At 61.4% G+C, this 57,671-nt stretch carries 52 protein-coding genes and 1 pseudogene (1 of these 53 running past the window's edge); 32 read left to right on the plus strand and 21 right to left on the minus strand.

The features are described 5' to 3' along the window. The 3 genes and pseudogenes from FJ967_RS03700 to FJ967_RS03710 form a co-directional block, all read left to right on the plus strand. Positions 1-90: pseudogene (locus FJ967_RS03700) on the plus strand (aldehyde dehydrogenase); the annotation flags it as partial. 18 nt (positions 91-108) lie between these two features. Continuing rightward, complete coding sequence (locus FJ967_RS03705; RefSeq protein ID WP_140730348.1) at positions 109-1,341, plus strand: pyridoxal phosphate-dependent aminotransferase; 1,233 nt, start codon at positions 109-111, stop codon at positions 1,339-1,341. Between the two features lie 176 nt (positions 1,342-1,517). Then, positions 1,518-3,275, plus strand: coding sequence for a thiamine pyrophosphate-binding protein (locus tag FJ967_RS03710; protein ID WP_140730349.1), 1,758 nt, complete (start codon positions 1,518-1,520; stop codon positions 3,273-3,275). 9 nt (positions 3,276-3,284) lie between these two features. On the opposite strand, the gene FJ967_RS03715 is transcribed toward FJ967_RS03710, so the two are convergent. After that, entirely contained in the window at positions 3,285-3,800 is a 516-nt protein-coding gene (locus FJ967_RS03715; RefSeq protein ID WP_140730350.1) for an Lrp/AsnC family transcriptional regulator, read from the minus strand. Then, the gene (locus tag FJ967_RS03720) at positions 3,800-4,537 is read right to left on the minus strand and encodes an aspartate/glutamate racemase family protein (protein WP_140730351.1); all 738 of its coding nucleotides are present in this window, start codon (positions 4,535-4,537) and stop codon (positions 3,800-3,802) included. Before FJ967_RS03720 ends, FJ967_RS03715 begins: the two co-directional genes overlap by 1 nt. A gap of 117 nt (positions 4,538-4,654) precedes the next feature. On the opposite strand from FJ967_RS03720, the gene FJ967_RS03725 reads away from it, so the two are divergent. Genes FJ967_RS03725 through FJ967_RS03735 form a run of 3 tightly spaced genes read left to right on the plus strand, consistent with a single transcriptional unit; the run spans position 4,655 to position 8,315 of the window. Further along, positions 4,655-6,088: an NAD-dependent succinate-semialdehyde dehydrogenase gene (locus tag FJ967_RS03725; RefSeq protein WP_140730352.1), complete on the plus strand. Its 1,434-nt coding sequence runs from the start codon at positions 4,655-4,657 to the stop codon at positions 6,086-6,088. Continuing rightward, positions 6,021-7,337, plus strand: a complete 1,317-nt coding sequence (locus FJ967_RS03730) for an FAD-binding oxidoreductase (protein ID WP_140730353.1) — start codon at positions 6,021-6,023, stop codon at positions 7,335-7,337. The genes FJ967_RS03725 and FJ967_RS03730 overlap by 68 nt, the downstream gene beginning before the upstream one ends. A 24-nt stretch (positions 7,338-7,361) precedes the next feature. Beyond that, the gene (locus tag FJ967_RS03735) at positions 7,362-8,315 is read left to right on the plus strand and encodes an NAD(P)-binding domain-containing protein (protein ID WP_140730354.1); all 954 of its coding nucleotides are present in this window, start codon (positions 7,362-7,364) and stop codon (positions 8,313-8,315) included. A 20-nt stretch (positions 8,316-8,335) separates the two neighbouring features. Here FJ967_RS03735 and FJ967_RS03740 read toward each other — a convergent pair whose 3' ends face one another. Further along, positions 8,336-8,890, minus strand: coding sequence for an XRE family transcriptional regulator (locus FJ967_RS03740; RefSeq protein ID WP_181175658.1), 555 nt, complete (start codon positions 8,888-8,890; stop codon positions 8,336-8,338). A gap of 500 nt (positions 8,891-9,390) precedes the next feature. Here FJ967_RS03740 and FJ967_RS03745 point away from each other — a divergent pair, with 500 nt between their 5' ends. From FJ967_RS03745 to FJ967_RS03765, 5 genes are all read left to right on the plus strand, one after another. Then, on the plus strand, positions 9,391-10,497 hold the full coding sequence (locus FJ967_RS03745) for a branched-chain amino acid ABC transporter substrate-binding protein (RefSeq protein WP_181175659.1): 1,107 nt from the start codon (positions 9,391-9,393) through the stop codon (positions 10,495-10,497). A 78-nt stretch (positions 10,498-10,575) separates the two neighbouring features. After that, positions 10,576-11,667: a branched-chain amino acid ABC transporter permease gene (locus tag FJ967_RS03750; protein ID WP_140730357.1), complete on the plus strand. Its 1,092-nt coding sequence runs from the start codon at positions 10,576-10,578 to the stop codon at positions 11,665-11,667. Next, entirely contained in the window at positions 11,664-13,367 is a 1,704-nt protein-coding gene (locus tag FJ967_RS03755) for a branched-chain amino acid ABC transporter permease (RefSeq protein ID WP_140730358.1), read from the plus strand. The genes FJ967_RS03750 and FJ967_RS03755 overlap by 4 nt, the downstream gene beginning before the upstream one ends. Continuing rightward, complete coding sequence (locus FJ967_RS03760) at positions 13,364-14,212, plus strand: ABC transporter ATP-binding protein (protein ID WP_140730359.1); 849 nt, start codon at positions 13,364-13,366, stop codon at positions 14,210-14,212. The genes FJ967_RS03755 and FJ967_RS03760 overlap by 4 nt, the downstream gene beginning before the upstream one ends. After that, a complete protein-coding gene (locus tag FJ967_RS03765) occupies positions 14,209-14,913 on the plus strand; it encodes an ABC transporter ATP-binding protein (RefSeq protein ID WP_140730360.1) in 705 nt (234 codons plus the stop codon). The genes FJ967_RS03760 and FJ967_RS03765 overlap by 4 nt, the downstream gene beginning before the upstream one ends. A gap of 42 nt (positions 14,914-14,955) precedes the next feature. On the opposite strand, the gene FJ967_RS03770 is transcribed toward FJ967_RS03765, so the two are convergent. Then, entirely contained in the window at positions 14,956-16,662 is a 1,707-nt protein-coding gene (locus FJ967_RS03770; RefSeq protein ID WP_140730361.1) for a GMC family oxidoreductase N-terminal domain-containing protein, read from the minus strand. Positions 16,663-17,103: 441 nt separating this feature from the next. On the opposite strand from FJ967_RS03770, the gene FJ967_RS03775 reads away from it, so the two are divergent. Then, positions 17,104-20,103: an autotransporter domain-containing protein gene (locus tag FJ967_RS03775; RefSeq protein ID WP_140730362.1), complete on the plus strand. Its 3,000-nt coding sequence runs from the start codon at positions 17,104-17,106 to the stop codon at positions 20,101-20,103. A gap of 21 nt (positions 20,104-20,124) precedes the next feature. Here FJ967_RS03775 and FJ967_RS03780 read toward each other — a convergent pair whose 3' ends face one another. Further along, positions 20,125-20,994 carry a LysR family transcriptional regulator gene (locus FJ967_RS03780; RefSeq protein ID WP_140730363.1) on the minus strand — a complete coding sequence of 290 codons (870 nt, stop codon included), beginning with the start codon at positions 20,992-20,994 and terminating at the stop codon, positions 20,125-20,127. Positions 20,995-21,159: 165 nt separating this feature from the next. Here FJ967_RS03780 and FJ967_RS03785 point away from each other — a divergent pair, with 165 nt between their 5' ends. From FJ967_RS03785 to FJ967_RS03795, 3 genes are read left to right on the plus strand one after another with little or no spacing between them, the layout of a single operon-like run. Beyond that, positions 21,160-22,131 carry a quinone oxidoreductase gene (locus tag FJ967_RS03785; protein WP_140730364.1) on the plus strand — a complete coding sequence of 324 codons (972 nt, stop codon included), beginning with the start codon at positions 21,160-21,162 and terminating at the stop codon, positions 22,129-22,131. A 14-nt stretch (positions 22,132-22,145) separates the two neighbouring features. Beyond that, positions 22,146-22,523, plus strand: a complete 378-nt coding sequence (locus FJ967_RS03790) for a Rid family detoxifying hydrolase (protein WP_140730365.1) — start codon at positions 22,146-22,148, stop codon at positions 22,521-22,523. Further along, positions 22,486-23,415, plus strand: coding sequence for a PhzF family phenazine biosynthesis protein (locus FJ967_RS03795; RefSeq protein WP_181175660.1), 930 nt, complete (start codon positions 22,486-22,488; stop codon positions 23,413-23,415). Before FJ967_RS03790 ends, FJ967_RS03795 begins: the two co-directional genes overlap by 38 nt. A 6-nt stretch (positions 23,416-23,421) precedes the next feature. Here the strand turns inward: FJ967_RS03795 and FJ967_RS03800 are convergent, their stop codons facing one another. Continuing rightward, entirely contained in the window at positions 23,422-23,946 is a 525-nt protein-coding gene (locus FJ967_RS03800; RefSeq protein ID WP_246675158.1) for a GNAT family N-acetyltransferase, read from the minus strand. Positions 23,947-24,253: 307 nt separating this feature from the next. On the opposite strand from FJ967_RS03800, the gene FJ967_RS03805 reads away from it, so the two are divergent. Further along, on the plus strand, positions 24,254-25,384 hold the full coding sequence (locus FJ967_RS03805) for a YbfB/YjiJ family MFS transporter (protein WP_181175661.1): 1,131 nt from the start codon (positions 24,254-24,256) through the stop codon (positions 25,382-25,384). A gap of 17 nt (positions 25,385-25,401) precedes the next feature. Here FJ967_RS03805 and FJ967_RS03810 read toward each other — a convergent pair whose 3' ends face one another. Both FJ967_RS03810 and FJ967_RS03815 read right to left on the minus strand, forming a co-directional pair. Further along, positions 25,402-26,283, minus strand: a complete 882-nt coding sequence (locus FJ967_RS03810) for a PhzF family phenazine biosynthesis protein (protein ID WP_140730369.1) — start codon at positions 26,281-26,283, stop codon at positions 25,402-25,404. A 17-nt stretch (positions 26,284-26,300) separates the two neighbouring features. After that, entirely contained in the window at positions 26,301-27,146 is an 846-nt protein-coding gene (locus tag FJ967_RS03815) for a dienelactone hydrolase family protein (RefSeq protein WP_140730370.1), read from the minus strand. Positions 27,147-27,395: 249 nt separating this feature from the next. Here FJ967_RS03815 and FJ967_RS03820 point away from each other — a divergent pair, with 249 nt between their 5' ends. Beyond that, on the plus strand, positions 27,396-27,782 hold the full coding sequence (locus FJ967_RS03820; RefSeq protein ID WP_140730371.1) for an antibiotic biosynthesis monooxygenase: 387 nt from the start codon (positions 27,396-27,398) through the stop codon (positions 27,780-27,782). A gap of 19 nt (positions 27,783-27,801) precedes the next feature. Here the strand turns inward: FJ967_RS03820 and FJ967_RS03825 are convergent, their stop codons facing one another. Continuing rightward, positions 27,802-28,080 carry a DUF3303 family protein gene (locus tag FJ967_RS03825; protein WP_140730372.1) on the minus strand — a complete coding sequence of 93 codons (279 nt, stop codon included), beginning with the start codon at positions 28,078-28,080 and terminating at the stop codon, positions 27,802-27,804. Positions 28,081-28,190: 110 nt separating this feature from the next. Next, on the minus strand, positions 28,191-29,171 hold the full coding sequence (locus FJ967_RS03830) for a helix-turn-helix domain-containing protein (RefSeq protein WP_246675159.1): 981 nt from the start codon (positions 29,169-29,171) through the stop codon (positions 28,191-28,193). A gap of 30 nt (positions 29,172-29,201) precedes the next feature. On the opposite strand from FJ967_RS03830, the gene FJ967_RS03835 reads away from it, so the two are divergent. Beyond that, entirely contained in the window at positions 29,202-30,029 is an 828-nt protein-coding gene (locus FJ967_RS03835; protein WP_140730373.1) for an N-acyl homoserine lactonase family protein, read from the plus strand. A gap of 82 nt (positions 30,030-30,111) precedes the next feature. On the opposite strand, the gene FJ967_RS03840 is transcribed toward FJ967_RS03835, so the two are convergent. Next, a complete protein-coding gene (locus tag FJ967_RS03840; RefSeq protein WP_140730374.1) occupies positions 30,112-31,005 on the minus strand; it encodes an NAD(P)-dependent oxidoreductase in 894 nt (297 codons plus the stop codon). 317 nt (positions 31,006-31,322) lie between these two features. Between FJ967_RS03840 and FJ967_RS03845 the strand changes: the two genes are divergently transcribed. Continuing rightward, complete coding sequence (locus FJ967_RS03845) at positions 31,323-32,699, plus strand: PLP-dependent aminotransferase family protein (protein WP_210243543.1); 1,377 nt, start codon at positions 31,323-31,325, stop codon at positions 32,697-32,699. A 34-nt stretch (positions 32,700-32,733) separates the two neighbouring features. Here the strand turns inward: FJ967_RS03845 and FJ967_RS03850 are convergent, their stop codons facing one another. The 4 genes from FJ967_RS03850 to FJ967_RS03870 form a co-directional block, all read right to left on the minus strand. Beyond that, positions 32,734-33,693 carry a LysR substrate-binding domain-containing protein gene (locus FJ967_RS03850; protein ID WP_210243544.1) on the minus strand — a complete coding sequence of 320 codons (960 nt, stop codon included), beginning with the start codon at positions 33,691-33,693 and terminating at the stop codon, positions 32,734-32,736. A 434-nt stretch (positions 33,694-34,127) separates the two neighbouring features. Then, positions 34,128-35,399 (minus strand): MFS transporter, encoded by a 1,272-nt coding sequence (locus FJ967_RS03860; RefSeq protein WP_140730378.1) that lies wholly within the window; start codon positions 35,397-35,399, stop codon positions 34,128-34,130. A 113-nt stretch (positions 35,400-35,512) separates the two neighbouring features. Continuing rightward, complete coding sequence (locus FJ967_RS03865) at positions 35,513-36,631, minus strand: branched-chain amino acid ABC transporter substrate-binding protein (RefSeq protein WP_140730379.1); 1,119 nt, start codon at positions 36,629-36,631, stop codon at positions 35,513-35,515. A gap of 125 nt (positions 36,632-36,756) precedes the next feature. Then, on the minus strand, positions 36,757-37,659 hold the full coding sequence (locus FJ967_RS03870) for a branched-chain amino acid ABC transporter permease (protein ID WP_140730380.1): 903 nt from the start codon (positions 37,657-37,659) through the stop codon (positions 36,757-36,759). 400 nt (positions 37,660-38,059) lie between these two features. Between FJ967_RS03870 and FJ967_RS03875 the strand changes: the two genes are divergently transcribed. After that, entirely contained in the window at positions 38,060-38,668 is a 609-nt protein-coding gene (locus FJ967_RS03875) for a 2-hydroxychromene-2-carboxylate isomerase (protein WP_181175662.1), read from the plus strand. 88 nt (positions 38,669-38,756) lie between these two features. Here FJ967_RS03875 and FJ967_RS03880 read toward each other — a convergent pair whose 3' ends face one another. Next, positions 38,757-39,863 (minus strand): branched-chain amino acid ABC transporter substrate-binding protein, encoded by a 1,107-nt coding sequence (locus FJ967_RS03880; RefSeq protein ID WP_140730382.1) that lies wholly within the window; start codon positions 39,861-39,863, stop codon positions 38,757-38,759. Between the two features lie 248 nt (positions 39,864-40,111). Between FJ967_RS03880 and FJ967_RS03885 the strand changes: the two genes are divergently transcribed. Further along, positions 40,112-40,546 (plus strand): DUF5990 family protein, encoded by a 435-nt coding sequence (locus FJ967_RS03885; RefSeq protein ID WP_140730383.1) that lies wholly within the window; start codon positions 40,112-40,114, stop codon positions 40,544-40,546. Positions 40,547-40,566: 20 nt separating this feature from the next. Here FJ967_RS03885 and FJ967_RS03890 read toward each other — a convergent pair whose 3' ends face one another. From FJ967_RS03890 to FJ967_RS03910, 5 genes are all read right to left on the minus strand, one after another. Further along, positions 40,567-41,559 carry a branched-chain amino acid ABC transporter permease gene (locus FJ967_RS03890; protein ID WP_140730384.1) on the minus strand — a complete coding sequence of 331 codons (993 nt, stop codon included), beginning with the start codon at positions 41,557-41,559 and terminating at the stop codon, positions 40,567-40,569. Position 41,560: 1 nt separating this feature from the next. Then, a complete protein-coding gene (locus tag FJ967_RS03895) occupies positions 41,561-42,460 on the minus strand; it encodes a branched-chain amino acid ABC transporter permease (RefSeq protein WP_140730385.1) in 900 nt (299 codons plus the stop codon). 4 nt (positions 42,461-42,464) lie between these two features. Continuing rightward, complete coding sequence (locus tag FJ967_RS03900; protein ID WP_140730386.1) at positions 42,465-43,175, minus strand: ABC transporter ATP-binding protein; 711 nt, start codon at positions 43,173-43,175, stop codon at positions 42,465-42,467. Then, a complete protein-coding gene (locus FJ967_RS03905) occupies positions 43,172-43,987 on the minus strand; it encodes an ABC transporter ATP-binding protein (RefSeq protein WP_140730387.1) in 816 nt (271 codons plus the stop codon). Before FJ967_RS03905 ends, FJ967_RS03900 begins: the two co-directional genes overlap by 4 nt. Before the next feature lie 78 nt (positions 43,988-44,065). Next, complete coding sequence (locus FJ967_RS03910) at positions 44,066-45,292, minus strand: ABC transporter substrate-binding protein (protein ID WP_140730388.1); 1,227 nt, start codon at positions 45,290-45,292, stop codon at positions 44,066-44,068. Between the two features lie 219 nt (positions 45,293-45,511). On the opposite strand from FJ967_RS03910, the gene FJ967_RS03915 reads away from it, so the two are divergent. The 11 genes from FJ967_RS03915 to FJ967_RS03965 form a co-directional block, all read left to right on the plus strand. Further along, positions 45,512-46,414, plus strand: coding sequence for a LysR family transcriptional regulator (locus FJ967_RS03915; RefSeq protein ID WP_181175663.1), 903 nt, complete (start codon positions 45,512-45,514; stop codon positions 46,412-46,414). A 117-nt stretch (positions 46,415-46,531) separates the two neighbouring features. Then, positions 46,532-47,992, plus strand: a complete 1,461-nt coding sequence (locus FJ967_RS03920) for an aldehyde dehydrogenase family protein (RefSeq protein ID WP_140730390.1) — start codon at positions 46,532-46,534, stop codon at positions 47,990-47,992. Between the two features lie 21 nt (positions 47,993-48,013). Then, a complete protein-coding gene (locus tag FJ967_RS03925; protein ID WP_210243546.1) occupies positions 48,014-48,715 on the plus strand; it encodes an aspartate/glutamate racemase family protein in 702 nt (233 codons plus the stop codon). Between the two features lie 138 nt (positions 48,716-48,853). Continuing rightward, on the plus strand, positions 48,854-49,741 hold the full coding sequence (locus tag FJ967_RS03930) for an ABC transporter substrate-binding protein (protein WP_140730391.1): 888 nt from the start codon (positions 48,854-48,856) through the stop codon (positions 49,739-49,741). Between the two features lie 96 nt (positions 49,742-49,837). After that, on the plus strand, positions 49,838-51,292 hold the full coding sequence (locus tag FJ967_RS03935; RefSeq protein WP_140730392.1) for an aldehyde dehydrogenase family protein: 1,455 nt from the start codon (positions 49,838-49,840) through the stop codon (positions 51,290-51,292). An 8-nt stretch (positions 51,293-51,300) separates the two neighbouring features. After that, positions 51,301-52,152, plus strand: a complete 852-nt coding sequence (locus tag FJ967_RS03940; RefSeq protein WP_140730393.1) for an aspartate dehydrogenase — start codon at positions 51,301-51,303, stop codon at positions 52,150-52,152. 51 nt (positions 52,153-52,203) lie between these two features. Then, positions 52,204-53,826: a GMC family oxidoreductase N-terminal domain-containing protein gene (locus FJ967_RS03945; RefSeq protein WP_140730394.1), complete on the plus strand. Its 1,623-nt coding sequence runs from the start codon at positions 52,204-52,206 to the stop codon at positions 53,824-53,826. Positions 53,827-53,883: 57 nt separating this feature from the next. After that, positions 53,884-55,260: an aspartate ammonia-lyase gene (locus FJ967_RS03950; protein ID WP_140730395.1), complete on the plus strand. Its 1,377-nt coding sequence runs from the start codon at positions 53,884-53,886 to the stop codon at positions 55,258-55,260. A 489-nt stretch (positions 55,261-55,749) separates the two neighbouring features. Next, a complete protein-coding gene (locus tag FJ967_RS03955; RefSeq protein ID WP_140730396.1) occupies positions 55,750-56,511 on the plus strand; it encodes an amino acid ABC transporter ATP-binding protein in 762 nt (253 codons plus the stop codon). Positions 56,512-56,589: 78 nt separating this feature from the next. Further along, complete coding sequence (locus tag FJ967_RS03960) at positions 56,590-57,378, plus strand: transporter substrate-binding domain-containing protein (RefSeq protein WP_140730397.1); 789 nt, start codon at positions 56,590-56,592, stop codon at positions 57,376-57,378. Between the two features lie 108 nt (positions 57,379-57,486). Next, positions 57,487-57,671 carry the start of an amino acid ABC transporter permease gene (locus tag FJ967_RS03965; protein WP_140730398.1) on the plus strand. Its footprint extends 511 nt past the window's final position, so 185 of the gene's 696 nt are visible here — the first part of the coding sequence; its start codon is at positions 57,487-57,489; its stop codon lies beyond the right edge, outside the window.

Below are 57,671 nucleotides of genomic sequence, written 5' to 3' on the forward strand. Positions count from 1 at the left end.
GCATGGAAGGCCTATATGCGCCGTGCCACCAACACGGTGAACTATTCCAAGGCCCTCCCGCTCGCCCAGGGCGTCTCCTTCGATATCTGAAAGGCCGGTTTCAGAGCCATGAACATAAATCTCGCGGAAACCGTGACCGACTTCGCGCCGGCTTCACGTATTGCTGCCATCGGTGTCTCCAAAATCCTGCAGATCGGCGCACGGGCCGCCGCCATGAAGCGGGACGGGCTGTCGGTAATCACACTTGGAGCAGGAGAGCCCGATTTCGACACACCCCAGAATGTGAAGGAGGCCGCAAAGGCCGCCATCGACCGGGGCGAAACGAAATACACCGCGCTCGATGGCACGCCGGCGCTCAAGCAGGCCATCATCGACAAATTCCGCCGCGAGAACAGCCTGCACTACGCATTTGAGGAGGTGACGGTCGCGGCGGGTGCCAAGCAGATTTTATTCAACGCATTCATGGCGAGCCTCGACCAGGGGGACGAGGTGATCATTCCGACACCGTATTGGACGTCCTATTCCGACATCGTCGAACTCTGCGGCGGCGTTCCGGTACTCGTTCCCTGCCGGGCAGAGGCGGGATTCCGCCTGCAGGCCAGCCAGCTCGAACAAGCCATAACGTCGAAGACCCGCTGGCTGCTGCTCAATTCTCCGTCAAATCCATCCGGTGCCGCCTACAGCGAGGCGGACTATCGGCCGCTGCTCGATGTGCTCCGCCGGCATCCGAACGTCTGGCTGATGGTGGACGACATGTATGAGCACATCATCTATGACGGCTTCGGCTTCGTCACACCCGCCGCTATCGAGCCACGGCTGAAGAGCCGCACCCTGACGGTCAACGGCGTTTCCAAAGCCTACGCGATGACCGGCTGGCGCATTGGATATGCCGGCGGGCCGAGGCGGCTGATCGAGGCGATGGCCGTCATCCAGAGCCAGGCAACGTCATGTCCGTGTTCGATAAGCCAAGCGGCCTCTGTCGAAGCCTTGAATGGCCCGCAGGAATACCTGGCGGACCGGAAACTGAGTTTCCAGCGGCGACGGGACCTGGTTGTCGATGCGCTCAACGCCGTTGACGGCCTGCAATGCCGGCGGCCGGAAGGTGCGTTTTACACCTTCTGCGACTGCTCGGCCGTCCTGGGCAAGGTAACGCCGGCCGGAAAGCGGATAACAACCGACATGGATTTCACCGACTATCTCCTGGAGGATGCCCATATTGCCGTGGTGCCCGGATCCGCCTTCGGCCTATCGCCCTATTTTCGCATCTCCTATGCGACCTCCGAGCAGGATCTTGCCGAGGCGATGAGGCGGATCGCGCGGGCATGCGCGGCGTTGCGTTGAGGTTGGTGTCGCCATCGATCTTTCGACCTTCATGACAGCTGCCCTCGATGTCTGAAAAGAGAAGCCTGCCAGACCCTTCGGATTGGCGGTAAACGGGCTCAAAACCGACAAAACGTCGGCGGTATCCGCACGCAATTCTCTGTACCTTTTGAAGCGTTCCTTCGGAGGTAAGTTCAATGCGCGGCGCCGACCTGCTTATCGAAATGCTGATTGCACATGATGTCGACCTGATTTTCGGCGTGCCGGGCGACACCAATGTCCCACTCTACGACGCGATGCGGCAGGCGCAGGACAGGCTGCGCCATGTGATGGTGCGCGACGAGCGAACCGGGGGCTTCATGGCCGATTGCTTTTCGCGCCTCTCTGGCAGGCCGGCGGTGATGGAAGTCCCGAGCGGTGCGGGTGCCATGTATGCCCTGCCTGCCATCGCGGAGGCGAATTTCTCATCGCTGCCGATGATCCTGATCACCAGCGACACGCCTCTCAAGATGGAAGCGCAAGGGGTGATCACCGAACTCGAATGCGCCAAGCTTTTCGAGACCGTGACGAAGGGATCGTGGCAGGTGAAAGCCGCGCACAAGATCCCGGAATATGTGCGGCGCGCGTTTCGCGTCGCGACCACCGGCAGGCCTGGCGCGGTGCATCTCGTGCTGCCGGAGGACGTGCTTGGCGCCGAGGTCGATCCTGCTTCGGTCTCGCTCCATGCCGATCGCAACTGCACGCGCTTCCCTGCATATCCGCCGCAACCGCGAGCGCAGGACGTCGCCAGCCTTGCCGAGATGCTCGGCACGGCCAGGCAGCCGCTGCTGATCGCGGGCGGCGGAGTCAATCGCGGCCACGCCGGAGCGCTGCTGCGAGAGGTTGCCGAGCGCTTCGATGTTCCGGTCGTCAACACCATCACCGGTCAGTCCGCGTTGGCGGACGACCATCCATTGGCGATCGGGGTGATCGGCGACAACGGCTTTCATCCGCACGCCAACCGCGCCGTCGAGGAGGCCGACCTGCTGGTCTATCTCGGTTGCCGCATGGGCTCTGTCGTGACCGTGGGATGGACGTTCCCGGAGCCCAGTGCCAAACGTCTCCTGGTCCAGGTGGACATCGATCCCGCGGCACTCGGCAACAACTCCGACAATGCGCTAAACATCTGCGCCGACGTATGCTCCGTTTTACAGGGCCTTCTATCGATCGACGCTACCGCCGAAAATCCGAGACAGGCCTGGATCGACCGGCTGAACAATTGGAGAAGCGAGTTCTGGCGGCATGTCCAACCGGAACTCGTGGACGACAGCGTACCGCTGAAGCCGCAGCGCGTGGTCAAGGCGCTCAATACGCATCTGGAGAAGAAGCCCTATTCGATCCTGTCGGATCCAGGCACGCCGACGCCGCATATGACCCGGCTCCTGCGCCTGTCCAATCCAGACTCGACGTTCATCATTCCGCGCGCATTCGGGGGCCTTGGCTACGCCTTGCCCGCCGTAATCGGAGCATGGCTCGCACGTCCCGACATCAGACCGGTCGGATTGTTCGGCGATGGTTCCTTTGCCATGTCGCTGGGGGAGCTCGAGACCATCGTCAGGCTCGACGTGCCTGCACTGCTGATCCATTTCAACAATGGCTGTTTCGGCTGGATCAAGGCGCTGCAGCGGCTGCACGGGCACAACGCCACCTATTCGGTGGACTTCAAGCAACTGGACGCTGCCGCAATCGCGGCAGCCTTCGGCCTGCGCGCATGGCACGTTCGAACGCCTGACGAGATGGAGGCAGCGTTTGCCGAGGCCTTTGCGCATCCCGGCCCGGCGTTCATCGACATCGAGGTCGAGTCGATTGCCGATGTCGCGCCTCCGGTAATGTCGTGGCTGCGCCGCCTCGGCCGCGATCCGCTCGACCTCAAGCCGGAACCGGGCCTGCGTCTTGCCGATCGCGCACACCCTTGAAAGGTTTGATCAGCCGACGGCGATTGCCTGCCCGTTACCACGCTGGAAATTGGTCGTCATGATGATGGAGGTGCGGCAGCGCTCGACGCCGGGCAGGCCGATGATCTCGTCGAGCACGGCGTCGACGTCGTCCATCTGAGGCGCCTCGACCAACAGGATCAGGTCGAACTCGCCGCTGACGGTGTAGCAGCTCAAGACTTCCGGCAACATCTTGAGATGCTCCATCAGCGCCGGCTGCATGCGCTGGACGATGCTCAACATCACAAGCGCCCGGTTCGAGCTGCCTTCCAGGCTGCGCGAAAGGATAGTCGAATAGCCGGCAATCACACGGTTGCGCTCCAGCCGCACCAGCCGCTCGTGGACGGTGGTGCGCCCGAGCCCCAGCTTTTTCGCCAGGTCGGTGATCGATTCGCGCGCATTGGCGACGAGCAGGGCGATCAGCTTGCGGTCGACGCTGTCGATGCTGATGTTCTTCTTCGGGCCGAAACCGACGCTCTTGTCCCCCTCGCGATGGGCGAATGTCATCAATAGCCCCCCTTGTATGCCTGCCTGCGACCCGCGGCCTGGAAATAATCGATCATCGTCAGGAAATCGAAGACGTGCCGCCCCGTCGCGCGCTGGACGGCCGCGGCATAGGGCGGCAGGTTGGAGCATTCGAGCAGAATGGCGCCGATCTCGGGATGTCGGCTTACCAGCGCGTTCGCGCGCTCCACAATCTCGACCTCGACCGCGTCGGTGTCGAGCATGCCTTCCTCGTCGAGGATGGCCGAGCGGAACGCCGGTGCGCCCTGCATGCCCACGACATGCACCGCGCGTATCGGGTTCGGGTATGCCAGCGACAGCAGGGGGGCGGTCAGCCTGGCGGCATTGGCGCAGATGATGCCGATGGCGGCCTGGGGCGCCAGCGTCGCGGCGATCAGGGGCAGTTGCAGCAGGCTCGACAGCATTACCGGCACTTTCAGCGCAGCCGCCACCTCCTCCTGGAAATAGAGCATGTAACCGCAGTCGCTGGTGATCGCTTTCACGCCCATGTCCTGCAGTCTCAGGGCAGCCGCGATCACGTCGCCGGCCATCGAGCGGTCGCCATCGTTGATCAGGCTCTCGATGGTGACGCTTCGGATCGTTTCGTAAAGCACGGGGTAGCTGTAGGTCGACGCGTTGCCGACATCGCCCGGCGGGAACGGGTTCGAACAGGCGATCAGCAAAATTCCCACTTCATGCCCGTAGCTTTGCGCATCGCCGCGCACGCGATAGATCGCCAAATCCTGCTCTCCCTTTATCCGTCATTTCGTCGGTCGACGGCGCTCGCCTCAGCCATATAAATCCATTATAGTGGAATCAAGAGCAATGTCACCCGCCACCTAGTCTTCGGAGCACCGATGGTCCACCCTTATCGCGAACCCACCCTGATCATTGGAAAGTCTCGCATAAGTGCCAAGGATCGGCTGACGCGGCCTGTCCTCGATCCGGCGACCGGCGAGACGATCGCCATGCTGCCGATCGCCACGACGGACGACATTCGCGCTGCCGCCGAGACAGCGGCAAGGGCCTATGAGCATTGGCGGTCGACGACCAGCCACCAACGGCAATCGATCCTGCGCGCCGCGGCGGCGGCCCTGCGTTCGCGCCGCGAGGACCTGGCCTGGACCATCACCACCGAGCAGGGCAAGCCGCTGGCGGAAGCGCGCGGCGAAGTCGATGCCTCGGCGGAGACTTTGGAGTGGTTTGCCGACGAGGCGCGCCGGGCCTATGGCCGGATCATTCCTTCACGCATTCCCGGCAACCGGCAGTTGGTTGAGATCGAACCTGTCGGGCCGGTGGCGGCCTTCGCGCCCTGGAACTTTCCGCTCATCAACTCCATCCGCAAGATCGCGCCGGCGCTGGCCGCGGGATGCAGCATCGTCATAAAGCCGGCGGAAGAAACGCCTGGCGCGACCCTCATAGCCGTCGAATGCCTGCTTGAGGCCGGATTGCCGGAAGACGTGGTCAGCGTTCTCTTCGGCAATCCCGCCGAGATATCGGAAGGGCTGATCCGCTCCGCTCAGATACGCAAGATCTCCTTCACCGGTTCGGTTCCGGTCGGCCAGTCGCTGGCGGCGCTCGCCGCGACGCATGGCAAGCGCAGTACGATGGAACTCGGCGGCCATGCGCCGGTGATCGTCCTCGACGATGTCGACGCGCCCAAAGTCGCGGCGTTGGCCTCGGCCGGAAAGTTCCGCAACGCCGGCCAGGTCTGCAATGGTGCGACCCGATTCTATGTCCAGCGCGGTGTCTACGATGCATTTCTGACGACTTTCGCCGATGCGGCAAAAGCCGTCGTCGTGGGCGACGGACGCAAGGATGGCGTGCAGATGGGGCCGCTCGCCAACGACCGCCGCCTGACGGCGATGGAGCGGTTCACCACGGACGCGAGGCGGCGTGGCGGCGGCGTGATTGGCGGCGCACGCCTCGGCGACGCAGGCAATTTCTTTCAACCGACCATTTTCCACGATCTCGACCCGCAAGCCGACGCCTACCGCGTAGAGCCGTTCGGTCCGCTGGCGCTGGTCGCGCCTTTCGACGAAGAGGAGGAGGCGTTGCGGCGCGCCAATGACATCAATGTCGGGCTTTCGTCCTTCGTCTTCACCGACAGCGCGAAACGGCAGCGCCGGATGATCGACGGACTGCAGACAGGACTGGTCGGCGTCAACACTTTCACCGTGAGCTTCCCCGAAACGCCCTTCGGCGGCATCAAGGACAGCGGTCATGGCCATGAAGGCGGCAGCGAGGGGCTGGAGCCCTATCTGGTCAGGAAATTCGTACATGTCGCCTGATCCATCGCAGCAAATCGCCGACGTCGCCGTCATTGGCGGCGGCATTGTCGGACTATCGGCGGCGCTCGAGCTGCAGTCGCGCGGCAAGACCGTGATCATCATCGATCCCGACGACGAACGGCGCCGGGCCTCCTATGGCAACGCCGGGGTCCTTAGCCGCGGCTCTATCCTGCCGGTAGCCGGGCCAGGCATATGGAACAGTTTGTGGCGTTACATGCGCAACGCCGATCCGGCGGTGCGGCTGCGCTATACTTCGCTGCCGGCGCTGTCGTCCTGGCTGTCGAGGTTTTTGCGCGCCGCGAACGAGCGCAGTTTGCGCCGCAGCGCCGCCGCCCTGAATCCGCTGGTGCAGGCTGCCTTCGACCGCCACGTCGCCCTGGGTGAGATCGCCGGCACTATCCCGCTCATTCACCGCGATGGCTGGCTGAGGCTTTACCGGACGGACAGCAGCCTCGCCGGCATTGCGCTGGAGCGTGAACTGCTCGCGCAGCACAGTGTCGAAACGAAGCTGCTGAGCGGCAATGCTATTTACGAGCTCGAACCGTTCCTTGCCCGTCGCTATGCCCATGGGCTGCTTTTTACCCAGACTGCATCCATCCAGACGCCGGGCGAAGTCGTCCGGCGTTTCGCGCACGCTTTCCTGGCGCGCGGCGGGGCCTTTTTAAAAGGCAGTGCCGTCGACCTGCGCCAGACCGCGACAGGCGTGGAGCTTCGCGCCGGCGATCGGACCGTCAGGGCCAGCCATGCCGTCGTCAGTGCCGGCGCCTGGAGCAGCGGCCTGCTGTGCGATCTCGGCTATCGCATACCGATGGCCGCCGAACGTGGGTACCATGCGCATTATCGTCTGGAACAGGGGGCAAGTCTCGGCCGGGCCATCAATGACACGAGCGCTGGTTTCGTCATCGCGCCGATGAATGGCGAGGTGCGCGTGTTGACCGGTGTTGAACTCTGCCGCCCCGACGATCCGCCGCGGCCACGCCAGCTTGACCTTGCCGTGTCTGAGGCCGCCAGAACCCTGCCGCTCGGGCAGGCCAGCGGACCCATATGGTCCGGGAACCGGCCATCGACCCCAGACAGCTTGCCCGTGATCGGTATGGCGCCCCGCCACGACCGCATCGCCCTGGCTTTCGGCCACGGGCACATCGGCTTCTCCACCGGGCCGGTGACAGGCGAGATCGTGGCGCGGCTCATCTGCCGGGAACAACAGACCATTCCGATAGCGGCCTTCGACGCCGCCCGTTTCTCCTGACCGTCGCAAAACAGTGAGTCGAATATGAGCCGAACCGGAGAGCTGCTCTATCTGTCGCGGGACGACGTGCTTGCCTGCTCGATCGGACCATCCGACCTTCTGAGCGCCGTGAGCGAGGCCTTCAAGGCAAAGGCGACACGGGACGCTCGCACCGCCAAGCCGATGTCGTTCGAGGCCAATGGTGGCTATTTCGACGGCAAGGGCGGATATCTCGACGGTTTCTCGGCGTTGAAATGGTACGGCTATTTTTCCGGAAACGCCGAACGCGGCCTGCGCGATTTCTGGCCGATGATCATCGTGAGCGAGGCACAGACAGGATTGCCTGTAGCATTCATCGACGGGACCTGGATCTCGGAAGTGCGCACCGCGGCAATTTCGGCGGCCGGCGCCACCCGGCTTGCCGCCTCGAACTCACACTCCATTGCCTTCATCGCCTGTGGACAGCAGGCTCGAAGCCATCTCCAGGCCTTCGGTTCGGCATTTCCGCTCAAGCGCGTGGTGGCCTATGGGCGGCGTGCTGAAACGGCCGAGACCTTCGCTGAGGAAGCCCGCGCCATGGGATATGAGGCCGAGGTGGCGACAACGCCAAGGCTTGCCGTAGAGGATGCCGACATCGTCATCACCAGCGTCCCGCACAAGACGTTGAAGGACGGGTTTCTCGACGTCTCCTGGCTGAAGCCTGATGTATTCGTGTCGATGGTTGATCTCGGCTACAGTTGGCTGCGCAGTTCCTTCGGCGGCATCGATCTGCTTGCCACCGACGATCGCGAGCAGGTGCCGCCGGGACGGGGATACAACACCGACCGGGTGTTGACGGCCGATCTCTCCGACCTGCTTGCCGAACCCGCGCCCGGCCAGGAGCGGCGCGGTCGCAGAGCCCTGGTCTTTGCAGGATCCGGTCTTGCCGACGTTGCCGTCGCCCGCCTGGTGGTCGACACCGCGAAAGACAAGGGAATGGGCCGCCTGCTGCCGCTCTGACACGGCGGCCTCCGAAACGTTCAAACCCTGATCGTCACCGACAAGGCGCGGGCCGGTTTGGCCGTCGGGCTGGTGAAGGCATGTCCTATCCTGGCATCGAAGCAGATGCTGTCGCCCTTGCCGATCTCCAGCGGCGCGGCCGAGCCTTCCCTGTGGAATAGCGTGGTCCCTTCCAGGACATAGACGAAGTTCTCGTCATCGTGCCGGTCCCACTGTTCGAATTGGGAAATGTCCGTCGCCTCGATCGTGAACTCGGTGACGATCAGCTGCGAGTTCGGGTAGAGCGCGGCATCCAGGAAGCGAAGCAGGTAAAGCGATGTGGAGTGCATCGACCCTTCGTTGGCGCGGGTGAGCTTTACGTCATCCGACTTTTCGCCGACGCGCCCCTCCATCAGCTGCATCATGCCGATGCCGAAACCCTGGGCCAGCTTATTGAGAGCGTTGTAGGTCGGCGACATTTGCTGCCGCTCGATCTTGGACAAGGCGGCGCGCGACAAGCCTGTGTGTTCGCTGGCGACATTGAGCGTCCATCCGCGTTCGTCGCGCAACGCCCTTATGCGCTTGGCGAGAAGCATGGAAGGCTTCGCGGGGGCATTCATCTCGGTCTCGACTGAGCGGGCTGGTGGCATCAGGCCTCGGCTGGAGCAAATGAAAGGTGGCGACAATTTAGCGGCAGTCTGACGAATCGTCACGCCCTCTCGGACACAACGTCGGCGTACCTGTTGACGTTTCTCCTATCGTGGAATATGATCACTCTATAGATAATAAGGGGAAAATCTCCAGCATCTATACGGAAATATTCGGGTCAGTTCCAGTGAATCGCGAGATTTTCTCTGGAATAGACGATAATTTTCCGCCTGATTCAGGAGAAATCGGCGCGTAATCATGCTGTTTCAAGAGTAATGTCTTGAGATGGTACTGCATGCTCGCGCCATAACAATGGAGGTGTGTCGGAATGACTTTAGCAGGACAAATCTTTAGAAGCGCCCTAGCGGGCGCTACGGCCTATCTGGCGTTTTCCGTCGCGGCTTCCGCCGACGCCGAAGAAGTGAGAATCGCACCCGGAGCGCCGATCGTGATCGGCGGCTATTGGGTGCTCTCGGGTGGTGATGCCGCGCTCGGCAATGATCAGAAGCGCGGCGTGGAACTGGCGATCAAGGATCTGAACGGCACCATCCTCAACCATCCGGTCCGCCTGTTGGCCGAGGACAGCCAGTGCAGCGCCGAAGGCGGCCAGACGGCGGCGACCAAGCTTGCCTCCAACCCGGCCGTGGTCGGTGTGATCGGCCCGTCCTGTTCAAGCGAAGCAACGGCAGCGGCGCCGATCCTGTGGAATGCCGGCCTGGTGAGCATCGGCACCTCCGCGACCGCGCCGTCGCTCACCGCTCCCGACCGCAAGGCCGACTATACCGGCTTCCTGCGCACCGTGTTCAGCGATGCCGATCAGGGGCCTGCCGACGCGAAATGGATTCACGATGAGTTGAAGGCCAAGACCGTCGTGACCATCCATGACGGTAGCCCCTATACCCAGCAGCTTACGGCCGAGATGGCCAAGACCTTCACCGGTCTCGGCGGCAAGGTCGCTTCCCAGGAAGCGGTGGCGCCGACTGACGTCGACATGCGGCCGCTTCTGGCGCGTATCGCCACCGAGAAGCCGGACGCCATTTACGTGCCGATCTTCGTGCCGGCCACGGCCCAGATCCTCAAGCAGGCCAAGCAGACGCCCGGGCTGGAAAATGTCGCGTTCATCGGCGGCGGCGGCACGATGTCTCCCGACATCATCGACGCAGCCGGCGATGCTGTCGTCGGCTTCTACGGTGCGTTTCCCGATGTCACTCCCGAGGCCCAGGGCAAGGACTATCCCAAGCTCCTGAAGAGCTATCAGGACGAATATGGCGAAGCCCCGACTTCCGGTTTCGTGGCCAATGCCTACGATGCCCTGACGTTGCTCAAGATGGCGCTGGAGAAGTCGGCCAAGACAGAGTCCGACGGCACCGTCGTCGTCGACAAGAAGGCGCTTCATGATGCGCTCTTCACCATCAAGTTCAGCGGCATGAGCGGCGAGATCTCGTGCACGAAGGACGGCCAGTGTTCGGCCTTCAAGCCGGGTATCTACCGGTATGAGAACGCCGATCGCTCGACCTTTGCCATCGGGACGAATCCGAAGAAGATCTACCCCTGAAATCGAATAATATCCGCTCATCGCGATACGCCGGCCAGCCCGCGTATCGCGACGAGGTGCGGTTGTATCGGACGTTGAATGAGCGACACCAGCCTTACCACGCTTCCGCCGGGAGCAAGCGCCCGCAAGCGCATCAACGGCATCGACGTCTTCATGTGGGCGCTGCGTTGCGCGGTGGCCGCCATCGCCATCTTCGGCGCCGTGGCAACGCTGTTGCAAGGGCGGTACTCACTCGCACAATGGTTCGACTTCGCTATGTTCGGGCTTACGCTCGGTAGCGTCTATGCCCTGATCGCGCTCGGCTACACGATGGTCTATGGCGTGCTCAGGATGATCAACTTCGCCCATGGCGACATCACCATGACGGGCGCGTTCGCCGGTTATTTCGTCGCCTCCGGCGTGTCGCGAAATGGACTGCTGGCCACTCATCCGGTCCTGGCCATAGTCGCGATCTTCGCTGTCGCAATGGCCACGTGCATAGCGGTGGCACTCGCCACCGAGCGGTTTGCCTACCGGCCATTCCGAAACAGCCCTGGCCAGGCGCCGCTGATATGCGCCATTGGCGTATCGTTCGTGCTGGAGCAGACGGTGCGCGGCATGTTCGGATCCGGCGTCAAATCCTATCCGCTCACCACCTGGCACGATGCCGTCATCAACGTGGCTGGATTGCGGGTGCCGGTCGTCAACCTTTTCGTCATGGGCTGCGCGATCTCGGCCATGGTCATCCTTTACCTGATCGTCCATCGCACCCGAATGGGGATGGCGATGCGCGCCGTCTCCGAGGACAAGGCCGCGGCCGCACTGATGGGCGTGGATGTCGACCGGGTCGTCGTCTTCGCCTTTGCGCTCGGCGGCGCCATGGCGGGAGTCGCCAGCGTCTGTTACGCGCTGATCTACCAGCAGGTGCATTTCTTCATGGGCTTCGCGCCGGGCATCAAGGCTTTCGGCGCAGCCGTTCTCGGCGGCATCGGCAGCATACCTGGCGCGATGATCGGCGGCATGTTCCTTGGCCTGATCGAAGCCGTCGGCCCGGCGCTGTTCCTTGACGGCCTTGGCATCACGGCGCCCTATCAGCTGCGCGACGCCATCGGGTTCCTTGTCCTCCTGATGGTGCTTATCTTCAGGCCGCAAGGCCTGTTTGGTGAAGCGATGGCGAAGAAGCGGGCATGAGCATGCGGCAGGACGATGGAAAGACGCCGAGCCTGCAATTGCGGCGCGGCCTGACGGCGGGTGCCGCGGCGGCCCTGATCGCGATCTATCTAAGCAGTGTCGGGCTTATCGCGATGATGAACGCCCGTCCGGTCATCGCCAATGCGCTTACGCTGGCACAGATGACGTTGCTCACGATCGTCTTCCTCGCCGGCGCGCTCAGTCAAAGGCCTTCGCCGCAGGATCGTACCCCGGCCTTCTGGACCGCACCGCTCGCCGGAGCGGTCGCGGGACTGCTGGTCGCGGGCTTTGCCGGCGTCATTTTGAGCGTCAATCTGCGTCCAGTCTTCATCGCGCTGGTGCCACCCCTGGCCAGGCTACTGACCTTCGGGCAAAGCGGCGTCGACGGCACCGCCATCTTGGTCGCGGGGTCGGCCCTCGTGGCGTCGGCGGGCGCGTTCTATCAGCGCCTGCCCGACAAGGTCCGGCGGTTATTGTTTCCGGCGGCTCTGTCGGTGCTGCTCTGCGGCATGTTCCAGGAATTCATCCAGGTCATCCTGCAAAGCAATGCCTTGTTCCGCTGGCTTGCCCCGTGGTTCTACGGATGGGACGGCCTGACCGCCACCGGCGCGCTGATTGTCTTCGCGGTCGCGCTGGCCGCCGCCGCGCTGCCGCTCGTCTACCGCAAGCCTGCCGGCGCCGGCGATGTTTCTTCATGGCGGCGGTTTGTACCCGCGTTGTTCATCCTGTTGCTGCTGCTTCTGGTTCCTATCGCTGGCGGTCCCTATATCGCGCAGGTCTTTCTGCTCATCGGCCTCTATGTCCTGATGGGCATGGGCCTCAATCTGGAACTCGGCCTCGCCGGCCTGCTCGATCTCGGCTTCGTCGCTTTCTTCGCGACCGGCGCCTACATCACCGCCATTCTCACCGCGGACAGCCCGCTGGCGCTTGCTCATTACACAGCAATTCCCAGCCTGTCTTTCTGGCTGGCGATGCCGATAGCGGTTCTGGGCGCGGTGCTGATGGGCATCCTGTTCGGCATCCCGGTGCTTGGGGTCAAGGGCGATTACCTTGCCGTCGCGACGCTTGGACTGGGCGAGATCGTCCGCATCGTCGTGCAGTCCGATGCCGCGGCGCCGCTTCTGGGCGGAGCCCAGGGCATATTGCAGATACCCAAGCCGCAGGTCGGCGGCTTCCAGTTCGGCAGCGCCGTGTCGTTGTTCTACCTGACGCTGGCCGCCGCTCTCTTCGCCGCCTATTGCGCCTGGCGGCTGGAGCGATCTCGACTCGGGCGCGCATGGATCGCGCTACGTGAAGATGAAGACGTCGCGCAGGCCATGGGCATCAATCTCGTGCAGAGCAAGTTGCTGGCATACGCCTTCGGCGCGGCCTTCGCGGGCCTGGCCGGTTCGATCTTCGCGGTGATGGTGAATTCCGTATTTCCCTCAAGCTTCCAGCTTCTGATGTCCATCAACGTTCTTGCCCTGATCGTCGTCGGCGGGTTGGGCAGTCTGTCGGGCGTCGTGCTGGGCGCGCTGGTGCTGATCGGCCTGCCGGAGGCACTGCGCGAATTCGGAGAATTCCGATATCTGTTCTATGGATTGGCCCTCATCCTGACGATGAGGCTGATGCCCGAGGGCTTGTTGCCGGCCAGCCGTCGCCGGCGCCGGCTCGTCTCACCCATCGCCGTCGGTGGGAGTACTCCGGTGGCACGGCCATGACGGGCAATGTCGTGTTGCGCGCGGTCGGCATGGGCAAGCGCTTTGGCGGTCTCGTCGCGATAAAAGCGCTCGACCTTGAGGTTCACGAGCGCGCTATCTGCAGCATCATCGGGCCGAATGGCGCTGGCAAGACGACCGCGTTCAACTGTCTGACGCAGTTGATATCGCCGAGTAACGGCCAAGTATACTTTTCAGGCACGCGCATCGACGGCATGTTGCCCGACATGGTCGTCGCTACAGGCATTTCCCGAACTTACCAGACCATCCGGCTGTTCCGAAACATGACCGCCCGGGAAAACGTGCTGGTGGGTATGCATCTGCATCTGAAGCACTCGAGTTGGTGGGGATCGCTGCTCAATCTCCGGTCAAACCGGGAAGCCGAACTTCAGGCCGCGCTCGAAGCCGATCGCCTGCTTGGCTTCGTCGGGCTGGCGGGCAAGGGCCACATGGTAGCGGACCATCTTTCTTATGGCGAACAGCGTCGGCTCGAGATCGCGCGCGCGCTTGCAACCCGGCCGCGGCTGCTCATGCTCGACGAACCCGTGGCCGGAATGAATCCGAGCGAGACAGCGGAAATGGCGGTTTTCATCCGCAGGCTGCGCGATGAGCTCGGCATCACGATCCTGCTGATCGAGCACCAGATCAAGATGGTGATGGAATTGTCCGACCAGGTCGTTGTCCTCGATCATGGCGTCAAGATCGCCGACGGCATTCCAGCCGAGGTCCAGCGCAATCCCGACGTCATCAAGGCCTATCTCGGATCAGGCGGAAGCCGTGGCGCCAAGCGCGTGGCGACCGGCATCCAACAGGCGGCGGTATCGCCCGCCAGGGAAAGCCAGTCATGATACTCGAGATCGAGAACATGTCGCTTGCCTATGGCAATATCGAAGCCGTCCGGGGCGTCTCTATCAAGATCGTCGACGGCGGCATCGTCGCGCTCGTCGGAGCCAATGGCGCCGGCAAGAGCTCCACGCTCAATGCCATCAGTGGGCTTTTGCCGATCAGCGCCGGCACGATCAGGATCGACGGGCAGTCGACGAAGGAACTCAAGCCGCACCAGATCACCCGCCGGGGCATTGTCCAGGTGCCGGAAGGGCGGCGCATATTCGGGCGCCTGTCGGTCGAGGAAAATCTGCTGATGGGCGCGTTCTCCAGGAACGACCATCAGGCGATCGCCGAGGACCGCGACCGCATGTTCGAACTGTTCCCGAGGCTGAAGGAGCGGCGACGCCAGGTGGCGGGCACGCTCTCGGGCGGCGAACAGCAGATGGTGGCGACCGCTCGCGGTCTGATGGCACGGCCCAGGGTGCTGCTCATGGACGAGCCGTCGATGGGCCTCGCCCCGCTGGTGGTCGAGCAGGTGTTCGATACGATCCAGGCCATCAACGCGGCCGGCACCACCGTGTTGCTCGTGGAGCAGAACGCGTTGATGGCTCTCGAGATCGCCGACCATGCCTATGTCATGGAACATGGTGAGATCGTTCTCGAAGGGCCGGGGCCTGAGCTGGCCGGGGACGAGCGGGTTATCTCGATCTATCTGGGCTGAGCCAGTAGCCCTGCATGCATCGTTGCGTCGGCACGCCCAGGCCTATGCCTGGATTATGCTGTCGGCGATCTTCTCGCCTATCATCATCGTCGTCAGATTGATGTTGGCGCTCGGTATGGACGGCATGATCGAGGCATCCGCGATGCGCAGCCTCTCGACGCCGTAGACGCAGCCCTGCGGGTCGACGACGGCATAGGGGTCATCGGGCGCACCCATCTTGCAGGTGCCGCATGGATGCCAGTCGCCCTGGACGCCGGCGCGGATCCAGCCTTCCATGGTGGCCTCGTCGGCAAGCGTGCGCTCCAGTGGAAAGCGCTGGTCGACAGCCGCGCCCAGCACCATCCGGCGCGCCGGTCCGCCGAGATCGAGCAGGCTGGCGGCGATGTTCGTGACCAAGCGGTTCCAGGGCGTCGGCGCCGAGAGGTTGCGCAGCGACTCCGCGTAGATGCCTGGCCAGAAACCGTTGACGAAATTGCTCACCGGCGCGGAGGACAGAAACCCGGCGACCTGCCGGGCGGTCGACTTGAAACGTGCAAGGTCCCGTTCGTCGGAAAGGTAGTTGAACGCAACGAACGGTTCGGCTTCGGCCGAAGCCGCATTGAGGCGCACGATGCCTTTCGAATATGCCTTGTTGGGCCCGAAATTGACGGTCGCCAATCGCCGGCCGAGCCGTGTCGCGGCAAAGCGCCCCGAAACGGTCAGCTTCATATCGACAGCCGAACACCCCGGATGACCCGAGCTCCAGCGCATATGCATGAGGAAGCCGTTTCGTGCCTCGGGCGAGAGCTGGCCGTTATCGCGCAGATGCACGCCGAAGCCGATCAGCGGATGATCGAGCAGGTTCTCGCCGACGCCGCGGCGGTCGCACAGGACCGGAACGTTGACATCAGCAAGATGCTCGGCGCGGCCGATGCCGGCACGCATAAGCAGCGCGGGTGTGTGCAGGGCGCCGGCGGACAGGATGATTTCCCCCGCCTCGATGCGCTCTTGCTTGCCATTGGCGAGGATCGTGACGCCCGTTGCCCTGCGGCCGTCGAACGTCAGCGAGCGAACCATGCAGCCGGCGAGTATCTTCAGGTTGGGGCGACGGCGTGTCGATTCATCGAGATAGCCGGCAGCGGCCGAGACGCGGTGATTGTAGGCGTTGTTGCGGCCGAAGGGGAAGCAGGCGTCACCGGTCTGTTGATGGCTGTCGTCGAGATAGGGAATACCGACCTTTCCAACCGCGTCGCGAAAGGCGAGCGCAAAACGGCTCCAGTGCTCGGGGAAGGTTCGCCGGATCGGGATGCGTCCCTCCGTACCGCTCAGCGGAGTGGCGAAGTCGAGGTCGCGCTCGATGCGCTTGAACAGCGGCAGGCAATCCTTCCAAGACCAGCCAGCGGCGCCGAGTTCTTCCCACTCGTCATAGTCGGCGGCAAGGCCGCGAATGAGAACTTGTCCGTTTACGGACGAGCCGCCGCCCATCACGCGCGCCTGCTCGTAACGGCGCGGCTTCATGTCGGCCTTGATCTGCGCCTGCGAACTGTTTCCGACAGGACCGGTATAGGCTTCAAGGTCGGTCCAGTATCGGTAGGGCTGAAAATAGTCCGGCAGGAACGCATCCGAATAGATTGCATCGGGGACGGCTTCCGGCGGCGTGTCGGGACCGGCCTCGATGAGACAGACACTGCGGCGAGGGTCCGCCGACAGCCTGTTGGCAAGTACGCAACCGGCGGAACCGCCACCCACAATCACATGATCGAAAAGCATGTGATCTCATAATTCTACTATAGGAGAACGTCAATGCCGCGATTGCCGGATCGGTGATTTACGGCTGGAAGGATCCGATAGTGCTGTAAGCGTCCAGCACACACGCCCTGCCATTTATCGCTGTGGCGGCGTATAGCCGAAATTGGCCTCCATCATCATCGAAAACTCGACGAAGGAGGGCCTCCATAGTCCGTACCCCGCAACGCGATGCCTTGGACAAGATGGAGCCGTTTCGCGCAGGACATGTGCGATGCACCACCCGTGCGGAGGCACTCGGAGGCTGGTTCGGCCGTTTTGTCCAAGCGCTTGAACATGACCTCGATCGCTGCTTGCCGCGCGTTGCCCAGCAAGTGAATTCTGCTCAACTCGAGTGAGGTCAATGCGAGTTGCCTCCTTTGCTGACCCCGCGCGATACCGGATCGAGTGGCGTGGGGATGTGCAATGAACTCGATGAATTACCGCAAGCGCGGCAACGGCAGGAACAAGAACCGGCTGTCGCGCCTTCATGTCTTGAACCTGGCTCTTCTTGCGTCTGTCGCATCCGTTACAGTCGACCGTTCCCAAGCCGAGACAATCACCGTCTCGACAGCGCAGACCACGCCCATTGCCGCCGTGACCGACCCTACCGGAACGGTCAACATTGTGCAGTCCGGCTCCATAACCACACAGAGCGGCGGCAATGTCGCACCCTATATGTCGCCGGGACTCGGCGCCTGGACCGTCAACGTGGATGGTTCCATCAAGGTTCTCGATGCCAACAGCAGTGCCTACAGTGTCTGGCTGCGCGCGGGCGGCACAGTCAACGTCGGCGCTACCGGTAAGGTCGAGGGCGCCCAGGATGCCATTGTGATCGATGGCGGCCCGGCCGATGTCCAGAATGACGGATTGATTTCAGGAGGCTGGATAGGCGTTCACGTCCTCGCCGGCGGTACCGTCGAAAACCGCAACACCATCGTCGGCGGCGTTGTTTTCGCGACCTCGCCCACGGCCGGGCATTTCACCAACAAGGGCAGCGTTTCCGGCACGGGGGGCGGTTTCGGCGTCATCATGAACGGTGGCGGTTCACTCGACAATTCAGGCTCCGTCGCCTTCACCAATATCGGCCAGGGTTTCTGGAGCCACGGCGATACGACCTTCACCAATAGCGGCACCTACACCGCCAAGGGCGACAGCTCATTCGCCAGCCCGATCTACGCTGTGCTGCTGCAGAACGGTAACGCGGTTGCGACCAATACGGGAACCATAGAGGGACGCGATGTCGGCCTGTTTGTCTCGCAGGGCACCGCCGACGTCACCAATTCGGGCACCATCACCGCAACCAACGTTCATGCCGTTGTTTTGCAGACCACGGGCGCGGCGACGTTCAAGCAGACGGCCGGCGCGCTGAAGGGTGGCACGCACGGGCTTTCGGTGGTGACGGCAGGGGACACAACGGTCACCATCACCGGCGGCTCCATCACGGGAGGCCTGTCGAGCGCCAACGGCATCGGCGCGCGTTTTGGCGGCAGCGGCAAGACACAGATGAGCGTGGCCGATGCGTCGATAACAGGCGTGGCGGCGGCGATCCAGGGAGGAACGGGCCAGTTCGACCTGTCGTTGCTGCACGGCAGTACGATCAACGGCAATGTCAAGCTCGGCGCTGGCAATTCCAGCCTCAAGCTCGAAACCGGCGCGTCCATCCAGGGCAATGTCGACGGCGAAGCCGGCATCAACACCCTGCTGCTGACCGGAACGGGCAGCGGGAGCTTCTCTGGAAATTTCCTGAACTTCGCGTCCGGCAAGCTCGATGCGTCGGGCGGAAAATGGACTCTCGGCGGCAATGCTGATTTCGCGGGCGGGATCGAGCTGGTTGCTGGCGCAATGGCCGTCAATGGAAGTCTCACGGGCACGGTGACCGTCAGAACGGGCGCCACGCTTGGCGGCACAGGCTCACTGGGGGCCACCACCGTGGATAGCGGCGGTATTCATGCGCCGGGCAATTCCGTGGGTACGCAGACCATCGCCGGGAACTACGTCAATCATGGCACGCTGCAGATCGAGGCGACACCGACCTCTGCTGGTCAGGTCAAGGTCGAGGGCACGGTCGATATCACCGGTGCGACTCTCGACCTTCTTATGTCGCCCGCAAGCGCTGCGAGCTGGAACCTCTCTAACGGACCGTTCGTGATCATCGACAATGACAGCGCTGATGCCGTGATGGGCTCGTTCGCCATGGTTCACAAGAACCTTCTCTTTCTCGACGAGAAGCTCGACTATGCCGGCGGCGACGGCAACGACGTGACGCTCGAACTGGTTCGTAACGACATCGAATTTGCTCAGGTGGGCGATACGCCCAACCAGAAGGCCGTCGCCGTCGCCATCGACAGTCTCGCCTCCGGCAATCCGCTCTGGAACGCTATCGCGCTTCAAAGCGATGCCGGTGCCACGCGCGCAGCGTTGGATCAGCTGACCGGAGAAATACACGCCTCAGCCAAGACCGCGCTGATCGATGATGCACGGCTTCTGACCGATGCCGTGAACGAACGTCTGCGCGCAGCCTTCGACAACGACGCCGCAACAGCATCCCTGCCTGTGATGGCCTTCGGGGAGGGCGGACCCGAATTCGCGCCGGCGACGACCGATCGTTTCGCGGCATGGGGCACCGCTTTCGGATCCTGGGGCCGCGCGGATGGCGGGGGAGCCGCATCGCTGAATAGGTCGAACGGCGGTCTGGTCGCCGGGGTGGACGCACTGGCGCTTGAGAGCTGGCGGCTCGGTCTGGCGGCTGCTTACAGTCACACCAGTTTCGACGTCAGCGACCGTGCTTCGTCCGGCGACAGCCAGAACTACTCGCTCGACGTCTACGCCGGCACCCAATGGAACCGGCTGAGCCTGCGGACGGGAGCAGGCTACACCTGGAGCAAGGTCGAGACCTCTCGCTCGGTCGCCTTCCCGGGGTTCGCCGAAAGTCTGGAAGCGAAGTACGACGCCGGCCTGTTCCATGCCTTCGGCGAGGCTGCCTATCGCATCGATAGCGCTCCGGTGGCCTTTGAGCCGTTCGCCAACCTGTCCTATGTCAGTCTTCAGACCGAAGCCTATTCGGAAACCGGCGGTGCAAGCGCACTGCATGCCAACGGCGATACCTCAGCAGTTGCCTTCACAACGGTGGGGACGCGTGTGTCGACTGATCTCGGCCTCTCCGGTATCCCTGCCAGGGCAAGGGGCATGGTCGGCTGGCGTCATGCCTATGACGGTAGAACGCCGCTTTCCACCTTCGCTTTCACCGGCTCCGACTCATTCACAATTGAGGGCGTGCCAATCGCCAGGGATGCCGCTGTCCTCGAGGCTGCGATCGACGTCAGCCTGACCGGCAATGCCGTGCTAGGCGTGACCTATCGCGGCCAGCTGGCTTCGGATGCGCAGGACCACGCATTCAATGCCAGGCTTGGGGTGAAGTTCTAAAGGTCGCGCCGGTTTCCACCCTCATGATGCGCGGCGTTCCCTGGGAAACCCGGCACGCAGGTGCGCTTCGAAGGAGCGCGCCGCGGCAGCGGCGTTTCTTGAAGGCCCATAGAGGTTGATGGCGAAAGACGGCAGGCGCGGCACATCGCATTCCGCGTCCAATATCTCCAGATCATCCGGAACGAAGGCTTCAAGCCACACCGATACGGCAAGGTCGGCGCGCGTCGTCGCGGCGGTGGCCTCCATGCTGACATTCTCGAACACGGTGCGCCAATCGCGCGCAGCCTTGTCGAGCGCCTCGATGACTATCGGCCGGAACGCACAGCTTTCCGAAACCATCGAAACGGGCAACGGCTTCCTGCGATAGGCGCGTCCATGTCTTGCGCCGGCCCAGACAAGCCGCTCGACCCCGAGACAATTGGCGGCAGGGACCGACGACAATTCCTCGACAATGGCAAGATCGATCGCTCCGCCCTGCACGAGTTTCTTGAGATCCGTCGAGGAGCCGGAGACCAGCGACACTTCGACATGGGGATGTGCTTCAACAAAAGCCTTCAATATGGCCGAAAGCATGTTCCCGACCAGGTCGAGCGGCACGCCGACACGGATGCTGCCGGAAAGGCCGTTCACCGACATCTCTGCAAGAATCTCGTCGTTCAAGCTCAGCAGGCGAACCGCTTTGCCGCGCAACCGTTCGCCCGCGCGGGTCAATCGTATGCCCTTGCGGTCACGGATGAAGAGCGCGGTTCCCAGCGCCTCCTCCAGACGCTTGATCTGCTGGCTGACGGCGCTTTGCGTGAGATGCAGAGCGTTGCCGGCGGTCGTCATGCCCCCCCGCTCAGCCACCGAGACGAATGTTCTGACAAGGTTCAGATCAAGGACGTTGATCATCGGTTCTTTCATTATGGATTCTTATTGAAGGCATGCATAACATTCTTTTCCATACTGATGATAGCCCTGATATGTCAGCGTCGAATGGCTCGGTTACAGGCCGAAGACCATCGCCAGCGCCAGGAAACGGCTGCTCGATAGGCAGCATCTACAAGGAGATTTCAGATGGTTCGTGCGATCCAAGTCAACGCCGTGGGCGGCCCTGAAGTCCTGATGCAGCAAACGGTCGATGTCGGCGCTCCTGGACCCGGCGAAGTCAGGCTTCGCCATACCGCCATCGGCGTCAACTATATCGATGTTTATTATCGCACCGGGCTCTACGCCGCGCCGCTCCCGCTCATCCCCGGCATGGAAGCAGCAGGCGTCGTCGAAGCCATCGGGCAGGGCGTAAGTTCCGTGAGTGTCGGCGACCGGGTCAGCTACGCCGGCGCGCTCGGTGCCTATAGCGAGGCGCGGATCATCAACGCCGATCGCCTCATCCGCCTGCCGGGCAGCATACCGGACGATTTGGCGGCGGCGATCACGCTCAAGGGGCTGACGGCCCAGATGCTTCTCCGTCAGGTCTACAAGGTAGGGCGCGGCGACACGATCCTCATCCATGCCGCCGCCGGAGGACTGGGCCTGCTGATGACGCAGTGGGCCAAGGCGCTGGGCGCGGTTGTCATCGGAACCGTGTCCAGCGATGAGAAAGCGGCGGTCGCCAAGGCACATGGCTGCGATCATCCCATCGTCTACACACGCGAGAATTTCGTCACCCGCGTGCAGGAGATCACCGACGGTAAAAAGCTGCCTGTCGTCTACGATTCCGTCGGCAAGGATACGTTCCTCGGATCGCTCGACTGTCTGCGTCCACACGGACTGATGGTCGTGTGCGGGGCTTCGTCCGGTCCCGTGCCGCCGGTGGAGGTCTCGCAGCTCGCACAGAGAGGCTCGCTGTTCCTGACGCGTTCCGTGGTCTTCCACTACACTGCGGGACGCGCCGATCTCGAGGCTGCCGCCGCCGATCTCTTCGACGCGGTCGCAACCGGCAAGCTGCGTGTTTCCAAACCTCATAGCTATGATCTTGCAAAGGCCGAAAGCGCGCACCGCGACCTCGAAGGCCGCAGGACCACCGGCGCAACGATCCTTACCGTCTGAACAGGAGATCAACGATGACCCGACAGGCAATCACGTCGAGCAGGCTGGCCCCGGTTGCAGGGCCGTTTTCCCCAGGCATGCAGTCGGCTTCCGCCCTTTATCTCAGCGGCCAGGTGGCCCAGGACCCAGCGTCAGGTAGGTTGATCGAAGGCGACGTCAGGGCGCAGACCGAGCAGATTTTCGTCAACCTCAAGGTCGTGCTCGAAGCAGGGGGCAGGACATTGGCGGATGTCGTCAGGGTCGGCGTCTACCTGACCGACATCGCCGATTTCGCGGCGATGAATGAAGTCTATGCGCGGCATTTCTCGGCGCCCTTCCCGGCAAGGACCTGTATCGGCGTGGCGGCTCTGCCGCTTGGCGCTCGCGTGGAAATCGACCTTATCGCGAACTGAGGGTCTCGTGTTGCAATCATATCATTTCGTCATCGCGAACGTGTTCGCGCAAACGCATTTCGGTGGAAACCAGCTTGCGGTCTTCACCGACGCCGCCGGTCTTTCGGATGAAACGATGCAGGCGATTGCCAGGCAGATGAATTTCTCGGAAACCACATTCGTTCTGCCGCCCCGCGACATGGCAAACGCGGCGAACGTCCGCATCTTCACACCGGCGTCGGAATTGCCTTTCGCGGGCCATCCTACTGTCGGGACAGCGGCTGTTTTGGGTTATCGCGGCCTCGGGTCGGGCCGGATTGTTCTCGAGGAGGGGATCGGCAATATCGAAGTCGATGTGATGTTGCGCCAGGAAAGCATCGTAGCTCGCTTTACAGTCCGGCGCGAGATCGAAATCCCTGCGATCGTGCCGTCCTTCGACCTTGTGGCGAGCTTGCTGACATTGAACGAAGCGGATGTCGTGTCAGCCTGGTTCGCCAGTGGCGGCGTGCCATTTCTAGTCGCGCATCTCGCCAGCCGCGAGACCGTCGATCACGCGATGCTCGACCGTACCGTCTGGGCAGCACGCCAGGCCGATCTCTGGTCGCCGCATGTGCTGATTTTTTCAGGCGAGGTAGGTTCGGAGCCTCTCTATGCGCGCATGTTCGCGCCGGCGCTCGGCGTCGATGAGGACCCGGCCACGGGCGCAGCGGCTGTCACGCTGGTCGGCTCGCTGGCCAAGCGTGCGCGCAAACAGACTTTGTCCATCACGATAGATCAGGGCGTGAAGATGGGGCGGCCCAGCGTCATCGAGGCATCGGCCGACATGCGAGACGGACTGATCGCGAGCATAGAGGTCGGCGGCTCGACAGTCATACTGGGTGAGGGCACCCTGCGCGTGCCGTCCTCCGCTTGAGCGGTTTTATGCGAGTTGCTTGCTCATATAGAGCGTGATGCCATTCATGAACGGTTCGCGCCTGTCGGTGACATAGCCAAGTTTCTCGTACAGAACGACATTTGTTGCGAAAGATTCGTTGGTGAGAAGGCGCATCTCGCGCAGCCCTGCCGCCAAGGCCTTCTCTTCCGCGTGGCGCAGCAATGCCCCGCCGATGCCGCGTCCCTGATATTGCGGCTCCACCGCGACGTTCTCGATCCAGAGATGGTCGCCGTGCGCGATAGTTTCGATCAACCCGGCAAGATTGTCGCCAAGATATGCAAGCGTGAAGTCGTTGTCGTTCAGCGCCTTATGGTAGTCGACCGTCATCGGCCGAGGCTCCCTGCCGATGACGGGAATCCACCGGGCATAGGCCGCCCTGACCATCTCGGCAATTGCTTCGGCATCGCCCTGTCGCGCCGGCAAAAACACGATGGCCGGAGCCGTTTCCGAAGATGATGTTGTCGCCATTCCTCGCTCCAAATTGCCCGCCATGCCGGCTTCGAACGGCATTGGCGGATCGAACATCTCGGGGAATACAACAAGGCCACAGAGGCGCTCATCAAGTCAGTTCTGCTCCGCTTGGCTGAAAAGTGTTCATGCGCAGGTGATTGCCGGCGCTGTCGCGGAAACGCCGGCGGCAATAGGATGGACAGACTCGACATCACGGCAATGAGCGTCCTTGCCAAGGGCTCGCCGTTGGCGTCGGTGCTGTGAGGCCAAAGGGCAATGCATGGGCGCACGATCAAGACATGAGACGGGATGGCGTCGGGCGAAGCCGCGATTTCCATCGGCGCTGATTTTCTGGAGCGTCCTTGCCATGGCACTCGACATCGGCGTTGCCCGGCTTACTTACGGAGCTGTTCTGCCGGGATTGTCGCGAGACCTTCACCTCAGCTTCACGAGCGCCGGCGTGTTGAGCGCTGTCAATCTTGCAGGGTATCTGATCGGCACGCTGATGGCACCACGGCTCGGTACCGTCTTAGGTATGCCGCGTCTGGCCTTTGCCGGCCATCTCGTCGTTGCCGTGGGCGCGGCCTTGACGGGCCTCGCCATCGAACCGATCGGGCTGGGGGTCGGCCGGGTTTTAATGGGCCTTGGCGCGGGCGTCGGCCTTGTCGCGCTTTTCGTGATGGTCTTCGCCGCGACAGCCTCTCACGCGCGCCCGCTGGTGAGCACCGTGATCTGGTCGGGCATCGGCCTCGCGCTGGTCCTGACCGGCATCCTTCTGCCGCATGCGCTGGGCGTCGGCGAGTGGCGCTATGCGTTTCTGCTGGCGGCGGCAGTCGGAGTCGCTATCTCGGCCGGCTTGTGGCGCGCAGCTGGTAGCGGCGGCACGGTAAGCTCGCAAAGCAATGTCGTCGCCGGCGATGTTGTCGCTGGGGGCGGCACGTTGCGCTGGGCCCCCCTTTTTGCGGCCTATTTCATGTTCGGCGTCGCCTATATCGCCTATTCGACCTTCGCCGGCGCGCGGCTGGCGTCGAGCGGCGCCCCGATTGCGATCATCGCCATGAGCTGGGTGGTGCTGGGTGCCGCCACGATAGCGGGCTGCGCTCTGACCGCCCTGGTGCTTTCCTCAATTGTCATCCGCAAGCTGGCGCTGGGGGGAGCCCTCTTGTGCGGCGCCGTCGGCGCCTTGCTGGTCGGCTTTCAGGGGACCTTCTATCCGCTGCTTGCCTCTGTCTTCGTCGGGCTAGGCCTGGCGTCGACGCCTGCCATCGTCACCGCCTATGTCAGGCAAAGGACTGACGACGCCGCTTATGCGAGGCTTTTCAGCCTGGCCACGGCTTCGCTCGGTGTTGGCCAACTCCTAGGGCCGGTGCTTGGCGGCGTCCTGGCAGACCGATACGGCTCAAGCGCGATCACCATTTTTGCAGCAACGTGTTACGCTGTTGGGACCGTCTTTGCACTGGTCGATGCGGCAACAGATCGGCGTGCGGTTCGTTCATGAACACGCCGGCCCGCCGATCAGACCTTTGCGATGCCTGACAAAACCTCGATGCATTGGCCAGTAACGCGTGACCGGAAGCCATCGATGGCTTTTCGGGCTTCCGCCTTCAGCACGCTCGGCCGTCCCATTTCGACGCCCTGACGGACATTGAGCGAAATAACATCCTGTCCGATCCGCGACAGGACCAGCGCGGCCATGGCCGCGTTGGCGCTGCCAGTCGCCGGATCTTCCCAGGTGCCGCTGATCGGCGCGAACATGCGGGCCTGGACCGTGTTGCCTTCCCGGCAATAGAGGAAAACCGAAAAGCGCGTGCCCGTTTGCGGATGCGCCGCGGCCGCGCGGCGAAATGCCGACAGGTCGGGAACGGCGCCGGCAAGAGCCTGGCGCCTGATTTCGACGATGATGAAATCGACACCGACGGAAGCCGCGATGGGATGGTGTGTCGACAGGACTACATCGTCGGCAGCTACGCCGATGGCGTCGGCGACCAATTGAACGTCGATCTCGGATCCCGTGCTCAATGGTTGGGGCGCATCGAGAATGGCGCGTCTTATGGTGCCGTCGTCGCCACGCTCGAGCCGCACTTCGACAAGCCCCGCCAATTGCTCGAGGTGCAGGACGTCGCTGGCATGCCTGGCTCCGACGACGAAGGCGGTACCGATGGTCGGATGTCCTGCGAAAGGCATCTCGGCCGTCCGGTTGAAGATGCGCACCCGGGCGGTGTTGGCGGGATCGTCGGGCGGCAGGACGAACGTCGTCTCGCTGAGATTGAATTCTGCAGCGAGCATCTGCATCTGGTCGGTCGATAGGCCCGAGGCTTCCGGAAACACCGCAAGCTGGTTGCCGCCGAAGCGACGATCGGTGAAAACGTCGAGCGTGACGAATTTGTATTCTGGCAAGGCGGTGCTCCGTCCGTTTATGCTCTCTGGTCTTGTCCGACGGTTTGTCCGGTCAGCCTGTCTTTGAGAAAGGTGAGGATTTCGTCGCGCGCAAAGATTGTAGGCTGACCTGCCTCGTCGATGAGGTGGACGGTGACGACGCTGTGAGGCGATTGGACATGCTTTTCGAAGAACGGAGGCACGTCCGGGTTTGCGGCGCTGGAAGGCAGCACGCGTTCCAGGAAGCGGTCGCCCAGCGCCCGGCGGTACGCGTTGAAGCGCTCGGCGCGACAGAAGTGATCGCCCTCGAAACGATAGGCCAGGACATCGAGGCCTTCGTTGTCGAGACGCCGGCGGACGGTTGATATCTCCTCGGGCGAGATCTCGATGCCTGCTGGATTGTCGAGCGGCAGGGAAGGCTGACACAGTACCGGCGCTATGGTCGCGCCGTCGAGCATCATGCTGAGTGCGAAATTGCCGGTGAAGCACATGCCGACGGCCCCGACGCCGGGTCCGCCGCATTCTTCAAGCGCTATTCTCGCCAACGCCCGCAGCCAGACGGTGACAGGGCTTGCCACACCGCCGCCAAGTGCTCTGAATTCCGCGCTCACGCAGGCTCGCCGAAAAACAGCGGCTCCCTCGTCGGCGCTGGCGATCGCGCCGTCGCGGCCGAACAGGGAAGGCATATAGACGGTAAAGCCGGCGTCGCGCACCCATCGCGCAAACCGCGCAACGTGAGGACTTATGCCCGGCATCTCCGCCATGACGATCACGGCAGGACCCGCGCCGCCGAGATAGACTGCCTTCGTCTGGCCGAGCGCCTCGATTTCCCGGCGTTCGAAATCCGCCAGGGGATCGTCAACCCTCACATCTGTATTGCTCATGCGCCGTCACGGTCTTTCAAAGCGACGCCCCTTTAAGGTGCGTCGCCACAGGAAACGAAGGTGCAGACTGGCCGCGCCAAACTGCCGTGAGCAACTGAAAACATTTCATGCGCCGACGAGGCCGCCTCGCCGTTGGCGAACGCTCGGCCGGCAAATAGCCTTGTCGCGGGATGAGGATTTTTCGTTCGCTCCAAGCCACCGCCAACGGTACAGGCCGCCGCTCAACCCCCGTGCGAGGAGATGCAAAACATGGCAACGAGACTGTCAGCGGCCGGGAAGGCTGAACTTCATGCCTCGGGCGTCGAACGGCAGCCGATCTTCGCGCGCATCTGGCGCGGGTCCACGAGGCCCGCGGATTTAGAGGAGTACACGCGTTATCTCTACGAATTCGGCGTACTGAAGATCGAACGCATGCAAGGCTGCCTTGGCGTTCAAATGTTTCGCAGGCTCACCGAAGACGCAGGCGAATTCACCGTTACGTCATTCTGGCCGACACTCGATTCCATTCGCGTCTGGTCAGGTGACGATCTCACCCGGACCCGGCATCTGGAGAAGGATCCGGATTTTCTCCTGGAACTGCCGGAGCGGGTCACGCTTGTCGAGGTCTGTTCCAACGACTGGGTGATCCAGGCATAGAACCGCATCGACAAGCGAGTTAGTCGGCGTCCATATCCGCCATTGCCTTGGCGACGTCCCTGCCGTGCGTTACCGGGATGACCTTGAAATCGATCAAGTCGGCCCAGGCAGCCACCCAGCGCTGAAACAGGCTGACGTCATTGCACTCCATCACCTGAAAGCATTGCGTGAGATCGGCGCTTACCCAACTCTCGACGAAAGCAAGACCATCGGGGCATTGCCTGCCCTTTTCGCGGAAGCGCCGATAGACGGACGCCGCGTCCCCATTGGGGAAATTTTCGACGATCATGAACATCATGGCGTGGCTCCCTTCGCGATTTCTTTTGAGATGGCCTGAAAGGAGACAAGACTCCGGCAACGGTCCGCCTGCGAGCAAGTGAAACCTCCTCACCTCTGAGTGGGTGGCTTTTATCCGGCGGAGCCGCGCTTGGGCGATGTTCCGAAGCTTTCGCGGTAGCGCCGTGCGAAATGCGACCGCGAAGTGTAACCTGCTGCCTCCGCGGCGGCACAGCTTGGTGCTCCCGACAGAAGGGCGTCGCGACCCGCCTGGAGACGCTCCTGGCGCAGGATGTGGCGGAATGAGCACCCTTCGTTTGCGAGGCGCCGGCGCAGTGTGGATGCACCCAGTGCCATCGAGGCGGCGATACGCGCGACGGACCATTCACCCGCCGGATCGGATCGCACGAGCCAGGCGACACGTTCGGCCAGGCTGGTCTCAAAAAGCGGCCGCGCGGCGGTGCAGGGGCGCAAAATGGTCAGGACCTCGCTCAATCGCAGTGCCTTGACGCGCTCGCCCGTATCGCTGTCGGCAATCGCGGTCGCCGCATGCACGAGAGCGTCGACAAGGTCCATGCTCAAGGGCGCCTGGAAGCGTCTGCCAGCGTCCGCACCGGTCTCGAAAGGGGCAGCGCCGTCGGGTGCGATGCCTCGCGGCAGGGACGCGACCTCGAGGAGCAGCGACTCGTAGGGCGAAGAAAGGCTCGCCGGCACATTGACCACGTCCATCGGGACCTTACTCGGCAGGATGAAGACGGTGCCGGGCTCGAACGTATATGCGACATCCCCGAGCCAGACCTCTTTCTGGCCGCGCAACATGATGCCGAGGATGGGGGAGGGAAGCTCTACCGATTTCAGCCGTTCGCGATCGATCGAGCAGTAAGAAAACAACTGATTGCCGTGGAAGAAACGTCCATTCGTGCCAGCGGGCGCCATCAGGTGGCGCAGCCGCGTGACAAGGGCGGATTTGAGTTCGGTTTCAGCGTCGTTTTTGAAATGCATCGTCATGCCGAAGATATAGCGCATCGGGAAACGCTGCTGAACCGGCGAGGCGAGCGTTTCGGGTCCAAAATCGATCGAAGCCGGGCCTTGACGCCGTGCGCGCCAGGACATGCTCGCGCCTCCAACAGATGGAGATGTAAAATGAAATCGCTGACCATGCCGATCATGGCATTCGCTCTGACCGCGTCCAGCGCCAGTGCGGCGGAACTGGAACTGTGGCGCCTCGACTGCGGCAAGATCGAAGTCAGGAACCTTGCTCTGTTTTCCGATACCTATAACTACGACGGCCAGCAGCGGACCTTGACCGACAGTTGCTACGTGATCCGTCATGACAAAGCGTACATGTTGTGGGACACCGGGTTGCCCAAGGCCCTGCTGGGCGCCAAACCCGATCCCACAGCGGCTCTTGAGCCGAGCCTTTCCGCGGATATCGAAACGCAGCTCGCCGAGATCGGCCTCAAGGCCGGCGACATCACATTGGTCGGCATCAGCCACAACCACTTCGACCATGTCGGCCAGGCCGCCAGCTTTGCCAACGCAACGCTGATGATTGGGGCCGCGGACTTCGCACAGTTCAAGGCCGTGCCGCTGCCTTTCGCTGTCGACCCAGGCCTGATCAAGCCCTGGCTGACAGGAGGCGCCAAAGTCGATCAGATCACCGGTGACCGAGACGTCTTCGGCGATGGCAGCGTGACGATCCTTTCCACGCCGGGACATACGCCGGGCGAGACCAGCCTGCTGGTGCGGCTGAACAAAACCGGTCCCGTTCTGCTGTCGGGCGACGTGGTGCATTTCGAGGAGCAATTCGCCAATCGTGGAGTGCCGCCCTTCAACTTCGATCGCTCGCAGACGCTGGCATCGATGGATCGGCTGACCGGGATCGCCAAGCAGCTGAACGCCAAGCTGATCGTCCAACACGATGCCTCCGACGTCGCCCTGCTGCCGGCATTTCCGAAAAGCGCCGACTGAAGTGGGCGTGGGCGAGAGCGTCGCGCGAGCAATGAGGTGAGGGGCGCCGCACCGGCGCCCCTTCTTGGTTTGCATGGTGCTTTCAGGCTTTCCGGTTTTGGTCGGTGCGCGCCTCTATGGCCTTCACCACCGCGATCATATCGAGATCGCCATGGCCAAGCGCCAAGGTTTCCTCATAGAGGTCGCGGCAGACGTCGAGAACGGGCGAGGCGACACCGCCGCTTCGCGCAGCTTGCGAGATCAGCCGGCCATTCTTCAGCACGTCCGCAATGGTGGCGTGGGCGGAGAAGTCGCCCTGCACAAGCTTCGGCGCCTTCAGACGCGAAATGTCACTGGCCATCTGGCTCGCAGCCAGCACCTGTACCACCTGATCGAGGTCCAGACCGCCACGCTCAGCAAAATGCAATGACTCCATAAGGCCGGTGACAGTCGCCAGAAGCAGGATATTGACGGCGAGCTTCATCAGAAGTGCCTTTGGCACGGCGCCGCAAGTGATCGAACTCTTGCACATTGGCGCCAGACAAGCACGCGCGGCGGCGACCGCTGCCGGGTCGCCGGCAAGCATCGCCACAAGTTGTCCGGCCTCGGCGGGTTTGCGCGAGCCTGAAACGGGAGCCTCGACATAGGCGCCTCCCGCCGCGCGAATATCGCATTCCAGGGAAAGGGAGTAGTCGGGGGATGTCGTCCCCATGTGAACGATGACGCGACCGGTTACGCGGGTGGAAAATCGGCTCGAAGACCGGTCAAGTACGGCGTCGATGGCCTCTCCGTCGCTCAGCATCAGGATAATGACGTCACAGGAAGCGAAGAGGTCGTCGGAGCTGGCGGCAACCCGAGCGCCAGCCCGCTTGAGCGCCACGGTCTTGGCTGTCGACCTGTTCCAGACGGTGAGGGGACCGGCATTCGCCAAATTCATCGCCATTGCCGAGCCCATGTGGCCCAATCCGATGAAGCCCATGCGTGGCGCCTCGCTCATACCAGACCTCCTGCAGCATGTTGCTCGGCCAGGCGCGACGGACCATGTTCCGGCGCCGGGGTCGACGCGTACCTACACAGGCGGTCAGGGCAAACCAATGGACAAACATTTGAGGCCGATGAGCATCTTTCACTTGTCGTCGGCGCAGGATGAAGCCGAATCCAGAAGGATGGCCGGCGGCTGTATGTTGATCAAAATATCCTGGCTTTTGGGGATCTCGGCTTCGATCAGGGATGTACGCGGCGGCAAGACGCGGTGTCATGGGTGAGAAATCGCGTATAGTGGTGCCGGAAAACGCAGGTGGTCAGGGATAAATCGTGGAGTCATGGAAGCCTAAGATAGAAAAGGGGCCGGCGCCGCTATACGAGCGCATCGCCGACGCCATCCAGCATGACATTCACGCCGAGAGACTCGCGCCGGGAACGCGTCTGCCCGCTCATCGTGATTTGGCGCACGCGCTGTCAATCGGCACCGGTACTGTCACCAAGGCATATGGCGAGGCCGAACGCCGTGGTCTCTTGTCCTCCCAAGTCGGCCGAGGTTCGTTTGTCACCGCTGCGAAACACGAACCGGGCCAGACTGCGGCCGGTCCCGTCGATCTTGCCTATAATTTTCCTCCTGTCGGCCTGACATCGCGCTATCTGGCCGAGGCCATGGGTCGCCTGTGGCGCCGCCAGGACTTTGCCGCGACCAGCCGCTACACCGCGCCCGAAGGCCTGGACAGTGCCCGCGCAGCAGCACTGCGATGGATACGCGAACGACATGCGCTCGATGTCGCTTCCACCGCTCATCTGATCCAGACGAATGGTGGGCAGCACGGACTGTCGCTGGTTCTGCAGGCCCTGTGCAGAAGCGGCGATACGGTGCTTTGCGAGGCGGCGACATTCCACGGCCTGAAGCTGGTCGCGAGGGCAGGGAATTTGAAGCTCGAAGGGATCGCTCTGGATTCCGAGGGGCTGGTTCCGGAAGCGCTGGAAAAGGCCGCTGCTTCGACAGGCAGCAAGGTGCTCTATCTGGTTCCGACATTGCAGAATCCAACAGCATGCACCATGACGGCAGGCAGGCGCCGCGAGATCGCGGCGATCGCGCGGCGGCATCAGTTGTTCATCATCGAGGATGACGCCTACCGTGCCATTGCAGGCGCCGGCTCACCTGCCGCCTTGGCCGATCTGGCGCCCGAAAGAACATTCTATATCGCGTCTGTCTCGAAAAGCATTTCTCCAGGGCTCAGGCTGGCATTTGTTCTGGCGCCAGACCTCTTCTGGCGTGAGCGGATCTTGAACAACATCGTCGCGGCCGGCTATGCGCCGCCGGCCCAGAACGCGCTCATCTTCGCACAGTGGGTTGAGGATGGTATCGTTGACACGCTGCTTGGCCAGGTTCTCGCCGAAATGCAGTGGCGTACCGCGATGGCCCTTCGCATCCTGGGCAAAGCCGCGTCCGCACCTGGCGCCGATCAGACATTGCATCTCTGGCTGCCTCTCGGCTCGCTACAGTCTGAACGGGCCTATGGCCGTGCATTGCGCTCCGGCATACAGGTGACGCCTCCCGATGCGCCGCTGGTCGGGCAAGGCATCCATGGTCTCAGGGTATGCCTTGGCAGTGTCGCCGACCGCTCCGTGCTCCAACGCGCGCTCGAGGCTGTCTTGCGATCTCTTGGCGAAGAATTGCCGGGCAGCTCCGCCATCGTCTAAGGCGTTGCCCAAAATCCGATTGAGGACGAACTCGTCAGGCCTGCCCTTGCGCAACAAGCCTCAGGTTTCTCGACTGGCCAACCTGGATTCTTGTTTCCTGCAGGCGCGGCGGAGCTGATGTGGATTGCGTCTTCAGCTCTTGCAGGATCCAGTTCCGGAACGATTTGATTTCGGGTCGATCGAACGACTTGTGTGTTCCGACCAGCCAGTACCTCGTCTCGAGCGTAATCGCCGGGCCGGCCAATTCCCTGAGATCACCGGACTCGATGTAGCTGTCCATGACCGGCTTGCGCCCCATTGCTATGCCGAGCCCCTGGATCGCTGCCTCGGCGGCCAGCTGTATGGTGTCGACGTTGATCCTGCGCGATCCCGTCGCCGGTTGGAGGCCCTTGGCCCTGAACCATGCCATCCAGTCTTCGGAAGCAGCCGTGACATGGATCAGCGGAGCCCTTTCGATCAGCCGGATGTCGTCTGGCGCGCCATGTCTGTGGGCGAAATCCGCGGAGCAGACGGGTACGAAGGTTTCGGCAACAAGCTCGGTCCACGATTCCACCGGTCGCGATGACGTGGCCATGCGGATCGCCAGATCGAATCCGTCGGTCAGAAAATCGACATGCCGCCGCGCCGTGTCGATGGTGATGCTGATGTCGGGATAGCGCTCCGCAAATTTGGGCAACCGCGGCAGAAGCCAGCGATTTGCGAATGTCGGTGCCACGCTGACGGACAGGGTGCCTGTTGCCTTGCGCCGCCCAGGAAACACCTCGGTCGCGCCAGCCAGTATCGTCAGTGCGTGGTGCACTTCCCGCGCGTAAGCCTGTCCTGCCTGGGTCAAGGTCAGCCCGCGAGCGTCGCGCAGGAAAAGCTCCGCGCCAAGCCAATGCTCAAGGGTCCGCAATCCATGGCTGACCGCGCTGGGCGTTACGTGCACTTCCTCTGCCGCTTGTTTGAAACTGCCAAGTCGGGCCGCGGCTTCGAAAAGACGCAAGGTGTTCATGGGCGGTAGTCTGAAACCCATCCCATTCTCTCCTCAAACCATGTGCCGTTGATTTCAGCGTGCAATCTACTCACATCGGCATTGTACCTAAGTCAATGTCGATATTGTCTCTGATACAATTTTGAGGACGGGGTGAACGCCTTTCAGGACGGACAAGCAGGACTCGTTTGCGGCAGCGATGCTCAGCCTCGACATTTCGATGAATAGATCATTAGGGGAGGTTGGCGTGGCGATTGGCTCTGGACGAACGGCCACCGATGGCGCGCGCGGCCCGATGCGGCAATTCATCGAATTCGTCAGAGTTCTGATAAACAGGCGTCGCTTGGTTGAACTGCTGGAGATGAACGATCACGAGTTGCGCGACATCGGATTGACGCGCCAGGATGTGAAGCAGGTGTTACGGCTGCCCCTTTCCACGGATCCATCCGGGGCGCTCAACGAGATAGCCCAGCGTCGGATTGCAGGACCGGATATGGAGCGCAGTCGCGATCATCCATAGACCACTGCAAGAGGCAGGCCAGAAGCCCGACCACGATCATGGCAGCCCAGGCCAAGACGTAGGAGGCCGTGAGATCGTAGGACAGCCCGCCCAACCACGCCCCGGCGAAGCCGCCCACCTGATGGCTGAGGAAGGCAATTCCAAACAGGGTGTTGAAGTGTCGAAGGCCGAACATCCTTGCAATCAGGCCCGACACCAGAGGCACCACCCCTAGCCACAACAGCCCCATGACAGATGCGAATGCCAAGGTCGATATCGAGCTTGTCGGGCAGGCCACGAAGCCGGCAATCGCAAGGGTGCGCAAAAGATAGATCAAGACGAGAAGTTGTCTGGGGCTATGCCGCGCGCCCAGCCGACCCGTCACGTAGGAGCCGATCGCGTTTGATATTCCGATCACTCCCAGAGCCAGAGCGCTGACCTCGGCGGATATTCCGCATATGCCGAGATAGGTGGGCAGATGCACGGTAATGAACTGCAGTTGAAACCCGCAGGCAAAGAAGGCGAGCCCCAGGGATATGAAGCCAGGATGCCGCAATGCCTGGCCGACCGCGGCCCTTGTGGGTTGCGCCGCCGCCACGGAATTCTCTTCGCGAGCCGACACCGGCTTGCCGCCGATGAAGATCGAGATTGGGGCAAGCACAAGGGCAAGGCCGGCAAAGGCAAGCGCGGCCGACTGCCAGCCGGCCTGGTCGATCAACCGTTGACCGAAAGGCGCTATGACCAGGGTTGCAAGTGAACCAACCGCCGAGGCAATGCCTACGGCTTGAACGCGCCTTGTCGCCGGCACGCTGCGCGACACGGCGCCAAGCACGACCCCAAAGCCACATCCAGCAATACCGATGCCGCATAGAATGCCCGCACCGATGTCGAGGGCGGCCCCGTTGCCAGCCAGGCTCATCAACAGCAGGCCGAGTGCATAGACGATCGAGCAAACGATCAGCACGGGCCGGGGGCCGTAGCGGTCACCGGCCATGCCGATGAAGGGTTGGGTCAGGCCCCAGACCAGATTCTGCAACGCAAGCGCGAAGCCGAATGCGCTCGCCGAGACGCCGACATCGACGCGCATTGGTGCAAGGAAGAGACCGAGGCTCTGGCGCAATCCCATGCAGATCGACAGGATCGCACCGCCGACGATCATCAAGAGCAGCGGCGATGGCGATGCACGGTTCGGCATCTTGCCTGAGGGCGCGATTGAAGGGCTCAACACGGATCGATGCTCCAAGATAAAACCGGCTGGTCATTGATAAACCAGCCGGTGAAAATCGAAGCTTGAGAACGGCTCAACCCGAGGGAGGAGCGCTCATCTGAACGCGCCGCCGGTCAGGGCAACTGGTTGTAATTGTATTTGCCGTCCTCGCCCTTCTTCCAGCGGTAGACGACATAGTCGGGATTGGTGGTGTCGCCCTTTTCGTTGAAGCTGCGATCGCCGAGCACGGTTTTGAAAATGCCATGCTTCTTGATTTCCTCGGCGACGGTCGCCGGGTCGAGGCTGTTGGCGGCTTTGGCGGCTTCGGCGATCACCTGGACGGAAGCGTAGGAGTAGAGCGTATAGGCCTCCGGCTCGAAGCCGGCCTTGCGGAACGTCTCGACTGCGCCCTTGGCGGCCTCGCGATTGCGGGGATCCGGCGGAAACGTGAAGGTAAAGCCGTCGATGGCGTCTCCGGCGATCGACGAGATCTCCGTCGACACCGTTCCGTCGTCGGACATCATGGTCGCCTTGAGACCTTGATCGGCCAACTGGCGAAGGATAAGGCCGGCCTCGGTGTGCAAGCCACCATAATAGACAACCGTGACACCCGCGTCCTTCATCTTGGCGATAAGAACGGAAAAGTCTACGTCGCCGGGATTGATACCTTCGTACATGACCTCATGCACACCGGCTCCATTCAACGCCTTTTTCGTTTCGTCGGCGACGCCCTGTCCGTAAGGTGTCTTGTCGTGGACGACGGCAATCTTGGCGTCCTTGAAATGCTCTGTCAGATAGGCGCCCGCGACGATGCCTTGCTGGTCGTCGCGACCGCACATGCGAAACGTGTTCCACAGGCCGCGCTCGGTGTAGCGCGGGTTCGTCGAGGCGGGGCTGATTTCGAGCACGCCATTTTCGGCAAGCACTTCCGAGACCGGGATGGAGACGCCGGAGTTGTAGTGACCGACGACAAACTTAACGCCGTCGGCGATGAATTTGTTGGCGACCGAAATCCCTTGTTTCGGGTCGGAAACATCGTCGCCGACGGCGATCTTCAGCTTTTCGCCATTGACGCCACCCGCGGCATTGATGTCATCCACCGCTTGCTGCGCGCCGCGTAGAATCTGGGCGCCGAACGCGGCGTTCGGACCTGTGATCGGGGCGCCGACACCGATAATGACATCGGCGTGCGCGCCGGCGGTAAATGCGGCAAGGGCCGCAACGGCCATGGCCGGGACAAGTCGTTTTCTCATTCCTGTGTGCTCCACTCGTTGGACGGTGAGAATGGTTGTCGCTCCCGCGGCACTCACCCCTCGCCGCGGGTATTCGATGAACCGGCAGGCGTCGAAGCGCTCGCCGGATGTCGACCGCGGGACGGTCAGACTTTCTCGACGTCGGCCCGACCCAGCAGGCCGGAGGGAAGGAAGATCAGCACCACGATGAGAATCGAGAAGGCCGCTACATCCTTGTAGTCGACCGAGAAATAGGCTGACCAAAGGGCCTCGATGAGACCAATCAGCAGTCCGCCGAGGACCGCGCCTTGTATGGAGCCGATGCCGCCAAGCACGGCGGCGGTGAAGGCCTTGACGCCCGGGATGAAGCCACTCGAGAATGAGATGACGCCGTAGTACATGATGAACATCGTACCGGCGACCGCTGCCAAGGCCGCACCCATGATGAAGGTCAAGGAGATAGTGCGGTCTACGTCGATGCCGAGCATTGCCGCCATCTTGGGGTCCTGCTCGCAGGCACGTTGGGCGCGGCCCAGCGTTGTCTTGTTGACGAGAAACCAGAAGAGAGCCAGCAACGCCGACGTCACCGCCAGGATCACGACTTGCTTGAGTGTCAACACCACGCCGCCGAACTCATAGGTCTGCGAGATCATCGGGGGGATCGGCTTGTTGCGCGGGCCCTGGAGGACCTGCACGAGGTTCGACAGCACGATCGAGATGCCGATTGCCGTTATCAATGGCGCAAGGCGAAACGACCCGCGCAAGGGCCGGTAAGCCACCCTCTCGATCAGCCAGCTCCAAAGGGCTGTCAGCAGCATTGCAACGATCGTCATCACCAGCAAGGCAACAGCTGCCGGCACCGAATAGAACAGGCTGACAAGTATTAGAAACACGATGAGGGCGGTAAAGCCACCGACCATGAAAATGTCGCCATGGGCGAAATTGATCATGCCGATGATCCCGTAGACCATCGTGTAGCCCAAGGCGATGAGAGCGTAGATCGCGCCCAGTGTTACGCCGTTGAGCACTTGTTGTGCGAAATATTCCATGCCGCCCCCCGGGGACCCGCCCCTTCTCGTTGCGCACAAGAGAAGGTGGGCTTCATGGCGTCTCAAGCGACTTGTTCTCGCCTGAGGATGAGAAGCTTTCATTCAGGCGCAGAACGCGGCGTAGGTGGCTGAAAACGGGGGGCGCGTGAATAGCGCTAATGCTGGCTGAGCATCGCTCGCTTGCACCGCCTCGGGCAGGCTGTCTACCAACGTCGCGTACCCACGTACACCCTGCGGATTGACGGCAAGCTTGTGGATGAGCATTGCCACGATCTGCCGGAACGGTTGGCAGCCAGGCAAGACGGCAAGGGTTCCCATTCCTCGCACGCTCTTGGCTGTCGACCGTTCCTCTTTTCCGCCTTGGTCACCTGGATCCGCATCCACAGCGAGGAACAGCTTCGTGACCCGTCTGGCGCCAATCGAGTTCTGGTTCGAATTCTGTTCACCCTACGCGTTTTTTGCCGGGCTGGAGATCGCCGACATAGCCTGCCGTCATGGTAGGCCGATCGTATGGCGGCCGTTTCTTCTGGGGGCGGTATTGCAGGTCACTGGCATGACCCCTCTGCCTGACCAGAAATTGCGGGGTGCCTACGCTGTGCATGACTGGCGGCGATTGGCGCGATTTCACAAAGTTTCTTTTTCGCTGCCGAAGGTTTTCCCGTTCATGTCGCTTGCACCGGCTCGCATGACTTATGCTGTCGAACACCTCGCGCCTTGCATGGCAGGGCCTTTTGCAAGCCATATGTTGTCGGCTCTCTTCGAGCGCGGCGCCGACATAGCCGACATCTCGGTTGCCGCGCGGCTCGGCGCCGAGCTTGGGCTGGATCCGGCAATGCTTGGCGCCGCGGCCACGGATCAACGATGGAAAGATGCCCTCCGCTCGAGAACGGACGAGGCCATCGAAAGGGGGATTTTCGGTTCGCCATTCGTCATTGTCGATGGTGAAGGTTTCTGGGGTTCGGATCGCCTCGGAATGGTCGATCGATGGCTCTCGGTTGGCGGATGGTAATGACACCAGGTGGTGTCCGGCCGTCCTTGTCGCCAACCGCAAACAGGGCCGGCTCGATACCGACCCTGTTTGCGTTTGGAGCAGAAAACTACTCTACGTCGCCGATCTTGCCGTCCTTCCAGGTGAAGAGGCTGAAACTTGGGGAACTGAGGTCGCCATTGCCGCTATAGGCCAGCGTGCCAATCGCTGTTCTTATCTCCTCACCGGACTTGAGCGCTTTTTCGACGTCCTCGACGCTTGCACCTTTCCCGGCCTTTTCGACGCCGTATTTGATGACCTCGACGGCCGCGTAAGAGTTGAGCGTAAACGCTTCCGGCGGAATGTTCTTCTCCTTGAGCATCTTCACGGCATCGGCGGAGGCCGGATTCTTCGTTGCATCGCTTGCGTTGGTGAAGATTGTGCCTGCCGCCGCCTCGCGGGCGATAGCCCAGTACTCCGTGTTGGACAGACCCTCGCCGCCGATGATCTGAGCCTTGATCCCGAGATCCCCCAATTGTCTTGCCAGCAAACCGCCCTCAGGATGGAAGCCCCCGAAGTAGACAACTTCAGCCTGTTCGGCTTTCAACCGCGCGATCAGGGCCGACAAATCCTTTTCACCAGGGGTCAAGGATCCATAGAATACCTCGTTCACGCCGCCGGTGTTCATGACCCGCTTGAAGGCGTCGGCCAGCCCTTTGCCGTAGGTTCCGTTGTCGTGAATGATGGCGACGCGCTTGTCCCGCCAGTGTTTGAGAAAGTAGTTAGCCGAGACTTCGGCCTGCTGGTCGTCACGTCCGCATGTGCGGAACACGTTTGTTAGTCCGCGGCCGGTCAGATCGGGAGCCGTCGCGGTCGGCGTCACCATGAGGACGCCGTTTTCGGCAAAGACATCGGACACCGGTATCGAAACGCTGGACGTGACGGGACCGACAACAAAGCGGACGCCGTCTCCCACAAGCTGGTTGGCGACCGATACGCCTTGCTTGGGATCGCCCATGTCGTCGGCAAGTTTCACGACAACCTTCTCGCCGCCGATCCCGCCCGACCTGTTGATGTTTTCGATGGCTGCTTCGGCCCCGTTTTTCAATTGTTCTCCATATGCGGCAAGCGGGCCGGTCAGGGGCGCCACCAGACCTATCGTGATGTCGGCTTTCGCAGTCGTGGCGCAGACCAGCGCAGTGACGACCGCAAAACCAAAAGTTCTTTTGTAGTTCATTGGTTTCATTATCCTTTCCCCTCCGGGATGAAAGCGAGGCCTACGCGCCTTTCGCATTTTTAAAGGCGTGTGGGCAGCGGGGCGGACAATGGCGGCGGCCGGATAGGTCAGCAAAAGAGAGTTGCTCAACCGTTGTGAGCATTTCTCAAGCGCAAAGCCTGGCAAACCAGGAGGCAAATCAGGCATCAGCAACGTGTTCTTCGGCGCATTGCCACTTGACCTTCGCCTAACCGTCGCTGGATCCTCCGATGAAACCCAATGCCGCAATTCGCTTGCTTCACGACGGTCGACAGCCCGGAGCCGCGCTGCCAGAGCGTTTCGAATTTGGGCTACAGATGAAGTCGGGCGAAGTGCTTGCCGGAAAACCTTGCGGGCGGGAATTGCTGCGTTTCGACATCCTTGTCGTCTTGAGAGAGGGGCCTGACGGAGAGCTCGATTACTCAGGTCCCGCCGTCCATGGCGGGCCCTGCCGGCGGTTTCTCTATCTCAGTTGGAAACGAGCGCGGCCCGATCCCTCATGGTGGGGTTGTCGGATCAAGATTCCATTGCGCGGTATTGCCTTGCTCGTCGCGAAACCGGCCTCGGAATTGTCATTCGAGGCCAATGTCGTCGACCGTCGGCCGCATGACACGACGCCCATATCTTGGCTCGTCGGCGATGCCTGGAGCGGGCATCGAGATTGAGCTGTTCGGCCGATCCCGCCTCAAAAAGGCGGCAGGACATGAACGGTGTTCCGGGAGCTTGGCTTTTTGGGCTTCGATGGCGTGTTCCTTGCACCGGTCGACATCAGACCAGCGGGAAACTTCTGCAGGACGAATTGCAGGATCAATCCGACCAGGAAGAGCCGCACGAAGGGAGCGCGATGCGCCCACTCGCCCGGCAGCCTGGATGTCAAAAGCTCCGATGTCGACCACAATGACCAGATAAGCGCTGCGCCGAGGACCGCGCCCTTGTTGCTTCCGCTGCCGCCCACAATCAGCATGACCCACACAAGAAAAGTTATCTGCAGGGGGTCGGTCGCCTCCGGTCCGATGAATTTGAGATAGTGGGCGGTGAGCGCGCCGGTGAGGCCCATGAGGGCGGCTCCGATGACAAAGCCCTGGATTCGCAGTGCCTCGACGTCCTTGCCTGAAGCGCGAGCGGCGTCCTCATTGTCGCGGATCGCCTGGACGACTCGTCCCCATGGCGAGAGCCTGCCGCTTTCGGCCAGCCAGTAGACCGCCGCGGCCAGAGCCAGGACCAACGATAGAAAGGCCAGCCCGGCCCACATTCCCGTCAGGTCTTCGAAAGGACGCGAAATGTTGGAGATGCCGCGCGTGCCGCCTGTCGCCCACTGTTCATTCTTGAGAACCAGGCGAACGATTTCCGCTATTCCGATCGTGGCTATCGCAAGATAGTCGGCGCGCAATCGGATGCAGATACGGGCCACTGCCCAGGCAAGCAAGGCGGAGAGGGCCATCGCTGCCGGCCATGCGAACACGACAGGCAAATCGAAACCTCCAAGATGTTTGCCTGTCGCGGCTGTTGTCAGGATGGCGCTGGAATAGGCCCCGACGGCAAAGAAGCCGGCAATGCCCAGATTGAACAGCCCTGTCAGGCCCCATTGAATGTTGAGGCCCGTCGCCATGATCGCGTAGATGCCGATCATGGTCGCGAGGGCGATCGCGTAGTTGACGTATCCGATCAAGATGTCCATCTCACCGCACCTTTTCGCCGAACAGTCCATTGGGGCGCCAGATCAGCATTGCCACCATGATGGCGAATGCCACGCCGGTCTTGTAACCAGGCGACAGCAGGGCATCCCCGCCTAGCCAGGGATAGCTGCTGAGTTCCTCGGCCATTCCGATGACCAGGCCGCCGACCATGGCGCCATACGGTCGGCCGAGCCCGCCGAGAATTGCGGCGGCCGATATGGGCAGCAACTGGTCCCAGCCCATATTGGCATGGACATAACCGTCCCAGCCGAGAAACACGCCTGCCACCGCCGCAAGGGAGCCACCAATCACCCATGTGTATCGGATGACCGTCGTCGTCGAGATTCCGGTTAGCCTTGCCAGGTCAGGCGAATCGCTGACCGCGCGCATCGCCTTGCCGAGCCGGGTGCGTGTGAGGAGAAGATGCAAGGCCAGCATGAGCGCAACAGCAGAGCAGCCTATCCAGATGTGGCGATCGACAATGCGGAACGTGCCGAACACTTCCCTCGATTTCTGGATGCCGCGCACATAGTACTGCGACTCCACACCATAGATCAGCTGGATCGCCGCCCTGATCATCAACGCAACGCCGAACGAACTGATGGTCAGGACGAGGGACGGCCGTTTCATCAGCGGGGCGTAGAAAAAGTGGTTGATGCCAAGGCATAGCAGGGATGTCCCTGCCATTGCCAAGGGCAGCGCCATGATCGGATGCAGACCAAACAGGCCGACGCCGGCGAGCGCCAGATAGGCGCCGGCTGTCATCACGTCGCCATGGGCAAAGTGCGTGAAACGCAGGACGCCGAAAAGCAACGTCAGCCCGATGGCTCCAAGCGCATAGATCGAGCCCGAAACCAGACCAGGAATGAGATAGGCATTTACGAACATCAGAGCCTGATCCATCCGGCTAACCTCCCAGAAACATTTCGGCGACCTCCCGGTCGCGCACCAGACCGGCGCCTGTGCCCTCATGGCGGTTTCTGCCGTCGACGAGCACATAGCCGCGGTTGGAGATCATCAAGGCCTGCCTGGCGTTCTGTTCGACCATAAGCACCGCGGTTCCACTGGCGTTGATGTCGATGATGAGCTTGAAAATCTCGTCGGCATATTTGGGGCTCAGCCCGGCGGTGGGTTCGTCGAGCAGGACGATTTTGGGATCGGGCATCAGCGCGCGTCCCATTGCCACCATCTGGCGCTGCCCTCCCGACAGAAGACCAGACTTCTGGTGACGCTTTTCACGAAGCGGAGGAAAGAGGCTGTAGACACGATCTAGTCCGGCGGCCACGTGGGAACGGGAATTGAAGTATCCGCCGAGCTCCAGGTTCTCCTGGACCGTCAGAGAGGCAAAGACGTTCTCCGTTTGCGGAACGAAGGACACGCCTTTCCTGACGATCGCCTCCGGACGACTGTTCGTGACGTCTTCAGTACCGATCAGAATTTTGCCCTGGTGAACGTTCAGCAGACCGAAGGCGGATTTCATGGCTGTCGATTTTCCGGCGCCATTCGGGCCGACGATCGAGACGATTTCACCTGCCTGCAGTCTGATGTTGACGCCATGAAGGATCGGAACGTCAGGGCCGTAGCCGGCAACCAGCCCTTCCAGACTTAGAAGGGTCATTGCACTGTCTCCTTCGCGCTGGAACCGAGGTAAGCAGCAAGCACCTCCTCGTTTCCGCGGATTTGCGACATGGATCCCTGGACCAGGACCGAGCCGGAACACATCACGACCACTGTATCGCAAAGGCTGGCGATCAGATCCATATTGTGTTCGACGATGCAGAACGTCGTGCCTCGTTCCCGATTCAGGTGTACGATCATCTGGCCAAGTTCCGTCAGCAAGGTCGGATTGACGCCAGCGCCGGGTTCATCAAGCAGCACGGTCCGCGCCCCCGACATCATGGCGCGCCCGAGTTCGACAAGCTTGCGCTGTCCGCCTGAAATATTCCCCGCGGGCACGTCGCGGACCTTGGTCAGGCCGAGGAAGGCAAGCGTTGCTTCAGCCTCCGCGACAATCCGTTCTTCGCGTTCGCGTGTCCGGCCAGGACGGAGCAATGCCTTGAGAGGGTTTTCGCCTGGCTGGCCGGCTGGAACCACCAGAAGGTTTTCCAATACGGTTAGTCTGCCGAATTCATGTGGAATCTGGAAAGTGCGAACCAGGCCCTTGTGAAAAAGCCGGTGCGGCGGCAGTCCGGTGACCTCGACGCCGGCCAGCCGAATCCTGCCGGCATCGGGGCGCACGAAGCCGGTGACGATGGAGAAGAGGGTGGTCTTGCCGGCGCCATTGGGACCGATCAGCCCGGTTATTTTGCCTTTCGTGATATCGAAACTGCAATTGTCGACGGCGCGCAGGCAGCCAAACGACTTGCTTATGCCCTCGATCGAGAGCGCCGGCCCGGCCGCCCTCGAGAAGGGAACCACCACATCCGTCATTTCCATTTTCCTCGGGGTGCTGTTGTCACGCGCGGGTCGGCGCGTCGCCGGCCCCGCTCGGTCATCTCGGCTATGCAGCTAGTTTCCAGCTGCAACGGGCGGGCTGACGACCAACTCGCCGCCCTTTACTGTCCACTCCGAAAAAACGCCGCCGACATCGCCATTCCCGTCGAATTCGTGGTCGCCCGCAGCGCCGCTGTAATTGATATCCTTGCCGGCCTTGATCAGCGAAACCGCCTTGGCCCAATCCCCCGGGCCGACCACCTCTCCCGGTGCGTTAGTGACATCGCGCACGGCATTCAGGATCGCTCTACGATCCGTCGAACCAGCTTTCTCGATCGCCAGCGCCGTGATCATTGCGGCATCGTAGCCTTGGGCGGTGAAGGTGTAGCCGAACGTGAATTTGTCGGTCTTGCCATAGAGGTCCTTGAAGCGATCGCTCTGCGGCCCCACCGCGGCGGTCGGGACGGAGCCTATGATACGGCCTTCCAGGTTCTCCGTACCGATGCCTTCCAGCAATGCGGAGACCTTCATGCCGTCGGCGACCGCGAACCTTTGGAATAATCCCGCTTCGAGTGACTGACGCATGATGGTCAAGCCGCTGGAGTCACCGATCGCGAACAGGACAAGCGTCTCGGCGCCACCGCTTGCCAGCGTCGCCAGTTCAGCCCTGTAGGATTCCTTCTTGTCTTCATGGACGCTGTCACCGGCAATCTGGCCGCCGCCAGCGACAAAGGCCGCCCGAAAAGCTTCCGCCAGGCCGACGCCGTAATCATTGTTCACATAAGTGAGCGCGACCTTCTTGATGTCCTTCGACAGCAACAGGCGCGCCATGTAGACGCCCTGGAAATTGTCCGACGGCACGACGCGAAACAGGACCCCTCGGTCGTTGAGGTTGGTGATTTCGGGAGAGGTCGAAACCGGCGAGACCATCAGGACACCCGCAGGACCGGCGACATTGCTGGCTGCGGGAATAGTCTCACCCGAGCATGTGCCGCCGATGATTGCCGCGACCTGTTCGATATTGATGAGCTTGTTGGCTGCGTCCACACCCACTTGCGCATTGCAGGCTGTGTCGGCCGGGATCAGCCTGACCTGCTGGCCCAGAATGCCGCCCGCCTGGTTGATTTCGTCGATTGCCGCCTGTTCGGCGCCGAAAACCTGCTTGACCAGATCCGCAGCGGGGCCGGTCAAGGCCGACAGCGAGCCGATGCGGATTTCAGCTGCCGCCGGATTTGCCAGCGCGACGATGAGCGGCAGCGCCATGGCGGTCATTGCGGTCGGATGGAAGCGTCTGTTTTTCATTTGTCTCCCCTTGTTGGTTCGCCGGATATTCTCAGGACCGGCTGGCACGACAGGACGTTCGGCCGTATCCGGTGCCGCCCTTCACACGGGCGGTTCTCCGATTGCGACGGCCGCAATGCTCCTGCGCTGGAGACGACGCTGTCACATTTGACATGCGCTGAAAATATCAATATCTGGACGATTAAGTTCTAATAATTAGAACGGATGGGGACGTCGAAAATGGATGCCGGTCCGCGATATTTCATCGAGGTTGCCAATCAGGGATCGTTTCGCGGAGCCTCCGAGAAACTGAATGTCGCGGCCTCGGCCATCAGCCGTCAGGTCAAGCTCCTGGAAGAGGAATTCGCAGCCGAGTTTTTCCAGCGCAGCGTCAAGGGCATCGAACTCACCGCGGCTGGCGAAGCGTTCCTGTCCTATGCCCGCGGGGTGGAGGCAGAGCGAAACCGGCTTCGCCAGAGCCTCGACGATCTGAACAAACTCAAGCGCGGTCATGTGCGGATCGCATCGATCGACGGCGTGGTTGCCGGGCCTCTGTCCGACATCATCGCCAGATTTCGAACGATGCATCCAGGGATCACCTTCGACTTGCGCTCCATGGGAACCGACGCTGTCGTCGAGGATGTGCGCGTGGGAAAGGCCGACATCGGCATTGCCTTCCATTCTCCTGCGCGCGAAGGCGTTCGCGTTGTCCATCGCGTGCAGGATCCACTCTATGCAGTCGTCGGCAAGGATCATGAACTGGCAGAACGTGATGCAATCAGCGTGGCGGAGCTGGCCGAGCTGCCTCTGGCACTTCCCGACGCCAGTTTTGGTATCCGCAAATTGGTCGATGGTTGGTGCGTCACGCGCAAACTACGTCTCAAGGTGGTTCTGGAGACCAATTCCATCGAGGCGCTGCGCGGCTATGCGCGCTCGGGTGCAGGCGTCACGCTGCTGCCTTATCTGTCGTCGCGGCGCGATGTGGAAACCGGCATGGTCCGGGCAATCCGGCTCGACGTCGAAGAACTGAGATCCTCGTCCGTTGAAGTGTGCGTTCATGCCGACAGGCTGGCGCCGATAGCGGCCGAAGCGTTTCTCGAGAGCCTGGTTCTGTTGCTTGCCGGAGAAAAATTGCCGTTATGACCAGATAGCGGCTCCCACTATCGTTCTATTTATTAGATCGCTAAGTGCAATATTCTGATATTTTCAGAGCGTGAGGAATGTGACAGTTTCGCCCCCATCGCAAAGGTTGATCGGGGAATGCAGGTGGCCAAGGATCGTATTTACTCACCCTTCGACGGCCGGGTCGTTGGCGAGATGCCGCTGGCCACCGAAGCAGAGGTAGAGGCAGCGGTCGGTGCTGCCGTGGCTTCGTTCCAGACATACCGCCGCCTGCCGCGCTTCGTTCGCGCCGACATACTCCAGCGCGCCTCGGAGTTGCTGGGCAAGCGTCGCGAGGAAGCGGCTGCACTGATCTCGGCAGAGGCGGGCAAGCCCCTCTATGACGCGCGTGGTGAGGTGGCGAGGTCGATCTTCAATCTCTCCAACGCCGCCGCCGAAGCGCGCCGCATCGCTGGCGTGGAAATACCGCTCGACATGGATGGCGGGATTTTCGCCTACCAGACGACTGGTGACGGCGGCGCGCGGATCGACCTGTCCGACATGGACCAGCAAGCACTTGTCGCCGGCAGCCGTCGCGTCGGCTTGGCACGCCGGTTTCCGATCGGGCCGGTGCTTGCGATAGCGCCGTTCAATTTTCCGCTCAATCTGGTGCTCCATAAGGTTGCGCCGGCACTGGCGGTCGGCAATTCAGTGGTGCTCAAGCCGGCACCGCAGACGCCACTGACATCCGTGCTGCTTGCCGAGATTCTGACCGAGGCCGGTTTGCCGGACGGCGTCTTGAATGTGGTCCATTGCGCCGTTCCTCTGGCGGAAAAAATGGTACGGGACGACCGCTTCCATATGGTCACCTTCACGGGCTCGGCGCCGGTCGGATGGCACATCAAGTCGATCGCGGGCAAAAAGAAGGTTGCGCTCGAACTTGGCGGCAATGCCGCGGTGATCGTGTGCGCCGACGCCGATCTGGAACTGGCGGCGGCGCGCTGCGTGCGCGGTGGCGTCGTCTATGGCGGGCAGTACTGCATCGGTGTCCAGCGGATCCTGGTTCATGAAAGTGTCCGCAAGCCCTTCCAGGAAAGCCTGGTGCGCAAGCTGCGCGACTGCAAGGTTGGTGACCCCGCTTTGCCCGACACCGATGTCGGCCCCGTCATCGACCAAAGATCGGCGGCCAGGATCAAGTCGTGGATCGACGAAGCGGTCGAGGCCGGCGCGAGGATTGTCATTGGAGGCGGCAGGGCGAATTCCATCGTTGAGCCAACGCTTCTGGCTGGCACGAAACCGGGGATGAAGGTGGAGGACGAGGAGATATTCGGCCCCGTCATGACCATCAATTCATTTGAGCGCTTCGGCGACGCGGTGTCTCGCGCCAACGCCACGCGCTACGGCCTGCAGGGCGGATTGTTCACGCGCGACCTGCGCCAGGCTTTCACCGCGCTTGAGGATTGGGACGTGGGCGGCCTGATGATCAACGACGTGCCCATCTACCGTATCGACAACATGCCCTTCGGCGGCTGGAAGGAATCCGGCATCGGCAGGGAGGGAACAAGGTTTGCAATGGAAGAGATGAGCGAGCTGAAGCATCTCGTCATCAACTACCATTGAAGAAAATCAAAGGAGAAAATCGTGACTAGAGGTCATGCATCGCAAATAAAGCCTGCCAAGATCGGGCTGATCGGCGGTCTAGCCATCCGCGCAGGAATTTTCTACTACGACCAGATCCTCAGAAGGTACAATGACGCCCAAATCCCTCTGGACCTGATCCTGAGGCATGCCAACGTCAACACCGTCCTCGAAAACATCAGCGTTGGAAATCGGCTTGGGCTTGGCAACTACCTGGGGTCATTGGCCAACGAATTGTTCGACGCCGGTGTCGACACGGTATCGGTGACGGCCGTCGCGCCGCATCTGGCGATCGACGAGATCAAAAAGGCGTCCAAAGGGCCAATCGTCAATGTTCTGGAATCCATCGCCGGAGGCCTGAAGACGGCAGGTCTGGAACGTGTGGCGATCCTCGGCAACCGGGCCGTGATGGCGACCGACATCTTTGGCTCGGTGCCACGGCAAATGGTGGTCAAGCTCGATCCCAAGGAGATCGATGTCGTGCACGATACCTACAACGACATCGCGCTCTTTGGTAAGCGCGGCACAAAGGCGGAAGTCGAATATTTCGGCAATCTTGCCGACGACCTTATCACAAGGCGGGGCGCGCAGGCCGTGGTCCTGGCAGGGACCGATCTGTCTTCATTTTACGCCGAGCAGAAGCCTGCCTTTCCGTTCCTTGATGTTGCCGAACTGCACATCGATCAGATCCTGACAAGGATCTGATCGCTTCCAAGACCGCTGGTTTGCTGGGGCGCCTTGAATATGACTTCTCTCTCTCAACTCAACGTTGCCGTTTGGCGATATGACCGCACACAGGCTCTCTACGATGGGCGGGTCACGTTCGGTGACCGTCCTGCAGCCATGATCGACAAGCCGCTGGAGGAAATATTTTCCAAGGCATTCTCGTCCGCGGAGTACGAAATAAGCGAGCTGTCGCTCAGCAATTATCTGCGGGCGCGTGTGGATGGCGAATGCGCCTACCGTGGAATTCCGATCTTCCCGTCGCGGAGTTTTCGCCACGGCGCTTTCTACGTCCGGATCGACAGTCCGATCAGGAGTCCACGAGATCTGATCGGACGCAAGGTGGGCGTGCGGGAATATTCCATGACGGCGGCCTTGGCGGCCCGCGGCGGGCTGCGCGATCAGTTTGGCGTCGAGGCCGACCAGATACGCTGGATAGTCGGCGATGTGAATGAGCGCGAACGAAGCGACATACAGTTGCCCAAGCTCTATAAGAACGTTTCGCTGGAATTGGCGCCCGGTGGCGCGCTGCTGGACCCTCTGCTGTTGGCCGGCGAGATCGATGCGATCCTGGCCTACAAGCCGATCAAAAGTACGCTGGGCGAGAAGCCGCTATCCCGGCGGCTGTTTGCGGATCCTGAAGCGGTCGAGAAAGACTACTATGCCAAGACCGGCGTCTTCCCGATCATGCATCTGGTCGGTGTGCGCATTGTCGATGCAGCGACCGACGCGTCGCTTGTGAGCGATATCTACAATGCGTTCGCGCATGCACAGCATATCGCGAACGGCGATCTCTCCTATGAACAGGCCTTGAAAATCGGATTGCCATGGCTGCGCCAGGAACTCGAACGCACCAGAGCGGTCATGGGCCAGGATTACTGGCCGAACGGTTTTTCGGCCAACCGCAAAGTGCTGGAGACGATGATCGACTGGTCGTTCAAGGACGGTCTGATTTCCCGCAGAATTGCTCCGGAAGAGCTGTTCTTCAGCGAGATGCTTTCGACCTGAGATATCCGAATTTCCCGATATTTTTCCGGCGCTCGCCATGACGACGCCTGGCAACCATGGATTTAGCCGATGTCTTTCTTTAGTCGATTTTCGACAATGGATGAGGCCGTCGCGGCGGCGCTGCCAAGCCACCTCGGGCTCTATGTCGGTGGCGAATGGCGCGACGCCGCCGGTGGCCGTACCACCACTTATAATCCCGGCAAAGGCATCGAACTGGCCAGTGTCGCGGAAGCCAATGCGCACGATGTCGAAATGGCAGTGGCCGCTGCCCACAAGGCATTTCTTTCATGGCGAAAGGTCAAGCCGTTGGAGCGCGCCGCGCTGTTGAAGCGGGTTGCTGCGGTCGTGCGCGAAAATGCCGAGGAACTGGCGCTCCTCGATTCCGCTAATTGTGGAAATCCGGTGCGCGCCATGACGCGTGACGTGATGGATGGCGCGGCACTGATCGACTATTTCGCGGGTCTCGCCATCGAGGCCAAGGGCGAAGTCATGCCTGTAGGCGAGGGCAAGGTGAACATGACCCTGCAGGAACCTTACGGGGTTTGCGTGCGTATCCTGGCCTACAATCATCCGCTGATGTTTGCCGCAGGCAAACTGGCGGCGCCGCTGGTGACTGGCAATACTGTCATCCTCAAGCCTCCGCCGCAGGCGCCGCTGTCCGTTATCCGGATGATGGAATTGATCGACGGCATTCTGCCACCGGGCGTTCTCAGTCTCGTGACAGGAGGACTGGAGTGCGGCAAGGCACTGGTTTCCCATCCCTTGACACGGGTCGTGGGGCTCGTCGGCAGCGTACCCGCCGGCAGGGCCGCCGCGGTGTCCGCGGCCGAGGGGCTGAAGCATGTCGCGCTCGAACTCGGCGGCAAGAACGCGCTCATCGCCTATCCCGATGCCGATATTGAGCGCACGGTTGCCGGCGCCATCAGCGGAATGAACTTCGCGTGGTGCGGGCAATCCTGCGGATCGACATCCCGGCTGTTCGTCCACGAAAGCGTCCACGACAAGGTGCTCCAAGGGGTACTGGGAAAGCTCGAAGCATTCAAACCCGGCATTCCCACGGAGCTGTCGACGACGATGGGTGCGATTATCTCGCCCGTCCAGCTTGGCAAGATCAAAAGCTACGTCGAGATCGGCCGCAACGAGGCTGATCTCGTATACGGAGGCACGACCCCGACGGATTGCGAACTGCAGGGCGGAAATTACATCAACCCGACCGTTTTCGCCGACGTCGACATGTCCAAGCGCATCGCTCGCGAGGAAATTTTCGGACCCGTGATCTCCGTCATCAAGTGGTCCGACGAAGACCGGATGTTCGGCGATGTCAATGCCGTCGACTACGGCCTAACGGCGTCCATTTTCACAACCAACCTCAGAAACGCGCATCATGCTTCCAGGCAGGTGGAGAGTGGATATGTATGGGTTAACGACGCCGGTCCACATATCCTTGGAGCACCATTTGGCGGGTATAAGATGTCTGGCCTTGGGCGTGAGGAAGCATTTTCAGAGCTTTATGCGTTCACGCAAACCAAGAATGTAAACATCACGCTTTGAACGCATCCATGGTGATCGGCTGCCAGGCCGCCGACATGGCGTCCGCATATTGGAGTGACGGCAAATTGAAGATTGCTCTTGTCGGTCTAGGCGCCATCAACCGCCATGTCCTGGCGGTGCTCGGCCGCGTGGCGCCCACTGTGAAGGTCGCGGCTATCGGTTTGCGACGGGACGAGCTGCCGATGGTAGAGGTTCCCGGTGCGGCCGTCATAGTCGATCCCGAGGCGTTGCGGGACGTGGACGCCGAGATCGTGGTCGAGGCGGCCAGCCGCGAAGCAGTGACGATGTGGGGTGAAGCGGCGCTGAGATACGCCCGCACATTCATCGTTTCTTCCGCGAGCGCCTTAGCCGACGAAGCAACCTATCAAAGGATGCATGACCTTGCCGTTGCCCATGGGAGCAGGCTGCTCGTCTCGTCGGGAGCTGTGGCTGGCATAGACGGCCTGGCGGCTGTCTCGCATGCCGGGGTCGACAGACTGCGTCATCAGATCATCAAGTCGCCCAGCGCCTGGCGGGGGACTGCGGCCGATAGCCTGCTCGGCAATGCCGGTCTCACAGTGCCCGTCTCGTTTTTCCGAGGAACGGCAAGGCAGGCGGGGAGTGGCTACCCTGCCAATGCCAACGTCGCGGTGGTGACGGCCAAGGCCAGCGGTGTCGGGCTCGACGTTGCGGAGATCGAGCTCGTGGCCGATCCGTCCGCCACGGAAAACAGGCACAGAATTCAGGCCAGCGGTGCTTTCGGCTCCATGTCCATCGAGCTGCATAACAAGCCATTGAAGGACAACCCGAAGTCTTCCCAGCTCGCCGCCTTGGCCCTTGTACGAATGATCGTGGCGCAAACACCCGGGATCCGCTTCTAGCGACGCGGAAACGAACAGGGTGCGTTCCAGAACAACCGAGGCTTTGCCGGCATGACGTCCCAGACATACGACTACATCATCGTCGGCGCGGGTTCGGCGGGCTGCACATTGGCTTGCCGGCTCTCCGAGGATGAGGATGTCAGCGTCCTGCTGCTGGAAGCCGGCGGCTGGGACTGGAACCCGCTGATCCACATACCCCTCGGCTGGCCGCGACTGCTGCTGAAGCGGATGGACGATTGGATGTATTTTTCCGAGCCACAGCCGGAGATCGGCAACCGGCCGATGGAATTTGCCCGCGGAAAAGTGATCGGCGGGTCGTCCTCGATCAATGCAATGGCCTATGTGCGCGGCAACAGCGCCGACTATGACCGATGGGCAGCCAACGGGCTGGAGGGATGGTCCTATGCCGATGTGCTGCCATACTTCCGACGCCAGGAAAGCTGGGAAGGCGGAGCTGACGCTTATCGTGGCGGCGATGGTCCGTTGGCGACAAGATTCTCACGCTACGGCGATCTGCTGGTGGAAGCGTTCACCGCTGCCGGCTTGGCGGCGGGGCATCCCTACACGCCTGACTACAATGGTGCGCAACAGGAAGGCTTCGGCGCCTGGCAGTTCACCATTCGGAACGGAAGGCGCTGCAGCGCGGCCGATGCCTATCTCAAACCAGCTCTGAGAAGGCGCAACTTGACACTGAAACTAAAGTCCCTAGCGACACGGATCGAATTCGAAAACAATCGCGCGACCGGCATCACCTATCTGCGAAGGAGCGCGTTGTTCACGGCGCGGGCCACGCGTGAAGTGATCCTTTGCGGCGGCGTCGTCAATTCCCCGCAACTGCTCAACCTGTCGGGCATCGGCGATCCGGCAGAGCTTGCGGCAGCAGGTGTGAAGACACGCATTGGCCTGCCTGGTGTCGGCAAGAACCTGCAGGATCACATCTCGGCCGCGGTTAACTACAGGCGCCGTGGCACGGGCTTATTGTATGGGCGTATGCGCGCCGACCGCATCATGCGCGATCTGGCGAGTGCTTATTTTCTTGGCAAGGGGCCTGCGACGGACCTTCCGTCCGGAAGCATGGCATTCCTGAAGAGTTCGCCCGAAAAAGCGGTTCCCGATCTTCAATTCAAGCCGGTTGCGGCGCCCATGACGGCAACTCCCCATCTCAGTCCGTTCTATAGGGGCTACGAAGATGGCTTTGCCTTGCGCGCGATCGTCATTCGGCCGGAAAGTCGGGGTCGAATAAGTCTAAGGACAAATGATCCCAGGCATGCCCCGCGCATCGTCCAGAACTTTCTAACAGTCGAAAATGACCGCAAGCTGCTTCGAACGGGACTACGAATGGCGCGAGACATCGGCCGCCAGGAGCCTTTGCGCAACTACATCGACCGCGAGCTCGCTCCAGCGGGATTTACCGACAGCGAGATCGACGAGCACATCCATGCGACGGCAATCACAGTCCACCATCCGCTCGGAACCTGTAAGATGGGGACCGACGCCGATCCGCATGCGGTTGTCGATACCGCGTTGCGTGTGAGAGGAGTCGCCGGGCTCAGGATTGTCGATGCTTCGGTGATGCCCGATCTCACCGGGGGTAACATAAACGCGCCCGTCATCATGATTGCCGAAAGGGCCGCGGATCTGATCACAGGCCGGCCTCCGCTTTTGGCCCGATAAATTCGGCGCTGCCATTTTCGCAGGCATCAGGCTGCACATCAACGAACGGTCGAAGCAGTGACAGACATCCGGTTCGAAAGTGATTCTCTGGGCGAGGTCGCGGTGCCGCGACTTGCCCACTATGGCCCGCAGACGGCACGGGCTCTTGCCAATTTCCCTGTGTCCGGCGAGCCGATAAGCAGTTTGCCGAACCTTACGAAGGCAATGGCGCTGGTGAAGATTGCCGCGGCCAGGACCAACCAGGCGTGCGGGCATCTGAGCGCGGACAAGGCGGCAGCGATAGAACGTGCCGGCTACGATATCATCGAAGGCCTACTCGCGGAGAATTTCGGGATCGACGTCTTCCAGGGCGGTGCGGGAACATCAACCAACATGAACGTCAACGAAGTGATGGCCAACCGTGCGCTTGAGCACCTTGGTCTCGAGTTCGGTCGATATGACGTCATTCACCCGAACGACCATGTGAACATGTCGCAGTCGACAAACGATGTATATCCGACAGCCATAAGGCTGGCGATGCTGATGACCAACGCCAGCCTGATGGAATCCGTCGAGCGTTTGGCAAGCGAGCTTGGCTCCAAGGGGGACGAGTTCCGGAACATTCGCAAGCTTGGGCGTACCCAACTGCAGGATGCCGTTCCGATGACGCTCGGCCAGGAGTTTCATGCGTTCGCCACCGCCCTTTTCGAGGACGTTGAAAGGCTTGGCCAGATGAGCCAGATGTTCCTGGAAATCAATCTTGGCGGTACGGCTATCGGCACCTCGGTCAATGCAGATGCCGACTATCGCAGCATGATCGTCCCAACACTGGCGCAACTGTCGGGCTATAAGCTGACAATTGCCGAGAACCTCATGGAGGCGAGCTGGGACACGGGCGCCTTCGTCCTTTATTCAGGAATGCTCAAGCGACTTGCCACTAAGCTTTCAAAAATCGCGAACGATCTGCGGCTGCTCTCCAGCGGGCCTCGCGGAGGCCTCTGGGAGATCGTGCTACCGGCGATGCAGCCCGGATCCTCGATCATGCCCGGCAAGGTCAACCCGGTGATTCCGGAGGTCGTCAATCAGGTTGCTTTCCATGTTATCGGCGCAGACCTGACCGTCACACTTGCGTCCGAGGCTGGGCAGTTGCAGCTCAATGCGATGGAACCCGTGATCGCCGCCAGCATCCTCAATGCGATGCGCCTGCTCATAAACGTTGTTGACCTATTTCGGGTGAAATGTGTTTCAGGCATCCGTGCCAATGAGACACAGTGCCTGGCTCATCTCGACGCCAGCACGGCCTTGGCCGCCCTGCTAGTACCCGTCATAGGTTATGAGAAAGCAGCATTGCTTGCTCACCAGTCACTGGATTCCCGCCTGCGCCTAACCGACCTTATCCCAGAGCTTCCAGATGACGTGCGGGCAACTGCGTTAAAACGCCTTCAGGGATCGTAGCTTCCAGCGGACGCAAGGGAGGCGAATACAACGTCGCGGCACAAGGACTCAAATCCTGTCCTTGCGACCAATTTTAGCCGCGGGCGGATATGGCGCTTTAAGCCGGTCGCAGATCCGGGCCAAGCCATTGCCGGTGATGCCTACCTCCGCTCCAAGACGGCTCATCGGAGGGTCGGGGCGCGTGCATCTCAAAAGAGGCTGTCGAGCCTTTCAGTCGAGACGCGATGCCGAGATGGTGGTCACCGCACTCCTTTGCTGACGAACCCAATCAGGGATTGGTATAAGAAACTGCTTGTCTTAGGTAAGTCGATCGGCTTTCATGAGCAGCAAGCCCGAGGCAATGCAAAACACTGGGTGCGAAGTGGGCTTCTTTCTGATTGCATCCGACACAATGAGCGGCGCATACGCGGGATGTCGATTGACGAAAATGTGAGTCGCTCATCGTGGCCTTGCCGCGACCGGAAACGGCACGCATAAACCGTGTCACGCATGCCTCCTTCAGATCCCAAGCCAATCATCATCGCCGAATCCGTTCGCAAGACATATCGCTCCAATGACGGACGTTCCCATCTTGCTCTGGGTGGCGTGAGTGCTGAAATCGGTCGTGGCGAGGTGCTTGTCGTCTTCGGACCCTCAGGTTCTGGCAAAAGCACGTTCCTGCGTACGTTGAACGCATTGGAATCGATCGATTCAGGGCGGATCGTGGTGGATGGCGTCGAGATCTCGGATCCGGGCGCCGATCTCAACAAGCTGCGGTCGGAAGTCGGTATGGTCTTCCAGTTGTTCAACCTGTTCCAACATCGCACCGCTCTCGACAATGTCGTGCTGCCGCAGATCGTCGTGCATCGCCGATCAAAATCCGAAGCGGTGCGTCGGGCGCATGATTTGCTTGGAAAAGTCGGAATAGACGATCGCGCAGGGCATTACCCCAGCCAGTTGTCAGGAGGGCAGCAGCAGCGCGTGGCAATCGCCCGCGCCTTGGCCATGGATCCGAAAGTGATGCTGTTTGACGAGCCGACCTCGGCGCTGGATCCCGAAACCGTCACCGGCATTCTCGATCTGATGACGGAACTCGCTGCGGAAGGGATGACAATGGCAGTCGTCACCCATGAGATGGGGTTCGCCCGTGAGATCGCCAACCGGATGCTGTTCATGGATAGCGGGCTGATCGTCGAGGAGGGCAGTCCGCAGCAAATTTTCCAAATGCCCCGGCAAGAACGAACAAAGGAGTTCCTGAAGCAGATACTGTGACGTTTGGAAATGCCGGAACGGCAAATGTTTAACAGATCAATGGGAGAGAGACACATGACAAGCAGCTTTACAAACAGAATGACCGGGGCGGCCGCAGGTTTGGCCGTGATGGTCGCGGCCTGGTTCGCCACCACCAGCGTGACGCGGGCCGACGAAATGGATGACATCCTCAAGAAGGGTGAGCTGGTCGTCGCCGTGCAGACCCAAGGACCGCCCGTCAGTTTCGTCGACAAGAACGGCGAGCGCACCGGGCTTGCAGTGGAGTTATCCAAACAGATGGCGGCCGATCTCGGCGTCAAGATCGTGTTCCAGGACTATGATTGGAAAGGTCTGATCCCGGCGTTGCTTGCCGGCAAAGCCGACATGATCGCGGGCGACATGACGCCGACACCGCAGAGGGCTTCACAGCTTCTGTTTTCTCGACCGATGTTCTTCAACGACACGCTCGCCTTCGCCACCAAGGATTCTCAGTTCAAGACCTGGCAGGATCTCAATAAGGAAGGTGTGACTGTCGCCGCCTTGCAGGGCAGCACCTATGCTGATGCCGTGACCAAGTACCTTCCGAAGGCGACACTTAAGGTGTTTTCCGGCGGCGGCCCGGCTGTCGCTCAGACGCTCACCATGGGCCGCGTCGATGCCATGGTTGGCGGACAGGACTACAATTCCTACGTCCGTCAGTTCGACAACCTCAAGCCGCTCGAAGGGACGATGACGCGTGAGCCGCTGGCCTTCGCCACCCGCCCCAACGCCTTCCATCTCAAAATGTGGCTGGACAACTACGTTGAGTTGAAGACGGCAGACAATTCACTGCAGTCGCTGCTTGCTTACTGGTGGACGTCCGACGCCTGGGAGAAGGATCACAAGTAACGACCGCTTCGATCGGCGCGGTGTTCGCGCCGCGCCGATCGACATAGCCGCATGCCTCCAAACTTGGATGGACCGATCGACATGTCACGCGATTGAAGCGATAAGCGGATGAACTGGGTTCTCGACTTTTACAATTACCGCATCGTCGAGCAGTATCTCGATCGCTTCGCCGAAGGGCTTGAGAACACCCTCGTCGCAGCGGCTCTAAGCCTTATTGCGGCAGTTGTGCTCGGCACGTTGCTGGCGCTTTGCCGAATGTCCAGCCGCGCGCTCCTGTGGCGCCCGGTGGCAGG

The sequence above is a fragment of the Mesorhizobium sp. B2-3-4 genome (genome assembly GCF_006442315.1).
In the GTDB taxonomy this organism is placed as follows: domain Bacteria; phylum Pseudomonadota; class Alphaproteobacteria; order Rhizobiales; family Rhizobiaceae; genus Mesorhizobium.

Coding starts and splice junctions, on each gene's coding strand:
- FJ967_RS03840 (WP_140730374.1), bottom strand. CDS start 31,005: ATGAGCGAGGCGCCACGCATGGGCTTCATCGGATTGGGCCACATGGGC.
- FJ967_RS03755 (WP_140730358.1), top strand. CDS start 11,664: ATGAGCATGCGGCAGGACGATGGAAAGACGCCGAGCCTGCAATTGCGG.
- FJ967_RS03785 (WP_140730364.1), top strand. CDS start 21,160: ATGGTTCGTGCGATCCAAGTCAACGCCGTGGGCGGCCCTGAAGTCCTG.
- FJ967_RS03780 (WP_140730363.1), bottom strand. CDS start 20,994: ATGATCAACGTCCTTGATCTGAACCTTGTCAGAACATTCGTCTCGGTG.
- FJ967_RS03730 (WP_140730353.1), top strand. CDS start 6,021: ATGGCCATGAAGGCGGCAGCGAGGGGCTGGAGCCCTATCTGGTCAGGA.
- FJ967_RS03865 (WP_140730379.1), bottom strand. CDS start 36,631: ATGAGAAAACGACTTGTCCCGGCCATGGCCGTTGCGGCCCTTGCCGCA.
- FJ967_RS03910 (WP_140730388.1), bottom strand. CDS start 45,292: ATGAAAAACAGACGCTTCCATCCGACCGCAATGACCGCCATGGCGCTG.
- FJ967_RS03775 (WP_140730362.1), top strand. CDS start 17,104: ATGAACTCGATGAATTACCGCAAGCGCGGCAACGGCAGGAACAAGAAC.
- FJ967_RS03765 (WP_140730360.1), top strand. CDS start 14,209: ATGATACTCGAGATCGAGAACATGTCGCTTGCCTATGGCAATATCGAA.
- FJ967_RS03935 (WP_140730392.1), top strand. CDS start 49,838: ATGGATGAGGCCGTCGCGGCGGCGCTGCCAAGCCACCTCGGGCTCTAT.
- FJ967_RS03895 (WP_140730385.1), bottom strand. CDS start 42,460: ATGGATCAGGCTCTGATGTTCGTAAATGCCTATCTCATTCCTGGTCTG.
- FJ967_RS03835 (WP_140730373.1), top strand. CDS start 29,202: ATGAAATCGCTGACCATGCCGATCATGGCATTCGCTCTGACCGCGTCC.
- FJ967_RS03710 (WP_140730349.1), top strand. CDS start 1,518: ATGCGCGGCGCCGACCTGCTTATCGAAATGCTGATTGCACATGATGTC.
- FJ967_RS03945 (WP_140730394.1), top strand. CDS start 52,204: ATGACGTCCCAGACATACGACTACATCATCGTCGGCGCGGGTTCGGCG.
- FJ967_RS03960 (WP_140730397.1), top strand. CDS start 56,590: ATGACCGGGGCGGCCGCAGGTTTGGCCGTGATGGTCGCGGCCTGGTTC.
- FJ967_RS03815 (WP_140730370.1), bottom strand. CDS start 27,146: ATGAGCAATACAGATGTGAGGGTTGACGATCCCCTGGCGGATTTCGAA.
- FJ967_RS03770 (WP_140730361.1), bottom strand. CDS start 16,662: ATGCTTTTCGATCATGTGATTGTGGGTGGCGGTTCCGCCGGTTGCGTA.
- FJ967_RS03790 (WP_140730365.1), top strand. CDS start 22,146: ATGACCCGACAGGCAATCACGTCGAGCAGGCTGGCCCCGGTTGCAGGG.
- FJ967_RS03890 (WP_140730384.1), bottom strand. CDS start 41,559: ATGGACATCTTGATCGGATACGTCAACTACGCGATCGCCCTCGCGACC.
- FJ967_RS03760 (WP_140730359.1), top strand. CDS start 13,364: ATGACGGGCAATGTCGTGTTGCGCGCGGTCGGCATGGGCAAGCGCTTT.
- FJ967_RS03705 (WP_140730348.1), top strand. CDS start 109: ATGAACATAAATCTCGCGGAAACCGTGACCGACTTCGCGCCGGCTTCA.
- FJ967_RS03905 (WP_140730387.1), bottom strand. CDS start 43,987: ATGACGGATGTGGTGGTTCCCTTCTCGAGGGCGGCCGGGCCGGCGCTC.
- FJ967_RS03955 (WP_140730396.1), top strand. CDS start 55,750: ATGCCTCCTTCAGATCCCAAGCCAATCATCATCGCCGAATCCGTTCGC.
- FJ967_RS03830 (WP_246675159.1), bottom strand. CDS start 29,171: ATGTCCTGGCGCGCACGGCGTCAAGGCCCGGCTTCGATCGATTTTGGA.
- FJ967_RS03885 (WP_140730383.1), top strand. CDS start 40,112: ATGAAACCCAATGCCGCAATTCGCTTGCTTCACGACGGTCGACAGCCC.
- FJ967_RS03915 (WP_181175663.1), top strand. CDS start 45,512: ATGGATGCCGGTCCGCGATATTTCATCGAGGTTGCCAATCAGGGATCG.
- FJ967_RS03750 (WP_140730357.1), top strand. CDS start 10,576: ATGAGCGACACCAGCCTTACCACGCTTCCGCCGGGAGCAAGCGCCCGC.
- FJ967_RS03900 (WP_140730386.1), bottom strand. CDS start 43,175: ATGACCCTTCTAAGTCTGGAAGGGCTGGTTGCCGGCTACGGCCCTGAC.
- FJ967_RS03725 (WP_140730352.1), top strand. CDS start 4,655: ATGGTCCACCCTTATCGCGAACCCACCCTGATCATTGGAAAGTCTCGC.
- FJ967_RS03715 (WP_140730350.1), bottom strand. CDS start 3,800: ATGACATTCGCCCATCGCGAGGGGGACAAGAGCGTCGGTTTCGGCCCG.
- FJ967_RS03880 (WP_140730382.1), bottom strand. CDS start 39,863: ATGAACTACAAAAGAACTTTTGGTTTTGCGGTCGTCACTGCGCTGGTC.
- FJ967_RS03870 (WP_140730380.1), bottom strand. CDS start 37,659: ATGGAATATTTCGCACAACAAGTGCTCAACGGCGTAACACTGGGCGCG.
- FJ967_RS03805 (WP_181175661.1), top strand. CDS start 24,254: ATGGCACTCGACATCGGCGTTGCCCGGCTTACTTACGGAGCTGTTCTG.
- FJ967_RS03825 (WP_140730372.1), bottom strand. CDS start 28,080: ATGATGTTCATGATCGTCGAAAATTTCCCCAATGGGGACGCGGCGTCC.
- FJ967_RS03930 (WP_140730391.1), top strand. CDS start 48,854: ATGATCGACAAGCCGCTGGAGGAAATATTTTCCAAGGCATTCTCGTCC.
- FJ967_RS03735 (WP_140730354.1), top strand. CDS start 7,362: ATGAGCCGAACCGGAGAGCTGCTCTATCTGTCGCGGGACGACGTGCTT.
- FJ967_RS03920 (WP_140730390.1), top strand. CDS start 46,532: ATGCAGGTGGCCAAGGATCGTATTTACTCACCCTTCGACGGCCGGGTC.
- FJ967_RS03740 (WP_181175658.1), bottom strand. CDS start 8,890: ATGCTTCTCGCCAAGCGCATAAGGGCGTTGCGCGACGAACGCGGATGG.
- FJ967_RS03820 (WP_140730371.1), top strand. CDS start 27,396: ATGGCAACGAGACTGTCAGCGGCCGGGAAGGCTGAACTTCATGCCTCG.
- FJ967_RS03800 (WP_246675158.1), bottom strand. CDS start 23,946: ATGCCGTTCGAAGCCGGCATGGCGGGCAATTTGGAGCGAGGAATGGCG.
- FJ967_RS03940 (WP_140730393.1), top strand. CDS start 51,301: ATGGTGATCGGCTGCCAGGCCGCCGACATGGCGTCCGCATATTGGAGT.
- FJ967_RS03850 (WP_210243544.1), bottom strand. CDS start 33,693: ATGAACACCTTGCGTCTTTTCGAAGCCGCGGCCCGACTTGGCAGTTTC.